Source organism: uncultured Thiodictyon sp. (assembly GCF_903946935.1).
Classification (GTDB): domain Bacteria; phylum Pseudomonadota; class Gammaproteobacteria; order Chromatiales; family Chromatiaceae; genus Thiodictyon.
The window spans coordinates 1-47,828 of the sequence record NZ_CAJAXH010000231.1 but is presented as its reverse complement, the minus strand read 5'-3'; the positions used below and the strand labels follow the sequence as shown (position 1 = coordinate 47,828).

The window sequence follows — 47,828 nt, the reverse complement described above, 5'->3', positions numbered from 1 at the left end:
CGACCTTTGCCAGAAAATCAAAAACTTCATCGACTATTTCAACAAGACAATGGCCAAACCATTCCGCTGGACCTACCAAGGCAAGCCGTTGGCAGCCTAGCTTGACATGGTCCGAGCACTTTCATCCTGCGGTACTAGGGGGCATCCAATTGGCTTGCGCCCGATGAACGAGCACACGTCTTGATCGGCAGAGGTTGGCCGGTCGGATGTTGGCCGGGTGGTCAGCGGGGGGGCTGTGCGTATTGCCCCGGGAAGGGGTCCGCACTCTGCCGCCGCTGGACCTCCTGTGCCGTCCACGGCCAGCGGGCACCGGCCTCATCGAAGAACGCGACCCCGATGACGCCCACGTTGCGCCCTTCGCCCTGGAGTTCGGCGTATGAATTGGCCACTGCACCGAAGCGAAAGGCGGCGACGGTGTCGGCGCTGCGGCGAAAGCCGTCAATCAGGAGGGTGGCGCCGGGATCGAGCAGATAGCCGCGTTTGGCGTATGACCCCGGGCGACCGTCCAGCACGTCGAGTCCATCCACTGTGGCCACCACCTCTACGCGATTGGCGGTAGGGTTGCGGATCTGAATGACATAGCGCTGCCCGCGCTCGCCGATCACATAGGTCCGACCGGCCCGGTACGCGCTGGGTAAGGGGCGACCGCGCTCATCGAGCAGGCGCACGGCGAGCCGACTCACGTTGACTGGAAAGGCATTGGCTGAGTCGTCCGGTCGCGGGCCTTGCCCGATCATGGCGTCGATACCCGCCCGGTCATTGTAGTAAAGGGACAGGACCGCAAAGGGACGGCCGGGCGTTTGGCGCCTGAAGTTGCCTTGGCTGACCCGGCTGTTCCGGTCCTCGCCCCAGACGGTGCCGAGCCCCGGACGATGCGCCTTGGCCGGCGCCGCTTCGCGTTGGTAGGTGCGGTCGGCGCCGGCAGCACCCCGGGCGGCGCCGGACCCGAGGGTCGGTGCGCTCTCGCTTGGCGGGGCGGTGCGTTGCGTCGCTTCTCCGCCACATCCAGCCACCAGCAAGGTCAACAGACAGAGCAACAGTCTCATTTGCGTCATGGATGATTCCAGTTCAGTGAACCGCGGACGGTCTTGATCGGGGGCTCGGCGAGCGCCAGCCGCTCAGGTCCCCCGGTCGGCGTGACGGCCGACCCGCAGCGGACCATGAACTATGATCAAGCCCGCGGCCGCCCCGTGCAACCGGCGCGACCCAGCGGCGGCTGGCCCGCCGGTGGGGCGACCCAGGAGCAAGCTCGCCAGCGCTGGTGTTGGTGGTGGTCCCTCGCCCCCAACCTAGGGCACTGACACCTGTCCGATCATCGCCCCGAGTGTCGGTCCTCAGACCGCCCCAAACCGCCCGACAGGCGCCACCTGCAACGATGATCGACCCGGCTCCGCCCCGCGCCTGAGAGCCAGTCCGCTCAGGGCCAGTCAATCAGATCAAAGACTGCAACATGCTCATTGATATTCCGACCATGGTGGTATTAAACATTGCCGCGAGCGCCACCTCTTGATCGAAGGCCGGAAATATTTTTACTTGCTGGCGTAGTGACGTCGGCGCTTATTGTTGATCAGCCGCGTCGCGCGTATAGACCCGCAGGATCCGAAACGGCGGTCGCGCCCCCTCGACCCCGCCATTGAGCGCGGGCGCAAGGTGGAGCTGGTTCACGGCGATATAGAGCCACCCCGGCTCACCAAAGGCCAAGGAGTCTGGCCACAGCAGCCGGTCATCCTCGACCAGGGTCTCCAATTGGCCATCGGGGTGCAGGACGGCGATGGCGTTGTGGTTCAGGTCGGTGAAATAGTGATTGCCAGCATCATCGGTGGCGGCGCCGTCCGAGACCGGCTTACGCCCGGCCTTGGCGATGGCCGCGGCGACGGTCGTGTCGTCCGCACCCTCGCGCAGCAGCCGCGTCGGGACCCGATACCAGGTCTCACCGTTCATGGCCCCGAAATAGAGTGTCTCACCGTCTGCGGACAGGGTGATTGGATTCACGGCGATGCGGGCCGGCTTGACCTGCCCGTCCGCGTCCCGCGGCCCGAGCACTCGGCCCTCGACCACCACGTCGACATTCTCTGCCTGCAGGGCGGGCGAGGCGGTAAAGCGCCGGGAGGTGCGGTTATTGAGATCGACGACCACCAACGCGGGCGCATGGCTGCCGCCGGGGTCCGCGATATAGACAAAGCCGCGCGTGTCGTCCACCGCCAGGTCATTTAGAAAGCTCCCGACGGGTCCGGTCTCCGGCGGGAAGTCATAGCGGAACAACGGCTTGCCGTCGGCCAGCGCAAAGGCCACCAGCTTGGGCACCTGGGGCGGGTCCCCCAGTCCGTTGTCGAGTACCCACAGCCGCCCCCGACGGTCGATGCGGATACCGAGCGCGCTGTTGAGTACATCGGGTCCAGAACCGAAGGCGCCGTTCCACGCCAAGTCCGGCCAGGGTCGGTAGCTGTGCGGCCCGGTGATCTCGATGAGCTGGGCCGCGGCGCGTCGGAATTGATGCACCGTGGCAAAGACCCGCCCCTTGGCAGTCACCGCCACATTGCCCGGGTTGATGGGTAGTTCCGCCACCGATTCAATGGCACCGGCGCTCAACTGCTCATCCGCCGCAGCGGGGAGCGACGCCAGCGGTAGCAGTGTACACAGCAAGGCGGCGAGCGGAGGGCGCATAGAATCTCCGGGGTCTGGTCGGTAGGGGGTAAATGGCGACTTGGGTCTGCGACTCGCCGTTTCAACATTGCCGAGCGCCGGGGGCGTCGCGCGGGGTCCTTGATCGCTATTCCGGCCACCCCGCCAACATTCGTCGCGGCCTGGGGGGCGCTCCTACCCGCATAGGAGCGGCCCCCAGGCCGCGACGGGTTGCCGCAAGCGCCGGTCTAGCCGGAGTGATGATTGAGAGCGGGAGGCCGTTCAGCCCGCGAGATTCTCCATCCGAATTCGCATCACCACCCCTTGCACCGAGCCCAGTGCCTCGATCCGGGCGATGGCCTCGTTCATCTGGCCCTCGCGCACCCGGTGGGTGAGCATCACCAACGGTACATGGGTATCGCCCTCGCCGGGTTCCTTCTGCTGGATGGCCTCGATGCTGATGCCCTGTTCGCCCAGGATGCTGGCGATACGGGCCATGACCCCGGGCTCGTCCCGTGCCATCATGCGCAGATAATAGGCGGTCTCGACCTGCTCCATGGCGAGGATCGGGGTGTCGGCCAACTCGTCCGGCTGGAAGGCGAGGTGGGGTACTCGGTTGCTCGGGTCGGTGGTCAGGGTGCGCACCACATCGACCAGGTCAGCCACCACCGAGGAGGCCGTGGGCAACGAGCCGGCGCCGGCGCCGTAATAGAGCGTGGGGCCGACGGCGTCGCCCTTCACCAGCACCGCATTCATCACCCCGTCGACGTTGGCGATGAGGCGCCGGTGGGGGATGAGGGTAGGGTGTACCCGCAGTTCGATCCCATCAGCACAGCGCCGCGCAATACCCAGGTGTTTGATCCGATAGCCGAGCTGTTCGGCATAGGCGACGTCCTGCGCCTCGATACGCGAAATCCCCTCGGTGAAGCAGCGATTGAACTGGAGCGGGATGCCAAAGGCGAGCGAGGCCAGGATGGTGAGCTTGTGGGCGGCGTCGATCCCCTCGACGTCGAAGGTCGGGTCAGCCTCCGCATAGCCGCGCTCTTGGGCCTCCTTGAGCACGTCGGCGAAGTCCCTGCCCTTGTCGCGCATCTCGGTCAGGATGAAGTTGCCGGTGCCGTTGATGATGCCGGCGATCCATTCGATATGGTTGGCCGCCAGACCCTCGCGCAGTGCCTTGATGATGGGGATGCCGCCCGCCACCGCCGCCTCGAAGCCGACCATCACCCCACGTTCGCGGGCGGCGGCAAAGATCTCATTGCCATGCCGGGCGATCAGTGCCTTGTTGGCGGTGACCACGTGCTTGCCGTTGGCAATGGCACGCAGCACCAGTTCTTTGGCTGGGGAATAGCCGCCGATCAGCTCGACGACGACCTCGATCTGCGGGTCATCCACCACCGCGAAGGCGTCCGCCCCGATCCGTCCGATGCGCTCGATCCCGGGGATGGCCTCCGGGTTGAATTCACGCGCCGCGGCGTGCGCGATGACGATCCCCCGGCCGGCGCGGCGGGCGATTTCACGGGCATTGCGGGTGAGCACGGTGACCGTGCCGCTGCCGACAGTGCCTAAGCCCAATAGGCCGATTTTGACCGGTTCCATAATCACTCCTCGTTGACGATGTTGAAGACAGAGGGCGGCCAGCGCTTGATGCGGCGAAAATCGGACCCGGGGATGACCACGGCGACCTCTGGTGGCTAGTCAAGGACCGGGAAGTTTACCGTTGCACCCGGTTGATTGAAACCGCGGGCGCCGCCAGGCAGCCTGCGGCCTGCGGGTCACGCCGGCCGGACCACAAAAAAGGCCAGACCCGCAACAGGTCTGGCCTTGGTGGGTGCGGCCGGCCGGGGCCGGTCGCCGCGGGGCTTAGAGGATGTAGCCGCGCTCGTCGTGCAGGGCGAGGTCGAGGCCCTCGGTCTCCTGCTCTTCGGTGACGCGCAGGCCGATGGTCCAATCCACGAGCTTGAGCAGGATCAGGCTGACAATCGCCGTGTAGACCAGGGTGGTGCCGACGCCGATGCCCTGGGTGATGACCTGGCCGACGATGCTGACGCCCTCGGCCAGGCCCTTGCCGCCTAAGGCGGCGCTGGCGAAGACACCGGTCAGCATGGCACCGACGATACCGCCGACGGCGTGTACGCCGAAGACGTCGAGCGCGTCGTCATAGTGGAACATGCGCTTGACCTTGGTCGAGGCGAGGAAGCACAGGACGCCGGCGGCCAGACCGATGGCGATGGCGCCCATCGGGCCCGCGGTGCCGGAGGCGGGGGTGATGGCGACCAGACCGGCGACCGCACCCGAGGCGATACCGAGCACGCTCGGCTTGCCGTGAGCCGACCACTCAGCGAACATCCAGGCGAGTGCCGCGGCGGCGGTGGCGATCTGAGTCACGGCCATGGCCATGCCGGCCGTCGCGTCGGCGGCCAATTCGCTGCCCGCGTTGAAGCCGAACCAGCCGACCCACAGCATGGAGGCGCCGATCACCGTGTAGCCCAGGTTATGGGGCGGCATGGCGGTGGTGGGGAAGCCCTTGCGCTTGCCGATCACCAGGGCGGCGACCAGACCGGCGATACCGGCGTTGATATGCACCACGGTGCCGCCGGCGAAGTCCAACACCCCCAGGGTGCCGAGGAAGCCGCCGCCCCACACCCAGTGGGCGACCGGGACATAGGCGAAGGTCAGCCACAGCCCCATGAACAACATCAGGGCTGAGAACTTCATACGCTCGGCGAAGGCGCCGACCATCAGTGCCGGGGTGATCACGGCGAAGGTCATCTGGAAGGTCATGAAGACCGATTCGGGGATCGTCTGCGTCCCGTAGATCGAGTCGAGCCCGATCCCTTTGAGGAACAGGTTGTCGAGACCGCCGATCCAGTTGTTGAGCGCGCCGCCGTCGCCGAAGGCCAGGCTGTAGCCATAGATCGCCCAGAGCAGCGTCACCAGGGCGGTGATGGCAAAGCACTGCATGAGGATCGAGAGCACGTTCTTGGCGCGCACCAAGCCGCCGTAGAAGAGCGCCAGGCCCGGGATGGTCATGAACAGCACGAGCGCGGTGGAGGTCAGCATCCAAGCGGTGTCGCCCGAGTTGATGGCCGGGGCGGCGGGGGCGGCGGCATCTTGGGCCAGGACCAGGACCGGGGTCAGGCCCAACAGGGCGGCGCCGAGGGCGCGTCCGAGAAATGGGGTGGGGGTACTCGATTTCACCTTGAGTTCTCCTCTTTGGGGTCTACAGGGCTTCCGGGCCGGTTTCGCCGGTGCGGATGCGAACCACCTGTTCCAGGTTGAATACGAAGATCTTGCCGTCGCCGATCTTGCCGGTGCGGGCGGCATTGGTGATCGCCTCGATCACCTTATCGACCAGGCCGTCGTCGACCGCGATCTCCAATTTGATCTTGGGCAGGAAGTCGACGACATATTCGGCGCCGCGATAGAGTTCGGTGTGCCCCTTCTGGCGGCCGAAGCCCTTCACCTCGGTCACCGTAATGCCGGAGACGCCGATATCGCCCAAGGCCTCGCGCACGTCGTCGAGCTTGAACGGCTTGATGATGGCTGAAATCAGTTTCATGACTCAAAGCTCCGATGTATTGATCAATAGGAACCGCCCCCGACGAGGTCGTCGGGAGGGGGTGACTGATACCTGGTCCTCAGAAGGTCTTGGACAGGGTCGCGACCGCGTAACTGCCGCACTGGAAGGGTGATGCGCACAGTTGGTGTTTGTCGCGATCGACCCAGGAGGCGGTCAGCATGACACCCTTGTAGACCTCATGCGTGAGTCCAACGCTATAGTCGTCATAGCTGTAGGCCCCGCCATTGTTCACGCTGTTGTTGAAGCGTGTCCAGCCATAGTGCCCGGTGAGGGTGAAGCCATAGGGCAGGTTCACGGGGATCGTCAGGTCGTAATACCACGAGCCCCTGAGGCCGAAGAAGTTGTCGCTGTAGTTGGCCGTGAACTTGGGCGTTGCGTAGCCCAATATGTCATAGCTCAGGCCCAGGTGATATTCGTTGGTATTGTTGACCGTGACCTGCGTGCGCGGATATTGATAGCGCAGGTAGCCGAGGTCGACCCCGAGCTTGCCGAAGGTGGGCGCCCAACCGGCCTTCAGGTCCAATTCCATGGCGGCGCCGCTGTAGCCGGCGGCATTCAATGGCACATAGGTGGCCGTCGGGTCGTTCGCGTTGCTGATGACCGTTTGGCCGGCGACGGTATTGGTGTAATAGCCGCTGGCGGTCGAGCTGTCGACGTTTGAGGCCCAAGCGCCGGCATAGATGCTCCAGGGCACATAGGTGTAGTCAAAACCGCCCTGGACCGCCGGACCATTATTGGTCTGGCTGATGCCGCGGTAGAGATAGTTGGTGGTCAGCGCGACATTGGCCGTCAGTGAGTGGGGCGACTCCCCCGCGACCAGACTCGTCGTGCCGAGTGTGGCAACGACGAGGGTGCCTAGGGTGAAGGCTGTGCGGATGCGAGGTTTGTTCATCTGTTGGTGTCTCTTTGGTCGTACCGGGTTCGTGTCGGTTGGTGGTGTCCGCGCGGTCTGCCGGAGCGATCACACGGGGCGACTTGGGTAAGCCAATGCAGTTTGTGTGCCATCGGGGGTCTGTGCCCGATTCACAACGGAAACGCACAGTCTGTGACTAAATCGCCACAGGGGGGCGCACCATGGATGGTCGTGTTCGGGGCGTTGGCACCCGGTTGCTGCACTAAAATAGCGCAAGCGGCGGTTCTGGCGGCGGCGAAAGACGGGTTCGGCCCGACTCCCTATAATGGCTCCCACATCCTGCCCCCCGCGGGCACCAGTCGTCCCGCGGTCCCTACCTGAGGTATCTCCGACATGTTCGATCCGAAACAACTCGACGAACTCGCCCAACGCCTGGCCGGCGCCCTGCCCGAGGGGCTCAAGGCCCTGCAGGATGACCTGGGGCGCAATCTCCGCGGGTCCCTGGAGGCAGGCTTGTCCCGGCTGGACCTGGTGAATCGGGAGGAGTTCGATGTACAGACCGCCGTGCTGGCCCGGACCCGCGAGAAACTCTCCCGCCTGGAGACCCAGGTGGCGGGGCTGGAGCGGGCCTTGGCGGCCAGCCAGGGGCGGCCGGACTGACCCCGCGTCCCGGCGCGGGGCGACGGTCCCAGCGTGTCACTCTGCGTCCTGCATAGCCGTGCCCGGGAGGGCATCGCGGCCCCGTTGGTGACCGTGGAGGTCCACCTGGCCGGGGGGTTGCCGGCACTGTCGATCGTCGGCTTGCCGGAGCTGGCGGTCAGAGAGAGCAAGGACCGGGTGCGCGGCGCCCTGCTCAACGGGCGCTTCCAGTTTCCGCTCGGGCGGATCACCATCAACCTGGCCCCGGCGGACCTACCCAAGGAGGGCGGACGCTTCGACCTGGCCATCGCGCTCGGCATCCTGGGTGCCTCCGGCCAGGTCCAGTCCAGCCGACTCGGCGCTTACGAGTTCTTGGGTGAGTTGGCTCTGTCGGGTGACCTGCGCCCCGTCAGCGCGCTCTTACCGGCGGCCCTGGCAACGCGCGCCGCCGGGCGCGAGTTGATTGTGCCGGTCGAGAACGCGGCGGAGGCGGCCCTGGTTGGGGGGCTTAAGATTCGTCCGGCGCACCACCTGATGGAGGTGTGTGGGCACCTGAACGGCACCCAGCCGCTGCCGGTCTATGTGCCGGAGGCGGCCCCGGAGCGCGATCCCGACTACCCGGACCTGGCCGAGGTGCGGGGGCAGGAGCAGGCTAAACGCGCCCTGGAGGTGGCCGCCGCCGGTGCCCACAGCCTGCTGTTTATCGGTCCCCCCGGGACCGGCAAGTCGATGCTGGCCAACCGGTTGCCCGGGCTCTTGCCGCCCCTGACCGAGGCCGAGGCACTGGAGAGTGCGGCGCTGCGCTCCATCAGCGACCGCGATGCCTTCGACCCGGCCACCTGGCGGCAACGGCCCTTTCGCGCCCCCCATCACACCGCCTCCGGGGTGGCCCTGGTGGGCGGGGGGAGCAATCCGCGTCCGGGTGAGATCTCGCTGGCCCACCTGGGGGTTCTGTTCCTGGATGAACTGCCCGAGTTCGATCGGCGGGTGCTGGAGGTGCTGCGCGAACCACTGGAATCCGGGCGCATCCATATCTCCCGGGCCGCCCACCAGGCGGAGTTTCCGGCGCGCTTCCAACTGGTGGCAGCCATGAATCCCTGCCCCTGCGGTTACTTGGGTGACAGCAGCGGGCGTTGCCATTGCAGCGCGGAGGCGGTCGCGCGTTATCGTGGGCGCATCTCAGGCCCGCTGCTCGACCGCATCGACATGCATGTGGAGGTGCCGCGGCTGGACCTGGCGCGGCTGGCCGGGCCGACGCCTGGTGGCGTGACCGGCGGCGCGGCGGGTAGCGCGGCGGCGCGCTTGCGGGTGGCGGCCGCGCGGGAGCGGGCGCAGGCCCGGGCCGGGCGGCCGAACGCCACCCTGCGCCCGCGCGAGATCGAGCGCGACTGCGCACTCGACGACCAGTGCCAGCGCCTGATGCAGCAGGCACTGACCCGGCTGGCACTCTCGGCCCGCGCCTATCACCGCATACTGAAGGTCGCCCGCACCATCGCCGACCTGGCCGACGCGGACACCATCACGCCGGCCCATCTGGGCGAAGCGGTGGGTTACCGGCGGCTGGACCGGGGGACGGCCTAGCCCGAATATCTCACGCCAAGGCGCCAAGCACGCCAAGGTAAAGATTTTGCATGTCGCATCAGGAGGTTCTGATGAGCGTCCAGATGACGGTTTCCCACGAGCCCATTGTGTTCTTGGCGATCTTGGCGCCTTGGCGTGAGACTTGTGAGAAATCGGGGCTTGCATGGGGACGAAACACCTGCGGGGTGACTCGCCAGGCGCTGATAACTCACTGAATAAACTTGGCGTCTTGGCGCCTTGGCGTGATCACTGTTTATTTTAGGTTTACCGCTGGATGTGCCGTCGACGATGTTGCAACTCACTGACCTTTCTATGCGCCGCGGTCCGCGGCTGCTGCTCTCCGGGGCCTCGCTGACCGTTTATCCGGGGCAGAAGGTGGGGCTCGTGGGGGCCAACGGTTCCGGCAAGTCCAGCCTGTTTGCGCTGCTGCGCGGGGAACTGCACGCCGATACCGGCGACTGCTCGCTGCCGGCCGACTGGGCGGTGGCCCATGTCGCCCAGCACACCCCGGACAGCGTCGAGCCGGCCATCGAGTTCGTGTTGGACGGCGACCAAGAGCTGCGCCGTATCCAGCGGGAGCTGGCCGCCGCCGATGCGGCCGGCGACGGGCTGCGCCACGGGGAGCTGGCCGGCCATCTGGAGTCGATCGGTGCCTATGGGGCTGAGAGTCGCGCCGGGCGCCTGCTCCACGGGCTGGGTTTCGCCCCGGGGGACGAGCGCCGGCCGGTCAACAGCTATTCCGGCGGCTGGCGGATGCGTCTGGCGCTCGCGCGTACCCTGATGTGCCGTTCGGATTTGCTGTTGCTCGACGAGCCGACCAATCATCTGGACCTGGACGCGGTGATCTGGCTGGAGGGCTGGCTCAAGTCCTATCAGGGGACCTTGATCCTGATCTCGCATGACCGCGACTTTCTTGACGCGGTCGTGAGCCACACCCTGCACCTGGAGCAGGGGCGCCTCACACTCTATGCCGGCAATTACTCGGCCTTTGAGCGCCAACGCGCGGAGCGGCTCGCCCAACAGCAGTCCGCCTATGAGCGCCAGCAGCGCGAGGTGGCCCATATCCACAGCTTCGTGGAGCGTTTCCGCGCCAAGGCCACCAAGGCCCGCCAGGCGCAGAGCCGGATCAAGGCGCTGGAGCGCATGGAGCTGATCGCCCCGGCCCATGTGGACTCACCCTTTCACTTCGGTTTCGAGGCGCCCACCCACCTGCCGCACCCCTTGATGCGTCTGGAGGGGCTGGCCGCCGGGTATGCCGACCGGCCGATCTTGAAGGGGGTGAATCTCAGCCTCAACCCGGGCGACCGCATCGGTCTGCTCGGGCGTAACGGGGCGGGCAAGTCCACGCTGGTGAAGGTGTTGGCCGGCGATCTGGCCGCGAGTGCGGGCCGTCGTGAGACCGCCCAAGAGCTCAAGATCGGCTATTTCGCGCAGCACCAGCTCGACCAACTCCGCATCGATGAGAGCCCGCTCAAGCACCTACAACGCCTGGACCCCAAGGCGACCGAACAGGCCCTGCGCAACTACCTGGGTGGTTTCGGCTTCGATGGGGATCGTTGCCTGGCGCCGGTGGCGCCCCTGTCCGGCGGTGAGAAGGCGCGTCTGGTGCTGGCCCTGCTGATCAGTCAGCGGCCGAATCTGTTGCTGTTGGACGAGCCCACCAACCACCTCGACCTGGAGATGCGCCATGCCTTGAGCGAGGCCCTACAGGAGTATGAGGGCGCGCTGGTGCTGGTCTCCCATGACCGCCATCTGTTGCGGGTCACGGCCGACACCCTGTTGCTGGTGGACGGCGGGGCGGTCGCGCCCTTCGATGGGGACCTGGATGACTACCCCGCCTGGCTCGCCGCGCGCGACCCCGATCGCGACGGCGCCAGACCAGCCGCCGATGCCCGCGAGGGCGCCGACCGCAAGCAGCAGCGCCGCCAGTCGGCGGACCTGCGCAAGGTCCTGCAACCACTGCGCAACCGGCTTCAGGTCTTGGAGCGCACCTTGGAGCGGTTGTCCGCCCGGCGCCATGAGCTGGCGACTGCCCTGGCAGACCCTGCGCTCTATGCGCCGGAGGCCAAAGCGCGCCTGCTCAATCTGATGGATGAGAACAACCGGGTCGCCGCCGAGTTGGCGGCCACCGAGTCCGAGTGGTTGGACGTCGGCGAGGAGTTGGAACAACGCCAGGCGGACCTGGTATGAGGCCGCGGGCGCTGGCCGGCACCCTGGGGGCGGCCAGCGGTCGTCGTCGGCAACTCGCCCGGGTCCTGCTGGCGCTCGCCCTGATCGTGTTCGCCTATCTGGTGTGGCCCTATCTGACCCTGTGGCGGTTGGATCGCGCCTTGGTCCGGGACGACCAGGCGGCCCTTGCTCGCCTCGTCGACCTGGATGCGGTCAGGGACGCGATCCGCCGCCAGCTCAACAAGGAGGCGGTGGGTCGCATCGGCCCGCCGTCGGACGCCTTCATCGCCTGGCTGGAGGATGGCATCCGGCGCGACGGTACCGCGGCGCTGGATCGGGCGGTGACCCTGGAGTGGGTGCGGGAACGGATGCTGGCGCACTCGCCCCCCGGCGCTGGCCTCGGCCCGGCGCTCGCGCGTGCCGCGTTCGACGATCCGCTGAATTTTTCGCTGCGCTTAGGCGGCGCCTCCCAGGTGCCGGTCACGGTTCGCATGGCCTTCACCGGCCTTGGTTGGCGGGTGCGGGTCTTGTATTACTGAGCCGATCTGCGATGGCTCATCCTAAATCCGGAAGTTGCTCACGCCAAGGCGCCAAGACGCCAAGAAAAATCAAGAGCATCTCGACAGCATCCGAATCACCCGCCGGGTGAGTCGCCAAGCGGCGATAACGCATTGAAAACCCTTGGCGAGCTTGGCGCCTTGGCGTGAGAACTGCGCTTTCAAGGCTCATGGGTGAACTCGACCCGGCCGCGACGTCCAGCGGGCGAAACAGCCTCAGCGATTGGGTGTAGTAGGGGTCGAATGCCAGAGATATGGAATCCATTCCATAGTCCCGAATGGCCGTACCTCCCGGATCGTTCGGCTCAGGGTCGAGGTGTCGTGATGTAAGCACATGTTTTGCAAGTGGTTACTGATTCTGCTCCACTGCGTTCGATGCTGGCACGTCGTGTGCTTTATACCAATCAAGCGACCGAGCCGGCAGGATGCCACACCGGGAAGCCCTGACCCCGTCAACGCAATTGAGCGGATCAGGCGACTCGATCAACGGGGATGGGTGCAAATGGATTCATCATACGACCCAGGCCCGGTAGGTTCGCTTCCGACGCACACTATGTGCATTCTTTCCGACGTTCAGAGGGTAAGATAATGGCAAAAGTCGCCAATTCCACCGATTCCTCCAGTCTGGCCGAAGTCGTTGACCGCATTCTGGATAAAGGCATCGTGATCGATGCGTGGTTGAAGGTCTCCCTGGTCGGTATCGAGCTGCTCGCCATCGAAGCCCGTGTGGTCATCGCCTCGGTCGAGACCTACCTGAAGTATGCCGAGGCCATCGGCCTCACCGCCCCCGCCGCCGCGCCGGCCTGATAGCGCATTGAGCGCCTGCGAGATGCCGTTTTGATGCCATAGGCAGGCGGACGGCATCGCCTTAACCGGGTCGGGTGGGAAACCGCGCGAACCCGGTTTTCGGCTGTGCGTGATTCCACTTGCTCTTGGCCTGATTCAGTCAAAGTGAGAGCACCAGTGACAGACAAGGCGAATAATTCGAGCGCGGCGGCCGGGCGCTATATCTACGCGATCGTCTTCGATCGGGGCCAGCAAGACCTGGGGCCGATCGGGCTGGAGGGGGCCGAGGTCTACACCATCGCCGATGCGGGTGTCGCCGCGGTGGTCAGTAACCTCAAGGCCGCCCGCATCCGCCCCCAGCGCCGCAATATGGCCGCCCATCAGGAGGTGTTGAAGCAACTGCTGAAAACGGTCACGCCGCTGCCGACCGCCTTCGGTCTGCTGGCGGACGACGATGCCGGACTCCTGCGCATCCTGCGCGACAATCACGAGGTCTTTGTCGACCAGCTCAATCGGGTGGCCGATTGCGTGGAGATGGGCCTGCGCGTGACCTGGGATGTGCCCAATATCTTTGAGTACTTCATCGCCGTCCACGCCGAATTGCGGGACCTGCGCGATGACTTTTTCAGCGACGGCCCTAACCTGTCCCAGGACCAGATGATCACCCTGGGTAGCCGCTTCGGTGCCCTGCTGGACGAGGACCGGGAGACCTATACCGAGCAGGTCGAGACCGTGATGCGCACCTGTTGCCGCGAGATCAAGCGCAACAAATGCCGCAACGAGAAAGAGATCATGAACCTCGCCTGCCTGGTGCGCCGCGACGACTTGCAGCGCTTCGAGGCGGTGGTGGGGCAGGCGGCCCACCCATTCGATGACAATTATGCCTTCGACTTTACCGGCCCGTGGGCGCCGCACAATTTCGTCGAGATGGACATCCAGCTCTGATCGGACGGCAGCGCCGCACCCTAGACCGAATATGTCACGCCAAGGCGCCAAGGCGCCAAGCACGCCAAGTTCTTGAGTGTGAGAGCAGTATCAGGAATGTTGGCGATTTCGTCGGCGCGTCGATTCGGGTGCCCGTTATCGACTCATTGACTGTTTTCTTGGCGATCTTGGCGTCTTGGCGTGAGACTTGTGAGAAATCCAGGCTAGCCCCTCATGACACCGCTGCGGCGGTGTCATGCCCTCTGCGCCGCGGCCAGCCGCGACTGCGCCGCGAAAAACCGCATCATCTCCCGCGACGCATCGGGCCCCCGGTCATCGGTGAAACGGCCGCGGTCGCTGCCGCCGGACCAGGCGTGACCCGCCCCATGCACCAGCCAGTGCTCGGCCATCACCGTACCGTCAGCCCCTTCATGCACCCTTTGGGTATAGGCATGACCGGCCCCCGCTTGCCCGGTATTGACCTGCGCCGCCCTCCCAGTCGCAATGGACTGGGTCATGATGTGCTCACTGTTGCGCGGATGAACCGTCGAGTCGCGGTCGCCATGGAATACGATGATCGGTAGCCCATGCAGGTCGGCGCTGGCGGGCGCCGCGCCGCCGCCCCGCATGGCCGCCATCCCGGATACCAGGTCGGTCGCCGCCGCATAGGGTAGGCCGGAGTGTACGCCGATGGCGGCGAAGAGATCGGGATAGGTGACGCCCATGATCGCCGCCATCGCCCCGCCGGCCGACATCCCGGCACAATAGATCCGTGCCGGATCGACCCGGTAGGTCGCCATCACCTCCCGGGTCATGCCCGCGATGATGGACGGCTCGCCCTGGTCGCGCTGTTGATCGCCGGCGTTGAACCAGTTCCAGCACCCGCTGCCGCTGGCCGCCGGGTACAGCACCAGGCAGGGCTGCTCTTCCGCGATCGCATTCAACCGGGTGCCGGCGGCGAAGTCGTCCGGGTCCTGACCGCAGCCATGCAGCATGACCACCAGCGGCAGGGCCTGATCCGCATAGACGGTCGGGATATAGAGCTTGTAGGCGCGGGTGCCGGCCTCATTGGTGAAGCTGCCGGTGAGGAATTGGCCCGGCGCGGCGGGGGCGGCGTGAGCGCCCGTGCGCGGTGCCGCCACCGGCCCCTGCGGCGGTGCCAAGCGGCCCGCTTTGGCCAACCAGTCGGCCACCGTGTCGCCGGCCCGCTCGATCAGGTCCGCGGGCGCGCCGTCGCGCCGGGTGGTGGGGTTGCCGGCCCAGGCACCAGCGGCCATCAGGTCGCGCAGTGTCTGCTGAATCTTGCCGGTGGCGGCGACTGGACCGTCGTGTTGCAGCCGGGCAATCGCCTCGCGCATACCGGCGAGCATCTGTTCGTTCATCGTTGTCTGCTCCTGTGCGTTTCTACCGTGAAGGTCGCGCCGGGAGCGCGCTCCACTTCTCCCTCCCCTATTGGGGGAGGGCGGGGTGGGGGAACGGTCAAGGCGCCCGCCACGTTCATCGCCTGGGCTGGTGCGGGCGCCATGGCCGTTACCGGATGCGTCCGGCGAGCGCGGCCTTGACCGCCGGGCTGGCGTGCAGGGCGCCCAGCACCACCAACGACTCGATGGTGGCCAGCGCCAACTCCGGTGAGACGTCGGCGGCGATGCTGGCGAGCCCCAGCACCTGGATCTGCAGCCGCTGCCCCGCCTGCTGCACGGCCTCCAGGTCGGCGCGTGAATAGTGTTGCAACCCGAGGACCAGGCTCTTGCGGGCGATGGTCTGGCGCAGCGCCTCGGCGTGCGTCGTCAGTTGGTTACGGATCGCGGTGCGGATCAGGTCGGTGCGGTTGGAGTAAAACCCCTCCTGCACCAGCAGGTCGATCTGTCCGAGGTCGACGAGCCCCAGGTTGATCGTAATCTTCTCGCTGTCGGCGCCCTTCGGTCGAATATCGTGTACAGTCATCTCGTGCCTTTACCATCCGCTGACCATCTGCATGGATGGTATATTAGACCTCCCACGGGTTTTGTCAAGGCCGGATGCGTCCCCGCGGCCGGCCTTGGGTGCGCGGGAGACTCGCAGCGCCCGGCCGTACCATTGCTCCTAGAAAGAGCAGTTGTCACGCCAAGGCGCCAAGCTAGCCAAGGCTTTTCAGTGCGTTATCAGCCCTGCGACAGTCACCCGGACCGTGATCTGGATAGTGGTTCTACCCGATTGTATTTCTTGGCGAGCTTGGCGCCTTGGCGTGAGCGATTCCCGGGTTTAGGTTGATTGACAAGGCCACCGCCGCCCCCAGAAGGCGCTGGCCACAAGCCCGCCCTCAATGCTCTAATCGCCCCGTCACCATCCACGCCCGAGGCAGCGGACCATGCCGGAACCCCAAGCCCCAGCCCAGAACCGGGACCAGACCGCTGACGGTGCGCCGGGCGGCGAGTATGACCTCTTCCTCTCGCACGCCACGCCAGACCAACCCTGGGTCCTGACGCTTGCCGAGCGGCTTAAGGCCCTGGGGCTGCGCGTCTTCCTCGACTGCCAGGACATCGGCCCGGGCGACAACGTCGTCATCCGCCTGAGCGACGCCCTGGAGCGGAGCCGGTATCTGGCCCTGATCGTCTCCCAGCACACCCCCGAGCGGGCCTGGGTGAAGCAGGAATGGACCAGCTACATGGCCGGTCACGGCCCGCTCGGGCGCCTGCTGCCGCTGCGCATCGACCCGGTGCGCCTCCCCGCTATCCTGGCCGCCACCCTGGCGATCGACGCCACCGACCGCGATGCCGCACGCGCCGCCGATGCACTGCTGCGGGTCGTCGGCGACCCGGCCCGGTTGCCGCTCGCCGACCGCCGCCGCCTGGTCCTGGGGCGCGACCTGGTCTTCGTCCTGACCGCGCACGAGGGCGCGCTCGCCGTCACCGACCCCGAGGGCCAGACCCGGCAGGTCCCGGTGCCCTGGGCCGACCCCGGTTTCCGCCTCGCCTGGCTCGACTATGCCCGCCTGCAACGCCTGCCCGTCGCGCCCGGCCCCGCGCGCACCGACCTCTTCCGCCAGGCCCGCGCCCTGGGCGGGCGGCTCTTCCGCACCCTGTTCGACCCGGCCGGCGCCGCCCGGCTCACGGCACTGATCGGCCCCGACCGCCCGCGCCCGGTCATCCAGGTCCGCGCCGACGACCCCGCCCTGCTCGCCCTGCCCTGGGAACTCCTGAACCCCGGCGACCTGCCTGGGGACCCGGGGGGCGACGACCGCTTCCTGGTCCGCGACGGCCTGATCGACCTGCTGCGCACCGACACCGGCGGCGGCACGGGCGACGGGCTCAACCTGCTCAAGGCCCCCACCGCCCCCTTCCGGCTGGTGGTCAACGTCTCGGCCCCGGAGGGCTCGCTGCTCGACTGGGAGGCGGAGTCCTGGCGCTTGAGCCGCGCCACCGCGCAGCGCTGCCCCATGGTCCCCACCGAGCGGGGTCACCGAGGTGGTCGGCTACGGCGGCCCCATCGTCGATGCGCTCTCCACCCGCGCCGAGGAGGCGCTCTACCAGGCCATCGCCGAGGGGCTCCCCACCCGCGACGCGGTGCGCCAGGCGCGCGCCGCCCTGGCCCGCCCGCTGGGCGAGGGCGAGCCCCGCCACCGCCCCGGCGAACCGGCCCCGACGCGGGGCGCCCGCGCGGCGCCCGCGGCCGGCGCCGACCCCTTCCCCTTCGCCTGGGCGCAGCTCGTGTTCTACCGCCGCGGCCCCGAGTGGCCGCTCTCCATCCCCGCCCCGGCCGGGCGGCCGCCAATCGAGGAACAGCCGCAGCGCCGCTTCCGGGGTCCGGGCAACCGCCGCGTCCTGAGCGCCGGCTTCATCGGCCGGCGCCCCGAGCAGCACGGCATCCGCCGCCGGCTGCGCCGGGGCGAGCGTGTCCTGGTCATCCAGGGCCTGGGTGGCCTGGGCAAGAGCACCCTGGCCCAGCAGGTCCTGCCCTGGCTCAGCCCCGACGGGGTGGGCGTCTGCACCCTCTGGTGCCAGGAGACCGTGGGCCACCGCGACCCGGCCGAGGCCCTGGTCGGGCAGTTGCTCGAGTGGTGCCGCGGGCGCTTCGGGCACGACTGGGAGCCGGTGGTCCAGCAGGTCGACCGCGTCGCCGACCCGGCGCGGCGCTTCCTGGCCTTCCTCCAGGTCGCGATCGACAACGCCCCGGGCCTCGTCCTCTATCTGGACAACCTGGAATCGCTCCTGATCGGCCCCGCCGCCGTCCCGCCTATGGGGGCAGGAGCGGGCGACCCGGAGGACCCCGACGCCTTCGCCGACTGGGCGGGCCCGGCGCTCGCCACCCTCTGGCGCGAGACCGCGCGGCTCGCCCAGGAATCCGGGCGCCTGCACCTGCTCGCCAGTTGCCGCTACCGCAACCCCGACCTGGCCCCGGCCACCCTGCCGCTCGGCCCGCTCCCGCCGGATGCACTCTACCGGCTCACCGGCTGGCACCCGGCGCTCGCGCGCCTGCACCCCGAAACCCGCGCCCGCCTGGCCGGGCGGCTCGCCGGCCACCCCCGCGCGGTGGACTATGCCGCGGACCTGGTGGCCGACGCCCTGGCCTGCTGGTGCGACCGCCACGGCGACTGGGCGCTGCCCGTCCCGCCGGGCGCGGCGGACCTGGAACGGGAGTGGACCCGACTGGTGGAGCCCGCCCTGCCGCGGGTCGCCGCGCTCCTGCAGGACGACCTGCTGCTGCGGGCGATCTGGGAGCGGGTGCTCGACGACCCGGCACGGCGCTTCCTCTACCGCATGACCGCCCTGCGCCGCCCGGCCGACTGGGACCTGCTGCAACGGCTCGGCGACCCCCAGGCCCCGACCGAGGCGGTCGAGGCCACCGCGCAGCGGCTGCGCGCGACCTCGCTCTTGGAGCAGGAGGAGTCGCGCGTGCGGCGCCCGGGCGGCGGCACCGACCGGGTCCTGCGCTTCGCCCTGCACCCGGCCACCCTCGCCTTCGTCACCGCCGCCTATCCGCCCGACCCGCCCCTGCTGCGGGCGGTGCATCGGCGGCTGGGGGACTACCTGGAGGCGCAGGCGCAGGACTCGCCCGTTCTCGAGGTGCGCATTGAGGCCGGTCATCACCTCTTCGATGCCGGTGAGTTCGATCGGGCCGAGGGACTGCTCGGCCCGGCCGCCCAGTGGCTTCAGGAACACGGCCGGGTCCGCGAGGGCCTGGCGGTGCTGGCGCCCTTCCTGGACCTGGCCGTGCAGGCCGGCATGGACCGCGGCCGGGTCGGGCGGATACTCGGGACCATCGGGTCGGCACATCGCTTGCTGGCCGAGGTCGAGAAGGCCATCGGGTACTACGAGCAGGCACTCGTCATCCACCGCGAGATCGGCGACCGGCGCGTCGAGGGCGCCGCGCTCGGCAGCCTCGGCCTCGCCTACGCCCGCCTGGGCGAGGTCGAGAAGGCCAGGTCCCTGCTGCAACAGGCCCAGTCCATCGGCGAGCAGATCCGCGATCCGCAGATGGTCCGCGCCGCCACCGCGGCACTCGCCGCCCTCCCGCCGCCCGCGCAATGACGGGACCGGGCGATGGCGCGCCCGAGCCGGGCGGGGCATTCGCCCCGCCGCGAACCGTTTCTTCCGCCCGCACGCCTCCCATCAATTGGTCGAGGCTTCAGCCGGTGGACGACCCGCCGCGGCCCGGGTCTCCGGGAGTGGGTGCAAGGGCGCCGACCCGGCCGGTCGTTCGCCGTGTCTAATCCTAGAAAGAGCAGTTCGCACGCGAAGCCGCGAAGAACGCGAAGCGATTTCAGTGTGTTATCGTCGTCGTCCTGGACACCCGCCTGGTGAACGACGCGTGAGATCTAACTTTTTGTTCTTCTTCGCTTTCTTCGCGGCTTCGCGTGAGGAACTGCCGAATTTAGGCTAATGGGTAGCCGGCCACCGCTCGCGCCAATAGCCGGGCCGGCGCCGCAGGTGGGCGTAGGCGACGATCAGGATCTCCTCATTCAAGGCCGTGCTTCTTGCGTAGCTGCGCCATCGCCTCGTCGGAGTCCACCGCCTCCAACTCGCGCCGTCCATAGGCCGCCAGACGGTCCAGGGACTCGTTGACCCAGGCGGCCTCCCAGGCGGGGTCCGGCGGCGCCACCATGTCATGCAGTGCCGACAGCAAGGCCGCCTGCTCGGCGGGCGCAAGCCGGCGTGCCCGTTCGACCAAGTTGTGGATGCGGCTGTTCATGTGAACCATCTGTATCCGATTGCATTGTAAGGACCGGCCATCCGATTCCCGGCGTGCCCGCGGACGGGGCCGCAGCCGCCCGGGTCGCGATCGATGATAAGGCCATAGAGTAAGGCCCCTCCTCGCCCGGCCGTCAAGTGCCGATGGACGAAGTGCCCGCGCCCCGGGCACCGGTCCCCGTGACGGGAGACGCGACCGTCCTTGCGAATCCCGCCCCCGGGCCGCATTAGGCAGGCTCCGTCCGCCATTGTCCGCCAGCCCCCACCGGAGATGCCCATGAAAGCCAGAGCCGCCGTTGCCTGGGCGCCCGCGCGCCCACTATCCATCGAAGAGATCGACGTCGAGGGTCCGAAGGCGGGCGAGGTCCTGCTCAAAGTCGTCGCCTCCGGGGTCTGCCATACCGATGCCTTCACCCTGTCCGGGGCCGATCCGGAGGGCGCCTTTCCGTGCGTGCTCGGCCACGAGGGCGGCTGCGAGGTGCTGGAGTGCGGACCCGGCGTAACGGGGCTCAAGCCGGGCGACCACGTCATCCCACTCTACATCCCGGAGTGCGGCGAGTGCGCCTATTGCCACTCCACCAAGACCAACCTGTGCCAGTCCATCGCGTCCACGGTCTGGACCGGCTACATGCCAGACGGGACCCGCCGTTTTTCCCAACACGGCAAGCCGATCTTCCATTACATGGGCTGCTCGACCTTCTCCGAATACACCGTGGTGCCGGAGATTGCGCTCGCCAAGATCAACCCGGCGGCGCCCTTGGACAAGGTCTGCCTGCTCGGCTGCGGCATCACCACCGGCATCGGCGCGGTGTTGAACACGGCCAAGGTCGAGCCCGGCGCGACGGTGGCCGTGTTCGGCCTGGGCGGCATCGGCCTCTCGGTGGTGCAGGGCGCGGTGATGGCCAAGGCGGGGCGGATCATCGCCATCGACATGAATCCGGCCAAGTTCGAGATGGCCCGCCAACTGGGTGCGACCGATACACTCAACCCCGCGGAACTCACCGGCAGCGTCATCGAGGCCATCGTGGAGATGACCAACGGCGGCGTGGACTATTCGTTCGAGTGCATCGGCAACGTGGATGTGATGCGCGAGGCCCTGGAGTGCTGCCACATGGGGTGGGGCGTGTCGACCATCATCGGCGTGGCCGGCGCCGGGCAGGAGATCCGCACCCGGCCATTCCAGCTGGTGACCGGCCGCACCTGGAAAGGCACGGCCTTTGGCGGCGTGAAGGGCCGCAGCCAACTGCCGGGATATGTCGAGCGCTACCTGGCTGGCGAGATCGAGGTGGACCGCATGGTCACCCACACCATGCCACTGGAGGACATCAACCGCGCCTTCGACCTGATGCACAGCGGCGAGAGCATCCGCTCCGTCATCCTCTTTTGAGCACGCGCCCCATGCAACAGATCGAACACATCCGCGAATTCGGCGGCTGGCTGAATCGCTACACCCATGATTCCGAGAGTTGCCAGTGCCGGATGACCTTCTCGGTCTATCTGCCGCCGCAGGCGCAATCCGGCCCGGTACCCGCCGTGTATTTCCTCTCCGGGCTGACCTGTACCGACGACAACGTAAGGGTCAAGGCCGGCGCCCAGCGCTATGCGGCCGAATTGGGCCTCGCGCTGGTGATGCCGGACACGAGCCCCAGGGGGGCCAACGTGGCCGATGAGCCGGACCGTTACGACCTGGGTCAGGGTGCCGGTTTCTATGTGAACGCCACCCAGGCGCCCTGGGCCGCGCACTATCGGATGTTCGACTATGTGAACCTGGAGCTGCCGGCCCTGTTGGAGCGCACATTGCCGCTGGTGCCGGGGCGCCGCTCCATCACCGGCCACTCCATGGGCGGTCACGGCGCCTTGATCAGTGCCCTGAAACATCCGGGTGTCTACCGCTCGGTATCGGCTTTTGCACCGGTCTGTCATCCGACGGACTGCGACTGGGGCCGGGGCTGCTTCAGCGCCTATCTGGGCGATGACGAGGCACTCTGGCGGGACTGGGATGCGACCGAATTGATCCGTGCGGGTGCGGCACCAATCCCGTTGCTGATCGACCAAGGGACCGCCGACGAGTTTCTCGCCGCCGGGCAGCTCAAGCCCGAGGCGCTGGCGCGTGCCTGCGAGGAGCGGGAATTTCCCCTCACCCTGCGGATGCAGCCCGACTACGACCACAGCTATCACTTCATCGCCACCTTCATCGGCGAGCATCTAGCTTACCATGCGCGGGCATTGGCCTGAGTTGATCATTACTCTGGGCACCGAACCGCACCCTCGCGCTCGTGACACCGCTCCAGCGGTGTCACGCATGTGTCAGGCGCTCTGCGCCGCGTGAGCCGGTGGCCGGCTAGTCAAGGCCGCAGGGTGCATGGATTGGCCCGCCTGAGCGAGCCCCAGATGAAGTAAACTATCGGGTAATACCTTGGGAGAGGCGACGCCCATGATCGTGACCGCCAAGTTCCACACCACCACCCAAAGGGTCCCCCGATGACAGCCATTACACTGGATTTGCCGGATTCCCTGGTACGGCAGGCAGACCAGGCCGCGCGACTCATGCAGCGCCCCCTGGAGCAGGTACTCGCTGCGGTCCTAGAAGCCGCCTTGCCAGCATTGGACGACATACCGCCGGAACTTCAGGCCCGGCTTCTGGAAATGACTTGGCTGGGCGACGGACCGCTGCTTGCAATCGCTCACGGCACCCTATCGGAACCTGAGCAACAGCGTCTCTCGGACCTCGGACAGCGCTCCGCCAATCTGACCCCCGGGGAGCAGGCGGAGCTTGCGCTGTTGCGCGACCGTTACGGTGAGCTAACCCTGCGCAAGGCCCGTGCCTATGCGCTGCTCAGCATTCGTAGTGGCAAGGCATTACTTGGACAAGCGGCGGCGGCTTGATGGCCGATGGCATCTCAAAGGCACTGCGAGAGCGGATTGCTGCCGCTGCACAGCAGCGCTGCGGTTACTGCCTGACCGACCAGCGTGTCAGCGGCGCGCAGATGCATGTGGAGCATATCATTCCGCGTGCCCGAGGCGGCAGCTCCCAGGAATCGAATCTCTGGCTGGCCTGCGCTTGGTGCAATAGCTACAAGGGAATCCAGGTCGAGTCGCAAGATCCGGAAACCGGCGCGAGCGTTGCACTATTCAATCCACGTCGACAGCGTTGGATCGAGCATTTCACATGGAGCAAGGACTCAACCTGCATCCTCGGCTTGACGGCTACCGGACGGGCGACCGTTGCCGTGCTGAATCTCAACAATCCATACATAGTTCCGGCGCGTCGACTCTGGGTGGTCGCCGGGTGGCATCCGCCAAAGTGATCGTGTTGCCGGCAAGCACCAACGCGATGCTCTCGCAGACAGCAAGGATAAGGATCTAATTGAAATTAGATTATTCTGGTGCGGTCATACGTGAATACCCTGACGCTGTTCCTTTAGAAAAAGACGCGAATTCAATAGGATGGCGCATAGGGCGATTTTTCGCTACCCGGCCTACGTACTAGCGAGGAAGACGCAAAGATGGCGATTTATGACGGGGCTGGAAATAAAATTCGGCGTAATGCGCTGTGCCCATGTGGAAGCAAAAGGAAGTTTAAACACTGCCATGGAAAAGAAACGGCGCAAGGCCTATTAGGTTCTGCCGATGACGTTGCTGGATTTCTTGAGAAAAACTTCTATAAAGCAAGGGCCAATCGGGTTGCATTTGAGGAAAAACACGGGCGCGTCAATCCGATAATTTCGGGTCATTTCAGAGACTGGCGCTTCGTGGCAGTGGGTGACGAGCTGCATTATTCGAAGATCGCGGAAACGAAATACTTTCCGGATTTTCTAATGAACTATATCGGTTCAAAATTGGGTTCTGAGTGGGGTATGTCAGAGCTAGAAAAGCCAATTAAGGATCGACACCCGGCTCTCAAGTGGCATGATAGCTTGTCCCGTTTCCAGAAGAATGAAAAGCCTGACGAAGATGGAGTCTATCGCTCTAGTGGAAACGGTTCCTTGGTGTCGTGGTACCGACTGGCGTATGATCTCTACCTACTAAAACACAACGCCGATCTGCAAGAAAGGTTACTGAATCGCATAAGGAATAGAGCACAATTTCAGGGTGCGCGATTCGAGCTTTTTGTGGCTGCCTCAATGATAGTCGCTGGCTTCGAGATAGCATTTGAGGATGAGGCTGATAGTACTTGCAAGCATACTGAATTCTTAGCTACACATTGTTCAGGCATGAGAATTGCTGTTGAGGCAAAAAGCAGGCACCGCGATGGAGTCTTAGAATACAGGGCGCCTCCGAGGCGATCTGGGAAGGATCAATGTTCCAGGGTTGGCGTCGAAGGTCTAATACGGAAAGCCCTGGCAAAAGATCCGGATACGCCTTATTTCATATTTATCGATTTAAATTTGCCATATCTGGATGCAAATTTAGATGCGCAACCTTGGTTGCAGGAGATCAACGAAACTGTAAGAAAAGTCCTCCGCGATTGGTTGCCGGGCAAATTTCCAGCAAACGCGATATTTTTCTGCAATGACCCAACGTATCAAAGCCCTGAAATACCTCCCGAAGAAAACAGTTTTTTGTGTTATACAGTGGAAATAGACACCCCAAGGCATCCGTTAGCTGATCAGCAGATAATAAGGCATGTGGCCCAATCAATAATGAGGCGAAATAACATACCCAATGAATTTCCTGAACAGGAAACCTTAACTTAACAGGCATTGATCATCGTTCCGGCTAGCGACCATCTTCATGGAGTCCAAGGCTTCAGCCTTGGTCCTGGGGACTCTGGGGACAGTATACTTAATTCCCCAACTACCGCGAAAGCGACACAACCCCTTCATCGTCGAGCCTTGTGTATAACGCGAAAGCACACCCCCATCAGATTCGCGATAATCGGACGTACCGCCATACTCCGATACTTCGCTCTAGCCTTCGGGCTTCAATGCGAATTCCGGGCGACATAATCACGCTGCACGCAATCCATACGCGATTGCCAGCCCGCCCCTGTTGATTTGAAGAAATCGACCACCTCTGGGCTATAGCTCACGGATACCAGAACCTTCTTGCTCTCGGCCCTGGGGCGCCCCCTCATTGCCCGTATCGCCACCATGGCGGCAAGCTCCGCGTCGGTCAATGGCTGTGCGTCAGGGTCGTTCCGCGCGGCAGCGATGATTGCGGCATCTTCTTCGGGCGTTGGCGCAACGATGGTTGGCGGCTTAGATGTTCTCGACATAGCGCTTCACCTCGCTAACTGTCGCGCGGCGCAGACCTTAGCGCACGAGCCCCAGCGCGGTGCGCAGCGTGACGGCGTCGCCGATGAAGCGGATGGCCGTGATGGTCCCGCCCACCGACGCCACCAGGGTCACCTTGCCCGGCGCGCGGGGCAGCATGGCCGTCTCAGCGGCGGTGCGCCCCAGCACGATCGGGTAAGGCCGTTTACGCAGCTTTGGCAGCGCGAAGGCCGCGGACACGAGCGCCGGCATCCCGCTGATGTCGGCGACGTAGCGGACCTTGGCGGCGTCGAGCGTCTGGGCGGTCTGGCCTTCGAGGGCTGTCTCGACCACCGCCGAGGGGGCGCGTTCGGCGGTGAAGATCAGATAGTGTGTGGTGGTTGCGATGGTCGCGGGCGCATCGTGCTGGTCCTTCAGGGTCAGGACGGGCAGGCGGGAACCGACCTGCAGCGTAGCCGCGGCGAGGAGTGCGGAAAACAGGAGTAGGGAGAGAAGAATGGCGGTTTTCATGGAATAAGCCCTTGCTGTGGTCGCGCCGGTGACTGTACACCGAATTTGCCGTCGCTTGCTTCCACCGCAATGGGCTACCACGTCTGCGCAACCACCAGGGTCGGCAATGTGGCACCTTGGTTAGGTTTGGGCATCCACCACGCGGAGATCATCATGACTGCTCCAACCGCCAGCCGTCTCCTGCTCAGCTATCTGGGCCTGGTGCAATTTCTGTTTCTGCTGACCTGGGCGGTCTACGCGATCTTTCTCGGCGATCTACTGGCCAAGCTCGGGCTGCCGAAGGCGTTCGCGCCGCGTCTGCTGTTGTTGGACCAACTGCTGTTCGCCTGCGCCGATATCGTGCTGGGGCTCTATGCCGACCGGGCCATGCGCCTGTTCCGGGGGCTCGCCCCGGTGGTGCTGGGTTTGAACCTGATCGCCTGCCTGGCCTTCGTCGCGTTGCCCCTGCTGCGGGTCGGCGATGCGGCGTTATTCGTCGCCTTGGCTGCGCTGTGGGTGTTGACCTCCTCGGTCCTGCGCGCACCGCTCTATGCGCTGATCGCCCGGCGCGGCCATGCGCCAGGGCGTGCCACCGCGGTCGCCCTGCTGGGCATGGGGCTGGCCGGTGCCTTGGCGCCTTACCTGGGAACGGTGCTCAAGGGCGTCGATCCGCTCCTGCCGTTCGCCCTGTCCGGGGTCAGCCTGGCCTTGGCGACCCTGGGCTTCGCGGCCTGGGAGGCGCGCCAGCGTCCGGCCGACCGCGTGGTGGACAGCGTCCCCCGGCCGGCCTTCACCACCGTCTGGCGCTGGCTGGCGGCGATGCTGCTGCTGGGGGCGGGGCTCCAGGTGCATATCTTTGTCAACTCAGCGCCGCTCTATAAGGGCTTGGCCGACCCGTCCCTGCTGCACTGGCTGTTGCCGGTGTTCTGGATCGGTTTCAGTCTGGCGGTCAGCGCCGGCCAGCCAGTGGTGGAGCGGGTCGGGGCGCGGCGCGCTTTCGCCCGGGCGGCTCTGCTGGGCACGGCCGCCTGCACCGGCTGCCTGGCCGCGCCTAATCTGCCGCTGTTGATCGCCTTGCAGGTCCTGGCGGGTACTGCCTGGGGCGGGGCCTTGCTGGCCGGACTCATGGGGGTCGGCGGCGTCGGTCGGCACGGGCGCGAGGGCCTGTTCGTGGGTACACTCTTCGCCAGCCTCGCGCTGGGGGCGGCCGCGCGCGTCGGGCTGACCCTGGCCGGCATCCCATTCTCCGCGCAGGTCACCCTGCCGTTGGCGGCGGCGCTGTGGGGGGCCGGGGTGCTGCTGTGCCTGACTTGGCTGCGGGCGCCATCCGGCGCGTCCGCGTCGAATTAAGCGCCAGCCTGGCGACGTCGCCCCTTTTCCCAAAGGCTACGATGGTAGCGTAAAACCTATCGCAGTAGTCGGAAACACCCATTGGAGATTGGACGGTGCGGTCTGTATCTTGTGAATCGTAGGCACTGAGCGGGGTCTGTCGGGTTGCTCCCCCCGATCCGGCAGACCTCCAAGAAGCCTTTAAATAGTATACGAGACGACTAATCCAAGGTGATCATCATGAGTGACGAAGACCTCCGTTCCAAGAGCAACCACGCCTTTTGGTTGGCCATTGGCATCACGCTGGTACCCCTGGTGCCCTACGCCCTGAGCGGCGCCGGGGTTTAACCCACCACCACGCCCGAATGAAGCCTCAAGACCTGCGCGGCCCCGACTGGATCGGGGCCGTGTGCTATGCGCTTGACTATTTTCTTGGCTTTGCCTTTTTGGCGGTGCCACCCTTCTTGAATGAGGGAATGCGAAAGCCTGGACGCTTGATCCGGGCGAGCATTTGGGCAGCGCTCAGGGTCTGCGGGTGCTTGGTGCCGAGGACTTGCCGGAAGATGTCGTAGGCCGCTTGGGCCTGCGTATAGGCCTCGTTGGTCTTGCCGAGCTTCAACAGATAGCCCGCGGTGGTTTGCAAGGCCTTGGCCGTGGCGGGGTGTCGCAGACCGAACAGTTCCTGGTAGATGGCAAGCCCTTGCTGGGTCAGGTCCAGGGCGCGCTGCTGCTCGCCCAGTGCGCTCGAGTAGGTGGCCATGGTGTTGAGGCCGATGGCCGTGTCCGGGTGCCGGTCGCCGAATAGCGCACGGTGGATGGCCAGGGCCTGACCGGCCAATTCCAGTGCCCTTTGCGAGTCGCCCAGTGCATTGGTGAAATAGGCGACGCTCGCCAGCGACGCGGCGGTCGCGGGATGGCGCTCGCCGTAGAGGTCACGGTGAATGGCCAGCGCCTGGCTTGCCATGTCCAAGGCGTGCTCCTGGTTGCCCAGGTTATAGGTGTAGGTGGCGATATTGTTGAGTGAGATGGCGGTGTCCGGATGCCGGTCGCCATGCAGTCCGCGGCGGATGGCGAGCGTCTGCTCGGTCAGCTCCAGTGCGCGCAACTGATCGCCCAGCGTGGCGGCGTAGTCGGCACTATTCGCAAACGACCTGGCCGTATCCGGATGGTCGTCACCAAAGAGCCCGCGGCGGATCGCGATTGCCTGTTGCACCTGCGCCTGTGCGCGCTTCGTCTCCCCGAGCGCGTCCAGCGCGAAGGCCAAGTCATGATGCAAGCAGGCCAGCAGCGCCTGGTCATCGCACCCGTGCTGCTGGTATTCGGCCAGTCCCTGTTCGAGCAGCCGCCGGACCTCGTCCGGCTGGCCGCGGTTCAAGGGCACGTAAATCCGTAGCCAGGTGAGCCGGGTGGCAAGCGTTGGGGCAAAGTGTACCGCGTGCTCATGCCATGCGCGCAAATGGTCCATCTCCGCCTCGAAGCGCGGCAACTGTTGCGGGTCATCGAGCAGGGCGCCGAACCAGGCCGAGACCCGTGCGCACTGTTGCGCCGCCCAGTCGGGTCGATCGGCGATGGCTGATTGCTCGCGATGGCCCTGCGCTACTCGCGGATGCAGCGCATAACGGTTGGTTTCCGGCAGTGCCCGGATGATGGCGCGCCCGGTGCCGAACTCCAGCGCGGCATCGAGTTCGGCGTGGTCCGTGGCACCGACCATAGCGGCCAGTAGGTCGCGACCCATGGCTGCCGGACCGCTCCAGGCGAGTACGTCCAAGACGGCCGGCAAGAGTGGCTGTTCGGCGCAGACCGCCGTGCCGATGCGCAGGACGCAATCCAGATCCGCCCCTTCCCTGCGGTCGTCGCGTAGCCGTTGGAGAGCGTGCTGGAATCCCATCGCACTATGCGCTAAATGGCCGCCCGCCAGTTCCAGGGCCAGCGGCAGGCCGTCCAGGGTATCGGCGATCTCGCGGGCGGCGTCCAATTCGGCCTCGCCATCCGGCTCGCGGTCGGCCGTCTGGATCAATAGCCGCAGTGCTGCCGCCGGGTCCAGTCGATCAATGAAGACCGCCGTGGAATCCGGTTGCTCGGCGCCGCTGGTCATCAGGATGTGTGGGGCTGCGGGCGGTTCGGGCAGGTAGTCGCGAAGCGCCGCCGGGTCCTGCACGTTGTCGAATACGATCAAGCAGTCCGCGACGCTACGCAGCCGGTGACGGGCGATCTCAATCATATAGCGGCGTTCGGACGCGGGCGCGATCCAGCCGGCCTTGACCGCCAGTTCGGCGAGTTGGGTCTCCAGGTCCCCATCGGCGGCCAGCCAGATGACGCCATTGGGGTATTCATCGCGATAGCGATAGGCATATTCTACCGCCGTCTGGGTCTTGCCCAGGCCAGCGAGCCCCTCTAATGCGGCCCCCTGGGTGATATTGGTGCGGCGCCCGGCGCTCAACTGTTGCCGCACCTCATCCAGTGTCGTCTCCCGGCCGATGAACCGATCGCCCAATTGGCGATAGGGCACAGAAAAGACCGGCCGGCGCGGATCGTAGTCGGCGACCGCGCCGGGGGCCGTATCAGGTGTGCGGTCGGTCGGGTTGGTGCTGTGGTCTACCGTCATTCTGCAACTCCAAGCGGATTGGCCGTTAGGCGGCCCGTCCCAAATAGGTTCTTAGCGATGTCTGGCCGTGTCGGAACCTGGTATCCGGTTCCACGCGCGCTTGCGTACCGACCCCAACGGGGTCAAACCAGGGGTGAATTTCGCGGACAGTATATTGACTCTCTCGCGACACCGCTCCTGCGGTGTCCGGTCCGCCCCTAGCCGAGCGCTGCGGGCCGACACGCGTGCCGCTGGCGGCGCAGCCAGGGGCAGAGCCCCGTGACGGTGACGCCCAGCAGGATCGGGCGAGACAGCAGATTGAGCACACCCGACCAAGCGGCGGCCTGGATGCCAGTTTTTCGACCGGAATGACCGGGCAGTACGATGGCCCCTCAGCCCAGCACCAGCTTCCGCCCAAAGGGCACCACCGCATCCTGATAGGCGACCGGCACGGCCCAGATGACCGGCCAGGTGGGGTGCCAGTCGGCCGGCCCCTGGAGGTCGGTGAGGAAGAGTCCCAGGTCGGGGCGGTGGCGGTCGGCCTCGCGCAACAGGGGGGAGAAGTCGGTGCCGCCGCCGCCGTTGAAGACCAGTTCGCGCAGGTTGGAGCGGCCGGGCTCGAAGGTCGCGACCCCGGTGACCCGGTCATCGCCGACGATGACGACGATCCGCGCCTCCAGCCGGCGGCTGGCGGCCTCCACCTCTTGGGCGAAGCGGTCGAGTAATGGGTCCTCGATGGAGCCTGAGCAGTCGACCATCACCACCAACCGCGCCACCGTCCGGGCGGCGGCGCGACCGGGTTCCCAGGGCAGGCGCCCATGGGTGCCGACCCGCCCCTTGTTGGCCTGATAGGAGCGCGACGGGCGCGACCAGGACAGCCCGGGTTGCAACGACAGCCCGCGCGTCAGATGGGTGCGCAGCAGGTGTTCCCAGGGGGTGCGCAGCCGCGGCAGGTCGGCGAGCAGGGTGCGCAGCAGCGAGAAGGCGCCATCGCCGGTGTGGGCGCGCAGTAGGCGTTCGCCCCATTCCCGGGCCTGCTCCGGCGCATTCTCGGGACGGTCCTCGTCCGGGCCTGGCCATAGGTCGTCACGCAGATCGCCGGCCAGGCGCCGGACCTGGGCCGAGCGGGGGCCGTCCGGACGCCAGGCCCCGTCGCTTGCCCCCAGGTTCTCCGTCTCGCCCGCCCGCTCGGCCGCCGCGTCCGGCGATTCGGCCTGGCGCGACCCGCTGCCGCGGCGCCCAGCGGACGGCAGCGACGGCCCCCGGTCGTCGATCGCCCGATAGAGCCGCTCCAAGTCCCAGTCGAGCAGGGCCTGCTCGGTGGAGAGATCGAGCTTCAGCGCATGGCGCAAAACGCCCTCCAGCGTGACCGCGGACCTGGGCAGTTCCAGCCAGCTCAGGTGACCGAGCGCGCTGTTGACGATGGCGTCCGCGCAGCAATTGAAGAGCGGCAGGTCGACGTCCCCCAGCAGGCCGCGCAAGGTCACATAGCGCGGGCGGTGGCGTAGGGCGACATGCAACACCTCGTGGGCGACCAGGCCCGCCTGCTGGGGGAGTGACAGGGACTCAAAGCCGGGGCCGTAGAAGATGGTCGAGCCGTCATTGGCCGCCGTCAGTGCAGTGGGGGCGTCGGGTAGGTCGCGATGATCGATCCACAGGGCCAGCCCCCCGCTGGACGGGGCGTATTCGACCATGCGCTGGATGGCCCGGGTGCCGCGGTGCGTGTAGATGGGGTTCATGGGTGTCCGGATGGCCTTGGGCTAGCTGCCCAACCCATCCGCCTTGCGCTGGTCAAGATAGCGCCGGTAGGCGTCGCTGCCATAGATCGCGGACTCCAGGCCGGACTCCAGTGCGTGTTGGAACAGCAACTCCATCGCGAGTGTCTGCGTCTCGCGGATGGGCAGGGGCGTCTGCCCCCGGGCGTCCGGCAATTGTTCGATGATGGCCAGCGCCCGGGCCAGGCTCAACGCCTCCCGGCTGGCGGCGAGCAGTCCGTAGACCATGCCGTAGAGCGCATCCAGGCTAGTCGGCAGCAGGGCGGCGGTCTCCGCCCCGGGCTTGGCCTCCAGCAGCCGCAGCACGTCTACCCCGGACTGGATCTCCTTGAGCACCCCGAAGAACTCGGCCGCGTTGGCGGCCCCGATACGGCCCTGGACGAAGACCCGCTTGGCCGACTCGGACAGGCCGGACTGGAGCACGTTGGAGATGTCCTCCCAACCCCGCGGGCTGGCGCCGACCAGGTGGTCGTTGGCGAGTTGGGCCGCGGTATCGTCGAGCCGATCCGGGCGCACCTTGAGATAGGCCAGCACCGCCGGGGCGAAGCCCTGCGCCAGGGCGTGGGCCAGGAAGGCGTCGATCACGGTCTGTACGTTGAAATGGAACATGCGATCGGACAGTGCGGTGCCCATGTCATGGGTCACGGCCCCATGAAAACTGGCGTTGCCGGCGGCGATCACCTGCCAGCCGTCCGGCAGGGTGTAATGGCCGACCCGCCGGTCCAGGATCAGCGAATAGGCCGAGATCTGCAGGCGCTGGTCGGCGGCGGTCAGCTCATCGAGGAACAGGATGCCGTTGGGCTCCTGCGGCCCGGGGAGGAACTCGGGTGGGAACCAGACGGTCTTGGCCTGCTTCTCGTCCACCCAGATGGCGCCGCGGATGTCCACCGGCTCGATGGTGGTGAGTCGCAAATCCACCAGCGGCACGCCGAAATGGGCCGCGACCTGGCGGACGATGGACGACTTGCCCACCCCGCGGGTGCCCCACAGCATGGAGGCACGCTGCCGCAGGAGCGGGTCCGCGTACTGTTCGATCAGCGCCGACTTGGCCGCGGCGATGGAGACGGCGGGAATGTTCATGTAGAGGATGCCTGCGTGCGCTGGGCCGGTCGGTCGCTCACCAGACCCCCAGACGCCACGCCAGGGCCAGGCCGCCGCCCGCGAGCGCCAGCAGGGCGACCAGGGCAACCAGGGTGAGATAGACGCGACGGATGGCCGCGGCGCTGTCGCGCCTGACCTCGGCCAGGACCTCGGCGAGCTGGTCCTGCATATTCGCCTCGCTAGCGGTGATGCGCTGGGTCAGTTCCTGCCGCAACTCGGCCTGGAGTCGCTCGCGCATCTTGTGTTCGAGTTCATGCAGGTGCTTTTCCCGTTGCAGGTGGGCCTCCAGGATGGCGGCGTTCTGCGCCCCGGACTGTTCGCGCGGGCCGTCGCCGAGGCCGTCCGGCGCCTGCTCTGTCCTCCCGGTTGGTGGCGCGCCCACCGCCGGTGCCGCGGCCACCCCCAACCCTTCGCGCGTACGTTCGGTGCCCGGCGGCTCAGGCCGTTGCGCTGGGCTCGCGTCCGGCGTCGCGCCCCCGGCCGTGGGCTCCTCCATGCCGAGCAAGCGCCGGTTGCCGGGGATCGATAGCCAGGCCCCCAGGTCCATCGATTGGATCTCATAGGCCGAATCCGCTTTGGCCCCGACCCAGCCCGGCGCGCGGATGGCCGGCGCCGGCTCGGGCGCGCGCTTTGGTGCAAGCTTTTGCAGCAAACGACCGATGCGTTGCGGCAACAGCTCCTGCGAGATGACCAGCGTGGCGCCGAAGCGGGTTGCGCGCTTGGCGTGCCGCTCCCCGGCGGCGTCGTGGACGACAAAGATCGGGATGTTCGCTAAATGTTGGCGCAGCACGACCAGTGCGTCGAAGGTCTTCTCCGGGGCGGCGCTCAGTCCCAGCACAATGGCCTGTAGGTCGTCGGCGACCTCCAGGATCGCCGCCGCGTCATCGCAGACCTGGACGCTCGCCCCGGCGCTAATGAACAGGTTGGACACGTTCTGTTGTGCCGCGCGATCCTTGATGCTGACGGCAATGCGCATTGGTTGTTCGCTCATGGTTGGCAATAGCGTCCTCTAGGGGTGAATGATTCGGGTCAACCACCGCCCGGTGCGTTGCCAGCGCCCCGTCGGTGCCGGCCGCCCGGACGCACCTGGCGGCGCGGGGGGCGGCGCCCAGGCGTCCGCCGACAGCGGGCGGGGGCGGCGGGGCGGTCGCAGGCTGGGCCTCTCACGTATGCCGAACCAGGCGATAATGAGTAAATTGGGCGTATTGAAGGCCAGGAGGCGCAGCACCGAGTCGTGCGGCGGGTCGAAATACAGGATCGCCGGCCCGCACACCAGGGCGCCCAGCACCACGAGTATCCCCGCCAGCCGCCGCCCGACAAAGACCCAACGAGCCAGGCGCAAGCGTTGGTGGAAGCGCCCCGGGGGCTGCCCCAGGGTCCTCACCAAATGCTCGAAGGTCCGCGTCAGTTTGCGCTCGCAGTCGGCGGTGCGCTCTGGTTCGCGCTTGGCCACCCGCAGGCTGGAACGCCACCCCTGGGGGGTGCGCTCCAGCGCCTTCCAGCTCCAGCCCAGGACCGCGAGCAGGTCCTCTGGCAGCGTGCAGGACTGCCCCGGCGCTGGGGTCAGGCGGATCTCGGCGGGCCAACCGGGCCCGGTCATGGTATCGAAGGCGAACCGCAGCACGCCCAGCTCGGCCGTTGCCCCCGCCAGGACCACTCGGTCGGTAGCGGCAGGGCCAGCGGCGTCGGGCACGAGCCGATCGCTCCGGGCCAAGATCACCCCCTGCCGCACCAGGAACCGACCCGCCGCGGGCACGCGTTCCAGCCGCTCGATGAGTCCGTCCAGTGCCTCACCCTCGACGCGCAGTTCGGCCATGAGCCCGGCCTGAGTAGTCAGGGTCCGGGTGAGTCGGTAGACATCGCTCGCCGGCTGCTCCAGGATCAGGGTCTCCTGCAGCACCGGGCCTAAGGGCGGTGCGACCGTGACCTCCCGGGTCTGGAACGCCAGGCGCCGCTCGGCGCGGTCGCTGGCGGCCAGGTCGAGCTGCCGCCCACGGCGGGCCAACGGCTCGACCAGGGCCAGGATCTCGTGATGCGTGAGTGGAGTTGTCGGCATGTCAAGCGCTGCGGATGGCCTTCAATCGCCTCTATTTGCGGACTCCAGTGCCATTTCACCAGCGTGATGGATGAGCGGCACCCGCGCGGTCACCCCGGTAAAGAGCTGGTAGGCGATGGTGTCGCTGGCCGCGGCCACGGCGTTGGCGCTGACCCGGCGGCCCCACAACTCCACCGGGTCGCCGATCTGTGCCTGAGGCAACTCGGTCAGGTCGACCGTCAGCATGTCCATGGAGACCCGCCCGATGAGCCGTGTCAGTTGGCCATTGACTGCCACCGGGGTGCCGTCCCGGGCATGGCGGGGATAGCCGTCCGCATAGCCGGCGGCCACCACCCCGACCCGGGTCGGGCGCTCGCAGACGAAGCGCCCGCCGTAGCCGAGGGGCTCGCCGGCCGCCAGGTCGCGCACCGCAATCAGGGCCGATTCCAGGGTCATGACCGGGCGCAGCCGCGCGGCCGATTGGTGCCCCTCACCCAGCGGCGAAGCGCCGTAGAGCATGATGCCGGGGCGCACCCAGTCGCCGATGGCCGCCGGCCAGGCCAGCAGCCCGGCGGAACTGGCCAGGCTGCGGGGTGCGGCCAGGTCGCCGCAGACCTGCGCGAAGAGCGCCAACTGTCGGTTGGTGTAAGGTTGGTCCAACTCGTCGGCGCGGGCCAGATGGGTCATCAACACCACTTGATCCACCTGGGGGCACGCGGTCAAGGCCGCATGGGCGCCGGCCAAGGCGGCCGGGGTGAAGCCCAGCCGGTGCATGCCGGTGTCGAGTTTGAGCCAACAGGCCAGCGGCCGTGCCGGACGGGCCGCCTGCACCCACCCAAGTTGCTCCCGATTGTGGACCACCACGGCGAGGGCCAAACGCTCGGCCAGGGCGAGTTCGTCCGGGTCGACCACCCCCTCCAGCAGCAGGATGGGGGTGCCGATGCCGGACTCGCGCAGCTCGCTGGCCTCCTCGATGCAGGCGACCCCGAGGGCTTCCACCGCCCCCTCCAGGGCGTGGGCCACCGTCACCGCCCCGTGTCCGTAGCCGTTGGCCTTGACCACCGCGACCAGGCGCGCGGACCCGGCCAGCCCCCGGGCATAGGCAAGGTTATGGCGCAGTGCGGTGAGATCGATATGGGCGCGCGTGGGACGGGTCATCAAGGTCTCCCTGAATTTACCTGAAAAATCGGTATCGTCTACTCAAAGAAGCGGTTCTCGTTCTCCCGGCGGGGCGCGGCGGTGTGCCCTGGGGGGCCGTCCGGCTGGGTGTCGGCGGCGCCGTTGTCCTGGTGCGGGCGCGCGCCGCGCGCGAAGGGCTCCCAGCCGATCGGGGTCAGTTCCGGTTTGCTCCAGGGGCCGGTCATGCGGTACTGGTAGCTGGCCAGGCGGTCGAGCGCGCCGCCGGTGAGACGGTCGACCAGATAGACCGCGGCCCCCACCACCGGGCCGCCGGCCACCCCGCTCGCCAGGGCCACGCTGGTGCCGATGCTGGGTTCGACGGTCACCGTCTGGTCGAAGGTGCGCTGGCCCAGGTCGGCGAACCCGCTGACCCGGATGTCGCTGGACGGCCCATCGATGGCGAAGGTTCGCAGGCGTGCCTGGCCGCCAGCGACCTCGATGCGCCCGGTGATGCGTGCGAAGACGAACCCCTTCTCATAGAGGTCGGTGAAATCCAGTGACAAGCGGCGCCCCAATTCACCCAGGTTGAGAAAGCCGAGCACCCGTCCGACCCCGGGGTCCACGTCGAGCAACCGCCCCGGACCCACGTCCAACTCGATTCGGCCGGTCGAACGTGCCAGCGAAAAGGCCGAAAAACCGCCGGGCCAGTCAAGGTGCAGGCGCGCGTCTACCGTGGTGGGACTGAGTACTGGGGCATAGTCCAGTGCCCGCAGTAAGGGGCCGGTATCCGCGGACCTCAGCGTCAGGGCGAGTCGGCTATGCCCGCCGGTGGGAGCGTCCAGCCAACCGCCGTCTCCCGTCACGCGCGTGTCGCCGATGCCCTCGAAGACGATGCGCGAGACCCGCAGTCCGGCGATGTCCGGGCCCAGGGTGAGGCTCAAGCGGCCGAGGCCGGTCTCGCCCCAGCGCAGTTCCTGCACCCGCAGATCCATTGCCGTCGGGGGTGAGTATACCTTCGCGGAAACCGGCGCAGACCTGGGCGCAGGGGCGGTGTCCGCGTCGCCCCCGGCCGGGATCAGTGACTTGATGTCCAGTCGCTCCAGGTCCAGCGACAGGGGTGTGGCGGGTTCCCCGGCTGCCGCCGTGCCGGGCAGTCCGATCTTCCCCGCCACCTCCCGGGATTGCAGTTGCAGGTCCCAGCCGGCGGCCGTCCGGGCGGCCTGGACCCGGGCGTCGGTCAGCGCGAGTCCGCCCAGGTCCAACCGGGCGATGCGCAGATCGGCGGACGGCCCCCCGGCCTCGGCCTTGGCACCCGTGGCCGCACCCAGGTTGGTGGTGAGCCCCAGGGTGGGCGCGTGCCGGTCCCACCAGTCGGACCAGGCGGGTAGGTTCAACTCGGGGAGCGAGCCGTCGATGACCAAGCCGGACGATGCCGCGGGCGGCACGGCGCGTGGCGCCCCCAGGGTGACCCGGCCGTGCTCCAGGCGGGCGGGGGCCAGGGCCAGGGCCAGGTCCAACGCCACTGGCGCTGCCGCGCCGGCGACGGTCAGGCTCCGCCCCGGGACCAGGGCGCCTGTGAGTTCCAGTGGGCGTGCTTGCTCTGCGGTCTTGCCCAGGGGCGCGGGGAGGTTGAGCGCCAGTCCCCGCAGGTCCGAACGCAGGCGGTAGGCGAGCGGCAGCACGGGCCCGGTAAGGTCGGTGTTGCGCAGGTCGACCTCCAGGTTCCAGTCGAGATCGCCGGTGGCGAGGCGCCAGAAGGGCGAGGGGAAGCGGGCGGCCAGCACCGTGGCGGGCGTTCGGGAATGGGCGCGGATGCTGGTGGTGGCGGCGGACGCATCCCCGGGGGCCTGGGTGCCGATGGTCAGCGTGGCCGGCTGCCCCCAGAGCTGACCGCGGAGGTTGTCGGCGCGCAGTGTGTTGCCGGTGAAGTTGAGGTCGCCGGCGAGTCCGGTCAGTTTGACCGGCGTGTGCTTGAGGCTGAGGTTGGCGGGTGCGGGCCAGGATAAGTGCCCGTCTATCCCCAGCGGGGCCTCGCCCTTGCCCAGTGGGACATCCAGGTCGAGGGCGAGCTGCATGGGCCCATCCACCTCCAGTGTCCGCGCGAGCGGTCCAAGGCGTGCGGCTAGCGGGGTTTCGGTGAGGATCCTCAGCCCGTCGGTGGATGGCCCACTCCCCTCGCCGTGGATCGGCAGCCGGTGCGGGCCCCAGAGGTCGGCGATGCTGGCCTGGCCCTGGCTCAGTGCAGTCGCGTAGATGCGCCCCGTGTCCATCCGGATCGCGAGTCCCGGCCCGAGAAAGCGCAGTTCCCCGGTGGCCTCCTCGATCGGGGGCCAGCCGTGTTGGTAGTTGAACACCAGGTCGCGATACCCGAGGACCAGTTCGAAGCGTCCTTGCTGCTCCCGAAAGGGGTAATGCCTCAAGGGGCCGCGCAGCACCAGGTCGCCCCGGGACAGGCGTCCGGACACCAGGGCCTGGGTGAGCCAGTCGGTGAGCTGCGGTTTGAGTTTCCCGACCGGGAGATAGCGGCGGGTCTGCGCGATATTGCCGTTGTGCAGGGCGGCGCGCAGGTCGAGTAAGGGGCCGGTGTCCGGCGGGTCCGCGGGGCCGGGGAGATCGAGTGCAAAGCGCACCTGCGCGGTCAGATCGGCGTTCGCCAGGTCCAGCAACTGGCTCGCCAGGTGCCAGCCGCCGCTTGGACCGCGCCCCCAGCTGAGGTCGCCGCGCAATTGGTCCAGGTGCAGCGGTTGGTCGAAGACCGGTTGCAGATCGAGCGCCAAATCGGCGGACTCCAGACGCAGCTCGCCCCCGTCCTGGTCCGCCCGCAGGCGGGCGTTGAGACCAGCCAGTCCCGGGAAGGGTGCGTGTCGATCCACGCCGAGGGAGCGCACCTGCGCCGTTGCCCGCCAGCGCGGCGGCCCCGCGGGCGGGAACTCGATGCTGGCCGCCAGTCGCTCCATCCGGACGCGCGGGTTCAGGGCGGCGATGAGGTCTTGGTCCAGTGGCAGGGGCGGGACCGGCAACGTGGGCCAGGTGCGCAGCAGCGGGGTGAGCGCTTGCAGGTCCAGCCCCGTCGACGCCAACTCCAGGGTGCGGGGCCGGCCGTCCGCGGCTAGCCGCAGGTCGAGCCCCAGCTCGGCCAGCTCGGCCCCGTCCACCTTGAGTCCCAGTTTCTCCACCTGGACCTGCCAGCCGTCCGCCGCCGGGGTGACGCGGACCAGTCCGTCGAGGCGTTCCAGCGAGACGGCGGCGAGCGGGGCCGCCTGGTGCAGGGCCACCCCGCGCAGCGCGACGCGGTTGCGGCTCTCCACGAGCGCCCCCTGTCGCACCTGGTTCCAGCTCTCCCAATGGACGGTTTGGCTGCGCACCAACCCAGTCTCAATGAGGGTGTTGGGCACTAGGGTGGCGAGGTTGGCGCCGGCCAGGCTCAGATAGAGGTCGCCACTCCACTGCCGGGTGTCTTCGGCATCCCCCCGCAGGTCCGCGTGTAGCCGCAGTTGGGCGTCGTCCGGTCCGGCCCCACTGAGCGGCGTGTCGGCCGCTACCGGGGTGGCCAAAAGTTCCAATTGGTGGACCGGCCCGTCGTTGTGCAGGCGCAGGCGCACCCGCGTCAGTCGCACCACTGCCCCGCCCAGGGCGTCGTCGATGATCAGCGCATCGCCATCGGTGATATTGAGCCGCCCCTGGCGCAGGAAGATCGCCAGTGCATGCGGGTCATCGGGGGCGAGCGCGCCGAGCCCGACCAGGCTCACCTTGCCGTCGCGGGAGCGATGCACCGCCACGCGCGCCCCCACCAGGGTCAGCGCGCTCAGCCGCGGCCGGCCGGCCAGCAGCGACGCGATGGGGTCCAGGTCCAGTTCCAGTGCGCGCAGGCGCAGGAGCGCGCCGCCGGTCCGCGGCCAAATAATGACCACGTCGCCCAGCACCAGCCGCGGCGTCCAACCGGCGAGGCGCAGCGTCAGGGTTCTCACCTGCAGCGGGTAACCGAGCTGCTCCGACAGCCCCTGGGTCAATTCGTCGCGATACCGGTCGGCGATCGGCAGTGCCAGGCGCAGGGCTGTCGTCAGGCACGCCAGCAGAACCAGGAAGACGACGCCGAGCCGGAGGAGCCAGGCGATGGTGCGGCGCGTCAGGCGTTTCATTGCAGAGTGGGCTGTCCGCAAATGAACGCAAATGAACGCAAAAAAAGAGACATGGCAGATAGGATGAATAGGTCTTGACGGGGCATTGTATCGACCAGGGGGAAAGGGCGCAGCGGAGTCAGTGGCTCGCTAAACAGGTTGCGCGCTGATCTATTATTTGCGTTTATTGGCGTTCATTTGCGGACCAATCGTCTTGTTGGGCTCAACGGGGTTAAATGAGCACAATGTCATATTGCTCCTGGGTATAGAGTGACTCAGCCTGGAGGCGGATGGGGCGGCCGATGAACTCCTCCAGCTCGGCCAGGTGCGCGGACTCCTCATCCAGCAAGCGGTCCACCACCTCCTGGGAGGCGAGCACCAGCAGGGTCTGTACCTCGAACTGGCGGGATTCGCGCAGGATCTCCCGGAAGATCTCCGAGCAGGTGGTCTGTGCCGTCTTGACCGAACCGCGCCCGCCGCAGCAGGGGCAGGGCTCGCACAACACGTGCTCCAGTGACTCCCGAGTCCGTTTGCGGGTCATCTCGACCAGTCCGAGGACTGAGACCTCGGTGATATGGGTCTTGGCGTGGTCCCGCGCCAGTGCCTTTTCCAGCGCGCGCATGACCTGACGCTTGTGTTCATCCTCGGTCATGTCGATGAAGTCGATGATGATGATGCCGCCTAAGTTGCGCAGGCGCAGTTGTCGGCAGATCGCCTGGGCCGCCTCCAGATTGGTCTTGAAGATGGTCTCCTCCAGGTTGCGATGCCCGACGAAGGCCCCGGTGTTGACATCGATGGTGGTCATGGCCTCGGTCTGGTCGATCACCAGATGACCGCCTGACTTGAGGTTCACCCGGCGTTGCAGGGCCTTGCGGATCTCCTCCTCCACCCCGTAGAGGTCGAACAGCGGGCGCTCCCCCTGGTAGTGCTCGATGCGGTCCTTGATATCGGGGATGTATTTGGCGGCGAAGGGGATGGCCTTCTCCACCATCATCCGGGAGTCGATGCGCACCCGCTCTACTTCGGGGGTCACCAGGTCACGCAACGCGCGCAGGGCCAGCGGCAGGTCGTCGTGGATCAGGCCGATCGCCGTGGCCGCCAGACAGCGCTCGCGCACCCCTCGCCACAGCTTGGCGAGGAAGTCCATGTCCTTGAATAACGACTCTTCCGCCACCCCCTCCGCGGCGGTGCGGGCGATGAAACCGCCACGTCCGGGGTGGGTCTCTACATAGATGTTGAGAATGTCACGCAGGCGTTTGCGCTCATTCTCGTCGTCGATCTTTTGCGAAACCCCGGTGCTGGAGAGTGCCGGCATGCACACCAGATAGCGCGAGGCGACCGAGACGTTGGTGGTGAGTCGCGCACCCTTGGACCCCAGGGGGTCCTTCACCACCTGGACCACCAGCTCATCGCCTTCCCGCACCAGTTCGTGGATCTGTTCGCCGCGCGGCTCGCCCTCGGCGCCGATGATGTCGGAGGCGTGCAGAAAGGCGGCCCGCTCCAGCCCGATCTCCACGAAGGCCGCCTGCATCCCCGGCAGCACCCGTACCACCCGGCCCTTATAGATGTTGCCCACCAGGCCGCAGCGCTCGGCGCGCTCGATGATGATCTCTTGGACCACCCCGCCCTCCACCACGGCGACCCGGGTCTCCGGCGGGGTGACATTGATCAGGATCTCTTCACTCACTTAGGCCACCCCTGGCGCGATTGCCGTGCCAGCGGCGGCTGCGGGTGGGAGCACCGCGATGCCGACCTGCCCGAGGAGCCGCCCGGTCTCGAACAGTGGCAGACCCATGACCCCGGAATAACTGCCGATGAGACCGCTAATGAAGAGCGCGCCCAGGCCCTGGATGCCGTAGCCCCCGGCCTTGTCCCGCGGCTCGCCGGTGTCCCAGTAGTGCAGGCACTCATCCCGGGTGAGGGTGCGAAAGGTCACGCGGCTCTCGCTCAGATCGGTGCGCACCCCGTCCGCCGCGACCAGGGCGACGGCGGTGAGTACCCGGTGACAGCGCCCGGAGAGGAGCCCCAGCATCGCCAGGGACTCGGCCACATCGGCCGGCTTGCCGAGGATGCGCTCACCGACCACCACCGCGGTATCGGCCCCCAGCACCGGCCGCGCTTCGTGCCGTGGCAGCGCGGCCCGCGCCGAGCGTGCCTTCTCCAGTGCGAGTCGTAGCACATAGTCCTCCGGGTGCTCACCCGGGTGCCGGGTTTCGTCGCAGTCCGCTGCCAGAACCGCGAAGCGCACCCCGATCTGGGTCAGCAGCTCGCGCCGTCGGGGCGAGCCGGAGGCGAGATAGATCTGGTGGTCGGCATCTGGCATGGTGAACTCGTTATTTTGGAAAACGCATTTGTCCGCAAATGAACGCAAATAAAACAAGGTAGTGAGCGCGTCCTGCAGGGCCGGAAATCAGTCGTCGCCAAGCCGCAATGAACCGCTTACCCGCGATGGTAAGGATGTCCATTCAGTAGGGTCCAGGCGCGGTAGACCTGTTCGGCCAGGATCACCCGCACCAGCGGGTGGGGAAAGGTCAGGCGCGAGAGTGACCAGCACCGATCCGCCCGCGCCAGGCAGGACGGTGCCAGCCCATCCGGGCCGCCCACCAGCAGGGCCTGGTCGCGCCCGCCGCGCAGCCAATCCTTGAGCTGGCCGGCCAGGTCCGGCGTCGTCCACCCCTCGCCCCGCCCATCCAGGGCGACCACCCCGGCGCCTTTGGGGATCGCCTTGAGGATACGCTGTGCCTCGTCCTCCCGGGCCAGTTCGGCCTCGCCTGGTCGGCTTCCGGTCTTGCCGCGGCGCATCGGCTCCACCTCGATCAGCTGCAAGGTACATTCCGGGGGCAGGCGCTTGGCATACTCCTGATACCCGGCCTCGACCCAGGTGGGCATCCGGCGCCCGACGCAGATCAGATGGACATGCACCGGGGGCCTCAGTCCAGGCTCGGCCCGAGGATCAGGTCCAGCGACTCGAAGCCCTGCTCCTCGAGCGCGTCGATGACCTCCTCCGCCGACACCCGGGCGCCCCCGGGGCCGCCACCCTGTCCATCCGCGGACTCCAGCGCGGCGATCAGTCCGGTCACCTGCCGGTATGCCTCCGCCGGGGCTAGGTCCTGCGGCAACCGCACCAGGAGGGAGCGCGCCGGATCCGTACACGGGAGCAACATCAGTTGGTCGGCCATCTCTTCACCTCAATATCTGCAATATTTGCCGTCGACCGGGGTCAGGGCACCGGTTTGCGGCTAAACCCACGGATGATAGCCGCGCGGGGCTCGCTAGGGCTAATCCGTCGCACTGTCGGCGCTCCCAGCCGCGGTTATACTGCCCAGTCACGCACCGGCCGGGTGCCCTGTCACGAACCCAAGGCGGAATCGTCCATGCCAGCCCACACTCACACCCGACTCGCTGACGTCCTGCGCGAGCGCATCCTGATCCTCGATGGCGCCATGGGGACCATGATCCAGCGCCACCAACTCACCGAGGCCGACTACCGCGGCGAGCGTTTCAAGGACTGGCCGTCGGATCTCAAGGGCAACAATGACCTGCTGGTGCTGACGCAACCAGAGATCATCCGCGGGATCCATGAACAATACCTGGAGGCCGGGGCCGATATCCTAGAGACCTGCACCTTCAACGCCAACCGGCTGTCTCAGGCGGACTACGGTCTGGAGGACCTTGCCGCCGAGATCGGCACTGCCGCCGCCCTGCTCGCCCGCGCGTGTGCGGACCGCTACACCGCGCTCACCCCCGACAAGCCGCGCTTCGTCGCCGGGGTCCTGGGGCCCACCGGCAAGACGGCCAGCATCTCGCCGGACGTCAACGACGCGGGTGCCCGCAACACCAGCTTCGATGAGTTGGTGACCATCTATGCCGAGGCGACCCGGGCACTGATCGCCGGGCGGGTGGACGCCATCCTGATCGAGACCATCTTCGATACACTCAACGCCAAGGCCGCCGCCTTTGCCGTGGATCAGGTCTTCGACGAGGATGACGTGGTGCTGCCGGTGATGATCTCCGGCACCATCACCGATGCCTCAGGGCGCACCCTCTCGGGCCAGACCGTGGAGGCCTTCTACAACAGCCTGCGCCATGTCCGGCCGCTCTCCATCGGGCTCAACTGCGCGCTTGGTCCCGATGCGCTGCGGCCCCATGTCGAGGACCTGGCGCGGGTGAGTGAGTTCTGTACCTCATTCCACCCCAACGCCGGCTTGCCCAATGAGATGGGCGAATACGACATGACCCCGGAGCAGATGGCCGCCCAGATCCTCGAATGGGCACAGTCGGGCTTCGTCAATATCGTCGGCGGTTGTTGCGGCAGCTCCCCGGCGCACATCCGCGCCATCGCCGCCGCGGTGGCCGGGCAGGAGCCCCGGCAGCCCAAGGAAAATGACCATCGGCTGCGGCTGTCGGGGTTGGAGGCGTTTAACGCGTAGGTCGGGCGAGCCGCAGCGTAACCCGACTTATGCATTGGTCCTGCCCAAGGCGATCCGCGAGTCCTTGAAGTTAAAGCCAGGACAGCGGTTCATGGTCCGTGCGAGCGAGCACGGGATCGAACTGCTGCCGTGTGAGCCGGTGTCCGCATTGCGGGGGGTTCTGGACGGCGCTGACACCAGTTTCGACGACATCCGCACACGGGATGATCGGGTGTGAACCTCCTCGACTCGTCCGGCCGGTCGACATCTGGATACGTCGCCCACGACGCGCGCCCCCTGTCTCTCGCAGGGTTTGTCAGTGGCGCTGCTCCGTGCGCTCCAAAAGTTCCTTCAGCCGTGCGCGCTCCGCGTCGTCGAGCCCTCCCAGGATGTCCTCGGGTGACAGACCGCGCATCCGCTCCTGGCTTGGCAACCCACGCAAGCGTTCCTCGACCGGCAGACCGCGCAGGCGTTCCGCGGGCGGCAGCCCCCGCAGTCGCTCCTCGGGCGGCAACTCTTGCACCAATTCCAGCGCCAGATCGTGGCGGAAGTCCTCGAAGGTGTATGGCATGGCAATACCCAGTTCGCGGTAGCGGTGATAGATTTCGTTGAGTACGGGCACATGGTCAGGCTGGCGCCAGCGATAGGTCTTGGCCCCCTGCTGGACCTTTTCCGCCTGGAAGCTGAACAGGTCCCACAGCGCATTGCGCGGAGCCGACGCGACCTCCGGCAGCACGATGAGGGTGACGGCCCGGCTGACGACCTGCAAGCGGTACACGCCATCCTTTACCGCCGCGACCTCGGTTTGGCTGAACAGTGCCCGCGGGTGTCGCGTGGTTACGGCATACAGCCCGAAGTCTGCGGCGGGTGCATCGGCGGCGTAGGCCTTGCGATAGTTGACGTAATGCCCGATCAGTTCTTCGATCGCCCAGGCGTCGAGGCTCTCCTGACCCGACTTGTAGGTCACGAGGTTGTGCGGACGCAACGCATCAAGCCCGTCGCAGGGGTCGGCCAGCGGCTGGCCGTGTCCGCGGATGATCAGGATATCGAGCACTTGGCGCTTGCGCGCAAGGTCTTTTTCCATCTCCACGGCATACTCCGTGCCGGTGAAGTAGTCGCACAGGGCCAAGCCGAAGAGTCGATGCCAGTTGATCATGGGTCGGTGCCTCGTCCCGTCGGGCCGTTCGCTGAGTTGGGAGTATACCGGCTGGCGCGGTCGCGGTGACGTGGTGCGTACGGTAGGGGCTCGACCAGGCTCCCAAGTCTGCTCGACCCACTGCGTAGCTCCCTAGCGACCGGGGTATAATCCCAAGGAAAAGCATCGCTTCGCTGGATACACGCTCCCTTTGCTTGAGATCTGACGCATGGAAACGACGGCCCATTTCGAGCACATCCCCCAGGAAATCGCCCGGCGCCTGGCCGCGGCGACCCAGGAAATCGTCGTTGCGGTTGCCTGGTTTACCGACCCGATCCTCTTCGACGCCCTGTGCAAACAGGCAGGGCGGGGCCTGCGGGTGCGCCTCGCGGTGCTGAACGACCGGATCAACTGCGGACCCGGCCGGCTCAACTTCCAGCGCTTGCAGGACTGCGGCGGTGACCTCTTCCTGATCCCCGCGGGCGGCGACCGTGACCCGATCATGCACCACAAGTTCTGCGTCATCGACCGCGCGACCGTCATCATCGGGTCCTACAACTGGACCAGGCGGGCACAGGACAACGACGAGAGCATCACCGTCATTGCCGACGGCCCGGACATCGCCGCCGACTACCTCAACGCCTTCGACGCTCTTCTGAGTAAGCACGGTCAGAGCACGCCGGCCATCGACCAGGCCCAGCTTCGCCGCCGGCTGGAGATCGTCCGCAACCTGCTGTTGCTCGAAGAGTGGGATGGCCTGAGCCCCCAACTGGACAAGCTCCGACCCGCGGGCACCGCGCTCCAACTCGAACCCCTGTTCACCGCCCTGCAAGCCCGTGACACCGCCACCGCGCTGGCCTGGATCGACGACTACCTGAAGCGCGCCACCGCCCTGACCATCGCTGGCGATCAGGAAGTCGCCGACCTGCGTCTGACCCTGCGCGGTCTGGAGTATCAGGTCACCGCCCTGTCCGACGACAAGGCCGAGCTCGAGCGGCTGATCCATGCCTTTTCGCTGCGCTCCAGTCACGAGATCGGCGACCTGATCACCCGCTACCTGGGGCTGCGCGCGGACAAGCTCCGCCGTCAGGCCGCGGTCGAGCCGGAGGCCGCACCGGACGCCGACAACGCCCGCGCCGACTACGAGGACTACCGCGACGCCAACGAGACCGCCCGCGCCACCCCGGCGCCTCCGCAACTCCCGCCCGACGACCTGAAGGAACTCAAGCGCCTCTATCAACAGGCCAGCCAGAAGTGCCACCCGGACAAGGTGGACGAGGCCGACCGCGACCACGCCAACCGGCTCTTCGTCCAACTCCAGGCCGCCTACCGCAACAACGACCTGGCCGGCGTGCGCGCCATCCATGCCGCGGTGCGCGAGGGACACCTGTTCGTCGACCGCGCCATGACCCTGACCGAGGCCGAATCACTGGGGCATGCCATCGCGGTCCTGCGTCGCGACCTGGAACGGCTTGCGGCCGAGGTCCATCAGTTGCGACGGTCTGAGGCATATCGGACGCTCAAGGACCTGGACGACTGGGATGTCTATTTTGCGGAACAGCGGGTGGTGTTGGAGCGGGCGATTGAACAACTGGAAGCGGAGCTTGCTTAACATGAACGAGAAGCCTGAGCCGAATCCCGGAGCACTGGTTGTCGGCGGCCCCAAGGCGCTGGCGGTTGCAGATCGGCAGTTGCGGATTGCCGGGCAGACGCTGGCACGGATCGAGCAGGAGCGGTATATCGAGTTCTTTGCGACACATCCGCAGGCTTCACAGGCCTTTGTCACAGCGATCGCTGCCTATTACCCGTGCAGCGAATCTCTAATCGAGAGCTTTGCTGAATCCTGGGATTTGACAATGCTCAGCCGCAACAAATCATTGCCATGGAGTAATGCGCTAATTGAGCGATTTGCTGGTTTGTGGGATTGGAATGTGCTGGCGAGTAATGCAGGATTGCCATGGTCGGAATCTTTGATCGATCGCTACTCTGCTTTAATCAATTGGCGCGGTCTGTCGCTAAGCGAGACCTTACCCTGGAGCGAGGTATTCATTGATCGCTACGCCAAATCGTGGAATTGGCAGAGCCTTTCTGGAAACGAATCTTTACCCTGGACTGAGTCGCTTATCAATCGTTATGCTGGGCTGTGGGATTGGCACTATCTATCAGCCAACAAGGCTTTGCCCTGGAGCGAGGAGCTGATAGATTGTTACGCCGAAAGTTGGGTTTGGAGTTGCCTGGCGGAAAACGAAGCCTTGCCGTGGAGCGAAGATCTGCTAGAACGCTATGCTGGGCGTTTGGATTGGAGATCGCTTTCCTGTAACGTCGCGTTACCTTGGGATGATGCGTTGATCCTTCGTTATGCTGATCGCTGGGACTGGGAAGCACTCGCCTCAAATAGATCTTTACCATGGAGCGAAATTCTTATCAATCGGTACGCCGCATCATTCGGCTGGCTGAACTTCAGCAACAGCGAAGTCCTGCCATGGACGGATGTGCTTAGGAACGGTTCACTAAGAAGTTACTCATGTTAGCTCCGGCGATCTATGTATAGCGGCGGCCACTCAGTTGAAAAACCGAGGTCTTCCTGCGATCATGGGCGTCGGATCTTTGGACACCGGTCGCTACCATGAACGAGTT

At 66.6% G+C, this 47,828-nt stretch carries 40 protein-coding genes and 1 pseudogene; 18 read left to right on the top strand and 23 right to left on the bottom strand.

The features are described 5' to 3' along the window. Window positions 1–221 precede the first annotated feature (221 nt). From QZX93_RS20690 to QZX93_RS20665, 6 genes are all read right to left on the bottom strand, one after another. A complete protein-coding gene (locus QZX93_RS20690; RefSeq protein WP_295391122.1) occupies window positions 222–1,055 on the bottom strand; it encodes a hypothetical protein in 834 nt (277 codons plus the stop codon). A 502-nt stretch (window positions 1,056–1,557) separates the two neighbouring features. Further along, a complete protein-coding gene (locus QZX93_RS20685) occupies window positions 1,558–2,664 on the bottom strand; it encodes an L-dopachrome tautomerase-related protein (protein ID WP_295391124.1) in 1,107 nt (368 codons plus the stop codon). A gap of 240 nt (window positions 2,665–2,904) precedes the next feature. Beyond that, a complete protein-coding gene (locus tag QZX93_RS20680) occupies window positions 2,905–4,221 on the bottom strand; it encodes a homoserine dehydrogenase (protein ID WP_295391126.1) in 1,317 nt (438 codons plus the stop codon). Between the two features lie 264 nt (window positions 4,222–4,485). Beyond that, window positions 4,486–5,823 (bottom strand): ammonium transporter, encoded by a 1,338-nt coding sequence (locus tag QZX93_RS20675; RefSeq protein ID WP_295391127.1) that lies wholly within the window; start codon window positions 5,821–5,823, stop codon window positions 4,486–4,488. A 22-nt stretch (window positions 5,824–5,845) separates the two neighbouring features. Then, on the bottom strand, window positions 5,846–6,184 hold the full coding sequence (locus QZX93_RS20670; RefSeq protein WP_295391128.1) for a P-II family nitrogen regulator: 339 nt from the start codon (window positions 6,182–6,184) through the stop codon (window positions 5,846–5,848). A gap of 79 nt (window positions 6,185–6,263) precedes the next feature. Next, window positions 6,264–7,097: a TorF family putative porin gene (locus QZX93_RS20665; RefSeq protein WP_295391129.1), complete on the bottom strand. Its 834-nt coding sequence runs from the start codon at window positions 7,095–7,097 to the stop codon at window positions 6,264–6,266. 354 nt (window positions 7,098–7,451) lie between these two features. On the opposite strand from QZX93_RS20665, the gene QZX93_RS20660 reads away from it, so the two are divergent. The 6 genes from QZX93_RS20660 to QZX93_RS20635 all read left to right on the top strand — a co-directional run bounded on the left by QZX93_RS20660 (window position 7,452) and on the right by QZX93_RS20635 (window position 13,735). Continuing rightward, window positions 7,452–7,718: an accessory factor UbiK family protein gene (locus QZX93_RS20660; protein ID WP_295391130.1), complete on the top strand. Its 267-nt coding sequence runs from the start codon at window positions 7,452–7,454 to the stop codon at window positions 7,716–7,718. A 33-nt stretch (window positions 7,719–7,751) separates the two neighbouring features. Further along, window positions 7,752–9,278, top strand: a complete 1,527-nt coding sequence (locus tag QZX93_RS20655; protein WP_295391131.1) for a YifB family Mg chelatase-like AAA ATPase — start codon at window positions 7,752–7,754, stop codon at window positions 9,276–9,278. A gap of 288 nt (window positions 9,279–9,566) precedes the next feature. Next, entirely contained in the window at window positions 9,567–11,468 is a 1,902-nt protein-coding gene (locus QZX93_RS20650) for an ATP-binding cassette domain-containing protein (protein ID WP_295391132.1), read from the top strand. Further along, on the top strand, window positions 11,465–11,986 hold the full coding sequence (locus tag QZX93_RS20645; protein ID WP_295391133.1) for a DUF2939 domain-containing protein: 522 nt from the start codon (window positions 11,465–11,467) through the stop codon (window positions 11,984–11,986). Before QZX93_RS20650 ends, QZX93_RS20645 begins: the two co-directional genes overlap by 4 nt. A gap of 606 nt (window positions 11,987–12,592) precedes the next feature. Then, window positions 12,593–12,811 carry a gas vesicle structural protein GvpA gene (gene gvpA / locus QZX93_RS20640; RefSeq protein ID WP_295391135.1) on the top strand — a complete coding sequence of 73 codons (219 nt, stop codon included), beginning with the start codon at window positions 12,593–12,595 and terminating at the stop codon, window positions 12,809–12,811. Window positions 12,812–12,967: 156 nt separating this feature from the next. Beyond that, window positions 12,968–13,735, top strand: coding sequence for a GvpL/GvpF family gas vesicle protein (locus tag QZX93_RS20635; protein WP_295391136.1), 768 nt, complete (start codon window positions 12,968–12,970; stop codon window positions 13,733–13,735). 233 nt (window positions 13,736–13,968) lie between these two features. Here the strand turns inward: QZX93_RS20635 and QZX93_RS20630 are convergent, their stop codons facing one another. Together QZX93_RS20630 and QZX93_RS20625 are read right to left on the bottom strand one after the other, a co-directional pair. Continuing rightward, entirely contained in the window at window positions 13,969–15,096 is a 1,128-nt protein-coding gene (locus QZX93_RS20630) for a PHB depolymerase family esterase (protein ID WP_295391137.1), read from the bottom strand. Between the two features lie 148 nt (window positions 15,097–15,244). Beyond that, window positions 15,245–15,658 (bottom strand): CopG family transcriptional regulator, encoded by a 414-nt coding sequence (locus QZX93_RS20625; protein WP_295391138.1) that lies wholly within the window; start codon window positions 15,656–15,658, stop codon window positions 15,245–15,247. A gap of 403 nt (window positions 15,659–16,061) precedes the next feature. Between QZX93_RS20625 and QZX93_RS27495 the strand changes: the two are divergent. Together QZX93_RS27495 and QZX93_RS20615 are read left to right on the top strand one after the other, a co-directional pair. Further along, window positions 16,062–16,427 (top strand): annotated as a pseudogene (locus QZX93_RS27495) (toll/interleukin-1 receptor domain-containing protein); the annotation flags it as partial. 730 nt (window positions 16,428–17,157) lie between these two features. Further along, window positions 17,158–19,221: a tetratricopeptide repeat protein gene (locus tag QZX93_RS20615; protein WP_295391140.1), complete on the top strand. Its 2,064-nt coding sequence runs from the start codon at window positions 17,158–17,160 to the stop codon at window positions 19,219–19,221. Window positions 19,222–19,648: 427 nt separating this feature from the next. On the opposite strand, the gene QZX93_RS20610 is transcribed toward QZX93_RS20615, so the two are convergent. Next, a complete protein-coding gene (locus tag QZX93_RS20610) occupies window positions 19,649–19,882 on the bottom strand; it encodes an addiction module protein (RefSeq protein WP_295391141.1) in 234 nt (77 codons plus the stop codon). Between the two features lie 276 nt (window positions 19,883–20,158). Between QZX93_RS20610 and QZX93_RS20605 the strand changes: the two genes are divergently transcribed. From QZX93_RS20605 to QZX93_RS20585, 5 genes are all read left to right on the top strand, one after another. Continuing rightward, complete coding sequence (locus QZX93_RS20605) at window positions 20,159–21,268, top strand: S-(hydroxymethyl)glutathione dehydrogenase/class III alcohol dehydrogenase (protein WP_295391143.1); 1,110 nt, start codon at window positions 20,159–20,161, stop codon at window positions 21,266–21,268. Between the two features lie 11 nt (window positions 21,269–21,279). Further along, window positions 21,280–22,116 carry an S-formylglutathione hydrolase gene (fghA, locus tag QZX93_RS20600; RefSeq protein ID WP_295391145.1) on the top strand — a complete coding sequence of 279 codons (837 nt, stop codon included), beginning with the start codon at window positions 21,280–21,282 and terminating at the stop codon, window positions 22,114–22,116. A 246-nt stretch (window positions 22,117–22,362) separates the two neighbouring features. Further along, window positions 22,363–22,767 (top strand): hypothetical protein, encoded by a 405-nt coding sequence (locus QZX93_RS20595; protein ID WP_295391147.1) that lies wholly within the window; start codon window positions 22,363–22,365, stop codon window positions 22,765–22,767. Beyond that, a complete protein-coding gene (locus tag QZX93_RS20590) occupies window positions 22,767–23,189 on the top strand; it encodes an HNH endonuclease (protein ID WP_295391149.1) in 423 nt (140 codons plus the stop codon). Before QZX93_RS20595 ends, QZX93_RS20590 begins: the two co-directional genes overlap by 1 nt. A 198-nt stretch (window positions 23,190–23,387) precedes the next feature. Next, entirely contained in the window at window positions 23,388–24,578 is a 1,191-nt protein-coding gene (locus QZX93_RS20585) for an SEC-C domain-containing protein (protein ID WP_295391151.1), read from the top strand. 227 nt (window positions 24,579–24,805) lie between these two features. Here the strand turns inward: QZX93_RS20585 and QZX93_RS20580 are convergent, their stop codons facing one another. Together QZX93_RS20580 and QZX93_RS20575 are read right to left on the bottom strand one after the other, a co-directional pair. After that, a complete protein-coding gene (locus QZX93_RS20580) occupies window positions 24,806–25,099 on the bottom strand; it encodes a BrnA antitoxin family protein (RefSeq protein WP_295391153.1) in 294 nt (97 codons plus the stop codon). Window positions 25,100–25,136: 37 nt separating this feature from the next. Further along, window positions 25,137–25,607, bottom strand: coding sequence for a hypothetical protein (locus tag QZX93_RS20575; RefSeq protein WP_295391155.1), 471 nt, complete (start codon window positions 25,605–25,607; stop codon window positions 25,137–25,139). Between the two features lie 153 nt (window positions 25,608–25,760). Between QZX93_RS20575 and QZX93_RS20570 the strand changes: the two genes are divergently transcribed. Next, window positions 25,761–26,936, top strand: a complete 1,176-nt coding sequence (locus tag QZX93_RS20570) for an MFS transporter (protein ID WP_295391157.1) — start codon at window positions 25,761–25,763, stop codon at window positions 26,934–26,936. A gap of 403 nt (window positions 26,937–27,339) precedes the next feature. Here the strand turns inward: QZX93_RS20570 and QZX93_RS20565 are convergent, their stop codons facing one another. From QZX93_RS20565 to QZX93_RS20515, 11 genes are all read right to left on the bottom strand, one after another. Next, the gene (locus tag QZX93_RS20565; RefSeq protein WP_295391159.1) at window positions 27,340–29,520 is read right to left on the bottom strand and encodes a tetratricopeptide repeat protein; all 2,181 of its coding nucleotides are present in this window, start codon (window positions 29,518–29,520) and stop codon (window positions 27,340–27,342) included. Window positions 29,521–29,891: 371 nt separating this feature from the next. Next, window positions 29,892–31,238, bottom strand: a complete 1,347-nt coding sequence (locus tag QZX93_RS20560; protein WP_295391161.1) for a VWA-like domain-containing protein — start codon at window positions 31,236–31,238, stop codon at window positions 29,892–29,894. Window positions 31,239–31,259: 21 nt separating this feature from the next. After that, window positions 31,260–32,354, bottom strand: coding sequence for a MoxR family ATPase (locus tag QZX93_RS20555; protein ID WP_295391163.1), 1,095 nt, complete (start codon window positions 32,352–32,354; stop codon window positions 31,260–31,262). A 37-nt stretch (window positions 32,355–32,391) separates the two neighbouring features. Beyond that, entirely contained in the window at window positions 32,392–33,366 is a 975-nt protein-coding gene (locus tag QZX93_RS20550) for a response regulator (protein WP_295391165.1), read from the bottom strand. 18 nt (window positions 33,367–33,384) lie between these two features. Beyond that, window positions 33,385–34,431, bottom strand: coding sequence for a hypothetical protein (locus QZX93_RS20545; RefSeq protein WP_295391167.1), 1,047 nt, complete (start codon window positions 34,429–34,431; stop codon window positions 33,385–33,387). A gap of 21 nt (window positions 34,432–34,452) precedes the next feature. Continuing rightward, a complete protein-coding gene (alr, locus tag QZX93_RS20540; RefSeq protein WP_295391169.1) occupies window positions 34,453–35,568 on the bottom strand; it encodes an alanine racemase in 1,116 nt (371 codons plus the stop codon). 38 nt (window positions 35,569–35,606) lie between these two features. Continuing rightward, window positions 35,607–39,668, bottom strand: a complete 4,062-nt coding sequence (locus tag QZX93_RS20535; RefSeq protein ID WP_295391171.1) for a YhdP family protein — start codon at window positions 39,666–39,668, stop codon at window positions 35,607–35,609. Window positions 39,669–39,879: 211 nt separating this feature from the next. Next, the gene (gene rng, locus QZX93_RS20530; protein WP_295391173.1) at window positions 39,880–41,334 is read right to left on the bottom strand and encodes a ribonuclease G; all 1,455 of its coding nucleotides are present in this window, start codon (window positions 41,332–41,334) and stop codon (window positions 39,880–39,882) included. Further along, window positions 41,335–41,970, bottom strand: a complete 636-nt coding sequence (locus QZX93_RS20525) for a Maf family protein (RefSeq protein WP_295391175.1) — start codon at window positions 41,968–41,970, stop codon at window positions 41,335–41,337. A 116-nt stretch (window positions 41,971–42,086) separates the two neighbouring features. Continuing rightward, entirely contained in the window at window positions 42,087–42,569 is a 483-nt protein-coding gene (gene rlmH / locus QZX93_RS20520; protein ID WP_295391177.1) for a 23S rRNA (pseudouridine(1915)-N(3))-methyltransferase RlmH, read from the bottom strand. Between the two features lie 8 nt (window positions 42,570–42,577). Continuing rightward, window positions 42,578–42,826 (bottom strand): hypothetical protein, encoded by a 249-nt coding sequence (locus tag QZX93_RS20515; protein WP_295391179.1) that lies wholly within the window; start codon window positions 42,824–42,826, stop codon window positions 42,578–42,580. Window positions 42,827–43,021: 195 nt separating this feature from the next. Here QZX93_RS20515 and QZX93_RS20510 point away from each other — a divergent pair, with 195 nt between their 5' ends. Both QZX93_RS20510 and QZX93_RS20505 read left to right on the top strand, forming a co-directional pair. Beyond that, window positions 43,022–44,077: a homocysteine S-methyltransferase family protein gene (locus QZX93_RS20510; RefSeq protein ID WP_366760855.1), complete on the top strand. Its 1,056-nt coding sequence runs from the start codon at window positions 43,022–43,024 to the stop codon at window positions 44,075–44,077. Between the two features lie 91 nt (window positions 44,078–44,168). Continuing rightward, window positions 44,169–44,294: a hypothetical protein gene (locus QZX93_RS20505; RefSeq protein ID WP_295391181.1), complete on the top strand. Its 126-nt coding sequence runs from the start codon at window positions 44,169–44,171 to the stop codon at window positions 44,292–44,294. Between the two features lie 78 nt (window positions 44,295–44,372). On the opposite strand, the gene QZX93_RS20500 is transcribed toward QZX93_RS20505, so the two are convergent. Next, complete coding sequence (locus tag QZX93_RS20500) at window positions 44,373–45,212, bottom strand: hypothetical protein (RefSeq protein WP_295391183.1); 840 nt, start codon at window positions 45,210–45,212, stop codon at window positions 44,373–44,375. Window positions 45,213–45,420: 208 nt separating this feature from the next. Here QZX93_RS20500 and QZX93_RS20495 point away from each other — a divergent pair, with 208 nt between their 5' ends. Next, a complete protein-coding gene (locus QZX93_RS20495; protein WP_295391185.1) occupies window positions 45,421–46,803 on the top strand; it encodes a phospholipase D-like domain-containing protein in 1,383 nt (460 codons plus the stop codon). A gap of 1 nt (window position 46,804) precedes the next feature. Beyond that, window positions 46,805–47,722 carry a hypothetical protein gene (locus QZX93_RS20490; RefSeq protein WP_295391187.1) on the top strand — a complete coding sequence of 306 codons (918 nt, stop codon included), beginning with the start codon at window positions 46,805–46,807 and terminating at the stop codon, window positions 47,720–47,722. The last annotated feature ends 106 nt before the right edge of the window (window positions 47,723–47,828 follow it).

Bases quoted from the DNA above. Each gene is read 5' to 3' on its own strand.
- QZX93_RS20570 (WP_295391157.1), top strand. From the start codon at position 25,761: ATGACTGCTCCAACCGCCAGCCGTCTCCTGCTCAGCTATCTGGGCCTG.
- QZX93_RS20665 (WP_295391129.1), bottom strand. From the start codon at position 7,097: ATGAACAAACCTCGCATCCGCACAGCCTTCACCCTAGGCACCCTCGTC.
- QZX93_RS20650 (WP_295391132.1), top strand. From the start codon at position 9,567: ATGTTGCAACTCACTGACCTTTCTATGCGCCGCGGTCCGCGGCTGCTG.
- QZX93_RS20670 (WP_295391128.1), bottom strand. From the start codon at position 6,184: ATGAAACTGATTTCAGCCATCATCAAGCCGTTCAAGCTCGACGACGTG.
- QZX93_RS20690 (WP_295391122.1), bottom strand. From the start codon at position 1,055: ATGACGCAAATGAGACTGTTGCTCTGTCTGTTGACCTTGCTGGTGGCT.
- alr (WP_295391169.1), bottom strand. From the start codon at position 35,568: ATGACCCGTCCCACGCGCGCCCATATCGATCTCACCGCACTGCGCCAT.
- QZX93_RS20595 (WP_295391147.1), top strand. From the start codon at position 22,363: ATGACAGCCATTACACTGGATTTGCCGGATTCCCTGGTACGGCAGGCA.
- QZX93_RS20610 (WP_295391141.1), bottom strand. From the start codon at position 19,882: ATGAACAGCCGCATCCACAACTTGGTCGAACGGGCACGCCGGCTTGCG.
- QZX93_RS20560 (WP_295391161.1), bottom strand. From the start codon at position 31,238: ATGAACCCCATCTACACGCACCGCGGCACCCGGGCCATCCAGCGCATG.
- QZX93_RS20550 (WP_295391165.1), bottom strand. From the start codon at position 33,366: ATGAGCGAACAACCAATGCGCATTGCCGTCAGCATCAAGGATCGCGCG.
- QZX93_RS20565 (WP_295391159.1), bottom strand. From the start codon at position 29,520: ATGACGGTAGACCACAGCACCAACCCGACCGACCGCACACCTGATACG.
- QZX93_RS20660 (WP_295391130.1), top strand. From the start codon at position 7,452: ATGTTCGATCCGAAACAACTCGACGAACTCGCCCAACGCCTGGCCGGC.
- QZX93_RS20575 (WP_295391155.1), bottom strand. From the start codon at position 25,607: ATGAAAACCGCCATTCTTCTCTCCCTACTCCTGTTTTCCGCACTCCTC.
- QZX93_RS20500 (WP_295391183.1), bottom strand. From the start codon at position 45,212: ATGATCAACTGGCATCGACTCTTCGGCTTGGCCCTGTGCGACTACTTC.
- QZX93_RS20680 (WP_295391126.1), bottom strand. From the start codon at position 4,221: ATGGAACCGGTCAAAATCGGCCTATTGGGCTTAGGCACTGTCGGCAGC.
- QZX93_RS20495 (WP_295391185.1), top strand. From the start codon at position 45,421: ATGGAAACGACGGCCCATTTCGAGCACATCCCCCAGGAAATCGCCCGG.
- QZX93_RS20625 (WP_295391138.1), bottom strand. From the start codon at position 15,658: ATGACTGTACACGATATTCGACCGAAGGGCGCCGACAGCGAGAAGATT.
- QZX93_RS20535 (WP_295391171.1), bottom strand. From the start codon at position 39,668: ATGAAACGCCTGACGCGCCGCACCATCGCCTGGCTCCTCCGGCTCGGC.
- fghA (WP_295391145.1), top strand. From the start codon at position 21,280: ATGCAACAGATCGAACACATCCGCGAATTCGGCGGCTGGCTGAATCGC.
- QZX93_RS20605 (WP_295391143.1), top strand. From the start codon at position 20,159: ATGAAAGCCAGAGCCGCCGTTGCCTGGGCGCCCGCGCGCCCACTATCC.
- QZX93_RS20545 (WP_295391167.1), bottom strand. From the start codon at position 34,431: ATGCCGACAACTCCACTCACGCATCACGAGATCCTGGCCCTGGTCGAG.
- QZX93_RS20630 (WP_295391137.1), bottom strand. From the start codon at position 15,096: ATGAACGAACAGATGCTCGCCGGTATGCGCGAGGCGATTGCCCGGCTG.
- QZX93_RS20645 (WP_295391133.1), top strand. From the start codon at position 11,465: ATGAGGCCGCGGGCGCTGGCCGGCACCCTGGGGGCGGCCAGCGGTCGT.
- QZX93_RS20685 (WP_295391124.1), bottom strand. From the start codon at position 2,664: ATGCGCCCTCCGCTCGCCGCCTTGCTGTGTACACTGCTACCGCTGGCG.
- QZX93_RS20590 (WP_295391149.1), top strand. From the start codon at position 22,767: ATGGCCGATGGCATCTCAAAGGCACTGCGAGAGCGGATTGCTGCCGCT.
- QZX93_RS20580 (WP_295391153.1), bottom strand. From the start codon at position 25,099: ATGTCGAGAACATCTAAGCCGCCAACCATCGTTGCGCCAACGCCCGAA.
- QZX93_RS20505 (WP_295391181.1), top strand. From the start codon at position 44,169: ATGGTCCGTGCGAGCGAGCACGGGATCGAACTGCTGCCGTGTGAGCCG.
- QZX93_RS20555 (WP_295391163.1), bottom strand. From the start codon at position 32,354: ATGAACATTCCCGCCGTCTCCATCGCCGCGGCCAAGTCGGCGCTGATC.
- gvpA (WP_295391135.1), top strand. From the start codon at position 12,593: ATGGCAAAAGTCGCCAATTCCACCGATTCCTCCAGTCTGGCCGAAGTC.
- QZX93_RS20510 (WP_366760855.1), top strand. From the start codon at position 43,022: ATGCCAGCCCACACTCACACCCGACTCGCTGACGTCCTGCGCGAGCGC.
- QZX93_RS20525 (WP_295391175.1), bottom strand. From the start codon at position 41,970: ATGCCAGATGCCGACCACCAGATCTATCTCGCCTCCGGCTCGCCCCGA.
- QZX93_RS20585 (WP_295391151.1), top strand. From the start codon at position 23,388: ATGGCGATTTATGACGGGGCTGGAAATAAAATTCGGCGTAATGCGCTG.
- QZX93_RS20490 (WP_295391187.1), top strand. From the start codon at position 46,805: ATGAACGAGAAGCCTGAGCCGAATCCCGGAGCACTGGTTGTCGGCGGC.
- QZX93_RS20515 (WP_295391179.1), bottom strand. From the start codon at position 42,826: ATGGCCGACCAACTGATGTTGCTCCCGTGTACGGATCCGGCGCGCTCC.